The organism is Nocardioides okcheonensis (assembly GCF_020991065.1).
In the GTDB taxonomy this organism is placed as follows: Bacteria; Actinomycetota; Actinomycetes; order Propionibacteriales; family Nocardioidaceae; genus Nocardioides; species Nocardioides okcheonensis.
This window is the reverse complement of record NZ_CP087710.1, coordinates 1646415-1701368: the sequence shown is the minus strand read 5'-3', so window position 1 is coordinate 1701368 and position 54954 is coordinate 1646415. Positions and strand designations below refer to the sequence as shown.

The 54954-nt window shown below is 72.7% G+C and carries 57 protein-coding genes and 1 riboswitch (2 of these 58 running past the window's edge); of the genes, 27 read left to right on the top strand and 30 right to left on the bottom strand.

What is annotated here, in order from left to right; all coding sequences use genetic code 11:
• The 4 genes in view from LN652_RS08230 to LN652_RS08215 are tightly spaced (each overlapping or abutting the next) and all read right to left on the bottom strand, a layout consistent with a single transcriptional unit that may run on beyond the window.
• Positions 1-377, bottom strand: the 5' portion of a protein-coding gene (locus LN652_RS08230) for an ABC transporter ATP-binding protein (protein WP_230444181.1). Its footprint begins 589 nt before the window's first position; 377 of the gene's 966 nt are visible here — the first part of the coding sequence; the start codon lies at positions 375-377; its stop codon lies off the left edge, out of view.
• The gene (modB, locus tag LN652_RS08225; protein ID WP_230444180.1) at positions 374-1165 is read right to left on the bottom strand and encodes a molybdate ABC transporter permease subunit; all 792 of its coding nucleotides are present in this window, start codon (positions 1163-1165) and stop codon (positions 374-376) included. The genes LN652_RS08230 and modB overlap by 4 nt, the downstream gene beginning before the upstream one ends.
• Positions 1162-1926, bottom strand: coding sequence for a molybdate ABC transporter substrate-binding protein (gene modA / locus LN652_RS08220; RefSeq protein WP_230444179.1), 765 nt, complete (start codon positions 1924-1926; stop codon positions 1162-1164). The genes modB and modA overlap by 4 nt, the downstream gene beginning before the upstream one ends.
• Positions 1923-2330: a TOBE domain-containing protein gene (locus LN652_RS08215; RefSeq protein ID WP_230444178.1), complete on the bottom strand. Its 408-nt coding sequence runs from the start codon at positions 2328-2330 to the stop codon at positions 1923-1925. Before LN652_RS08215 ends, modA begins: the two co-directional genes overlap by 4 nt.
• Positions 2331-2522: 192 nt before the next feature.
• Here LN652_RS08215 and LN652_RS08210 point away from each other — a divergent pair, with 192 nt between their 5' ends.
• Positions 2523-3062: a DUF4245 family protein gene (locus LN652_RS08210; RefSeq protein ID WP_230444177.1), complete on the top strand. Its 540-nt coding sequence runs from the start codon at positions 2523-2525 to the stop codon at positions 3060-3062.
• 47 nt (positions 3063-3109) lie between these two features.
• On the opposite strand, the gene LN652_RS08205 is transcribed toward LN652_RS08210, so the two are convergent.
• Complete coding sequence (locus tag LN652_RS08205) at positions 3110-3322, bottom strand: exodeoxyribonuclease VII small subunit (RefSeq protein ID WP_230444176.1); 213 nt, start codon at positions 3320-3322, stop codon at positions 3110-3112.
• Positions 3315-4565 (bottom strand): exodeoxyribonuclease VII large subunit, encoded by a 1251-nt coding sequence (gene xseA / locus LN652_RS08200; RefSeq protein ID WP_230444175.1) that lies wholly within the window; start codon positions 4563-4565, stop codon positions 3315-3317. The genes LN652_RS08205 and xseA overlap by 8 nt, the downstream gene beginning before the upstream one ends.
• 47 nt (positions 4566-4612) lie before the next feature.
• On the opposite strand from xseA, the gene LN652_RS08195 reads away from it, so the two are divergent.
• Both LN652_RS08195 and LN652_RS08190 read left to right on the top strand, forming a co-directional pair.
• The gene (locus LN652_RS08195) at positions 4613-5611 is read left to right on the top strand and encodes a 4-hydroxy-3-methylbut-2-enyl diphosphate reductase (RefSeq protein ID WP_230444174.1); all 999 of its coding nucleotides are present in this window, start codon (positions 4613-4615) and stop codon (positions 5609-5611) included.
• An 8-nt stretch (positions 5612-5619) separates the two neighbouring features.
• Complete coding sequence (locus LN652_RS08190) at positions 5620-6243, top strand: L-threonylcarbamoyladenylate synthase (protein WP_230444173.1); 624 nt, start codon at positions 5620-5622, stop codon at positions 6241-6243.
• 19 nt (positions 6244-6262) lie between these two features.
• On the opposite strand, the gene LN652_RS08185 is transcribed toward LN652_RS08190, so the two are convergent.
• Together LN652_RS08185 and LN652_RS08180 are read right to left on the bottom strand one after the other, a co-directional pair.
• Positions 6263-6700 (bottom strand): DUF6542 domain-containing protein, encoded by a 438-nt coding sequence (locus LN652_RS08185; RefSeq protein WP_230444172.1) that lies wholly within the window; start codon positions 6698-6700, stop codon positions 6263-6265.
• Between the two features lie 21 nt (positions 6701-6721).
• Complete coding sequence (locus LN652_RS08180) at positions 6722-7909, bottom strand: DNA recombination protein RmuC (RefSeq protein WP_230444171.1); 1188 nt, start codon at positions 7907-7909, stop codon at positions 6722-6724.
• 49 nt (positions 7910-7958) lie between these two features.
• On the opposite strand from LN652_RS08180, the gene LN652_RS08175 reads away from it, so the two are divergent.
• Positions 7959-9263 (top strand): MFS transporter, encoded by a 1305-nt coding sequence (locus LN652_RS08175; RefSeq protein ID WP_230444170.1) that lies wholly within the window; start codon positions 7959-7961, stop codon positions 9261-9263.
• Here the strand turns inward: LN652_RS08175 and LN652_RS08170 are convergent.
• Positions 9256-10035 carry an exodeoxyribonuclease III gene (locus tag LN652_RS08170; RefSeq protein ID WP_230444169.1) on the bottom strand — a complete coding sequence of 260 codons (780 nt, stop codon included), beginning with the start codon at positions 10033-10035 and terminating at the stop codon, positions 9256-9258. The genes LN652_RS08175 and LN652_RS08170 overlap by 8 nt on opposite strands.
• A 167-nt stretch (positions 10036-10202) precedes the next feature.
• Here LN652_RS08170 and LN652_RS08165 point away from each other — a divergent pair, with 167 nt between their 5' ends.
• Complete coding sequence (locus LN652_RS08165) at positions 10203-12008, top strand: acyl-CoA dehydrogenase (protein ID WP_230444168.1); 1806 nt, start codon at positions 10203-10205, stop codon at positions 12006-12008.
• On the opposite strand, the gene LN652_RS08160 is transcribed toward LN652_RS08165, so the two are convergent.
• Both LN652_RS08160 and LN652_RS08155 read right to left on the bottom strand, forming a co-directional pair.
• Complete coding sequence (locus LN652_RS08160) at positions 12005-13552, bottom strand: PH domain-containing protein (RefSeq protein ID WP_230444167.1); 1548 nt, start codon at positions 13550-13552, stop codon at positions 12005-12007. The genes LN652_RS08165 and LN652_RS08160 overlap by 4 nt on opposite strands.
• Positions 13549-14052 (bottom strand): PH domain-containing protein, encoded by a 504-nt coding sequence (locus LN652_RS08155; RefSeq protein ID WP_230444166.1) that lies wholly within the window; start codon positions 14050-14052, stop codon positions 13549-13551. The genes LN652_RS08160 and LN652_RS08155 overlap by 4 nt, the downstream gene beginning before the upstream one ends.
• A gap of 239 nt (positions 14053-14291) precedes the next feature.
• On the opposite strand from LN652_RS08155, the gene LN652_RS08150 reads away from it, so the two are divergent.
• The 5 genes from LN652_RS08150 to LN652_RS08130 all read left to right on the top strand — a co-directional run bounded on the left by LN652_RS08150 (position 14292) and on the right by LN652_RS08130 (position 19480).
• Positions 14292-15119, top strand: a complete 828-nt coding sequence (locus LN652_RS08150; protein ID WP_230444165.1) for a M57 family metalloprotease — start codon at positions 14292-14294, stop codon at positions 15117-15119.
• A 90-nt stretch (positions 15120-15209) separates the two neighbouring features.
• A complete protein-coding gene (ychF, locus tag LN652_RS08145; RefSeq protein WP_230444164.1) occupies positions 15210-16286 on the top strand; it encodes a redox-regulated ATPase YchF in 1077 nt (358 codons plus the stop codon).
• An 864-nt stretch (positions 16287-17150) separates the two neighbouring features.
• On the top strand, positions 17151-18473 hold the full coding sequence (gene rplD, locus LN652_RS22235) for a 50S ribosomal protein L4 (RefSeq protein WP_456238079.1): 1323 nt from the start codon (positions 17151-17153) through the stop codon (positions 18471-18473).
• Positions 18474-18546: 73 nt separating this feature from the next.
• Positions 18547-19059, top strand: a complete 513-nt coding sequence (locus LN652_RS08135) for a hypothetical protein (RefSeq protein WP_230444163.1) — start codon at positions 18547-18549, stop codon at positions 19057-19059.
• 7 nt (positions 19060-19066) lie between these two features.
• Positions 19067-19480, top strand: coding sequence for a hypothetical protein (locus tag LN652_RS08130; protein WP_230444162.1), 414 nt, complete (start codon positions 19067-19069; stop codon positions 19478-19480).
• 170 nt (positions 19481-19650) lie between these two features.
• On the opposite strand, the gene LN652_RS08125 is transcribed toward LN652_RS08130, so the two are convergent.
• Positions 19651-21447: an SIR2 family NAD-dependent protein deacylase gene (locus LN652_RS08125; RefSeq protein WP_230444161.1), complete on the bottom strand. Its 1797-nt coding sequence runs from the start codon at positions 21445-21447 to the stop codon at positions 19651-19653.
• Between the two features lie 620 nt (positions 21448-22067).
• On the opposite strand from LN652_RS08125, the gene LN652_RS08120 reads away from it, so the two are divergent.
• Both LN652_RS08120 and LN652_RS08115 read left to right on the top strand, forming a co-directional pair.
• The gene (locus tag LN652_RS08120) at positions 22068-23054 is read left to right on the top strand and encodes a phospholipase D-like domain-containing protein (RefSeq protein WP_230444160.1); all 987 of its coding nucleotides are present in this window, start codon (positions 22068-22070) and stop codon (positions 23052-23054) included.
• Positions 23055-23164: 110 nt separating this feature from the next.
• Positions 23165-24214: a hypothetical protein gene (locus LN652_RS08115; protein WP_230444159.1), complete on the top strand. Its 1050-nt coding sequence runs from the start codon at positions 23165-23167 to the stop codon at positions 24212-24214.
• Here the strand turns inward: LN652_RS08115 and LN652_RS08110 are convergent.
• Positions 24208-25686, bottom strand: coding sequence for a fused MFS/spermidine synthase (locus LN652_RS08110; protein WP_230444158.1), 1479 nt, complete (start codon positions 25684-25686; stop codon positions 24208-24210). The genes LN652_RS08115 and LN652_RS08110 overlap by 7 nt on opposite strands.
• Positions 25687-25736: 50 nt before the next feature.
• Complete coding sequence (locus tag LN652_RS08105; RefSeq protein ID WP_230444157.1) at positions 25737-26435, bottom strand: NADPH-dependent F420 reductase; 699 nt, start codon at positions 26433-26435, stop codon at positions 25737-25739.
• Between the two features lie 77 nt (positions 26436-26512).
• On the opposite strand from LN652_RS08105, the gene LN652_RS08100 reads away from it, so the two are divergent.
• Together LN652_RS08100 and LN652_RS08095 are read left to right on the top strand one after the other, a co-directional pair.
• Positions 26513-27040, top strand: a complete 528-nt coding sequence (locus tag LN652_RS08100) for a SigE family RNA polymerase sigma factor (protein WP_230444156.1) — start codon at positions 26513-26515, stop codon at positions 27038-27040.
• Positions 27037-27867 (top strand): hypothetical protein, encoded by an 831-nt coding sequence (locus LN652_RS08095; protein ID WP_230444155.1) that lies wholly within the window; start codon positions 27037-27039, stop codon positions 27865-27867. The genes LN652_RS08100 and LN652_RS08095 overlap by 4 nt, the downstream gene beginning before the upstream one ends.
• Before the next feature lie 10 nt (positions 27868-27877).
• Here the strand turns inward: LN652_RS08095 and LN652_RS08090 are convergent, their stop codons facing one another.
• Entirely contained in the window at positions 27878-28438 is a 561-nt protein-coding gene (locus LN652_RS08090; protein ID WP_230444154.1) for a GNAT family N-acetyltransferase, read from the bottom strand.
• Positions 28435-28851, bottom strand: a complete 417-nt coding sequence (locus tag LN652_RS08085) for a VOC family protein (protein ID WP_230444153.1) — start codon at positions 28849-28851, stop codon at positions 28435-28437. The genes LN652_RS08090 and LN652_RS08085 overlap by 4 nt, the downstream gene beginning before the upstream one ends.
• 53 nt (positions 28852-28904) lie before the next feature.
• Here LN652_RS08085 and LN652_RS08080 point away from each other — a divergent pair, with 53 nt between their 5' ends.
• On the top strand, positions 28905-29303 hold the full coding sequence (locus LN652_RS08080; RefSeq protein ID WP_230444152.1) for a YccF domain-containing protein: 399 nt from the start codon (positions 28905-28907) through the stop codon (positions 29301-29303).
• Positions 29304-29404: 101 nt separating this feature from the next.
• Here the strand turns inward: LN652_RS08080 and LN652_RS08075 are convergent, their stop codons facing one another.
• The 3 genes from LN652_RS08075 to LN652_RS08065 form a co-directional block, all read right to left on the bottom strand.
• Positions 29405-30457 (bottom strand): ribonucleotide-diphosphate reductase subunit beta, encoded by a 1053-nt coding sequence (locus LN652_RS08075; protein WP_230444151.1) that lies wholly within the window; start codon positions 30455-30457, stop codon positions 29405-29407.
• A complete protein-coding gene (locus tag LN652_RS08070) occupies positions 30454-32862 on the bottom strand; it encodes a ribonucleoside-diphosphate reductase subunit alpha (RefSeq protein ID WP_230444150.1) in 2409 nt (802 codons plus the stop codon). Before LN652_RS08070 ends, LN652_RS08075 begins: the two co-directional genes overlap by 4 nt.
• 129 nt (positions 32863-32991) lie before the next feature.
• Positions 32992-33218, bottom strand: a riboswitch (cobalamin riboswitch).
• A 46-nt stretch (positions 33219-33264) separates the two neighbouring features.
• Complete coding sequence (locus LN652_RS08065; protein WP_230444149.1) at positions 33265-33684, bottom strand: hypothetical protein; 420 nt, start codon at positions 33682-33684, stop codon at positions 33265-33267.
• Between the two features lie 86 nt (positions 33685-33770).
• Between LN652_RS08065 and LN652_RS08060 the strand changes: the two genes are divergently transcribed.
• A complete protein-coding gene (locus LN652_RS08060; RefSeq protein ID WP_230444148.1) occupies positions 33771-34550 on the top strand; it encodes a helix-turn-helix domain-containing protein in 780 nt (259 codons plus the stop codon).
• A gap of 3 nt (positions 34551-34553) precedes the next feature.
• Here LN652_RS08060 and LN652_RS08055 read toward each other — a convergent pair whose 3' ends face one another.
• Positions 34554-35456 carry a pseudouridine-5'-phosphate glycosidase gene (locus LN652_RS08055; RefSeq protein WP_230444147.1) on the bottom strand — a complete coding sequence of 301 codons (903 nt, stop codon included), beginning with the start codon at positions 35454-35456 and terminating at the stop codon, positions 34554-34556.
• The gene (locus LN652_RS08050; RefSeq protein ID WP_230444146.1) at positions 35428-36369 is read right to left on the bottom strand and encodes a carbohydrate kinase family protein; all 942 of its coding nucleotides are present in this window, start codon (positions 36367-36369) and stop codon (positions 35428-35430) included. Before LN652_RS08050 ends, LN652_RS08055 begins: the two co-directional genes overlap by 29 nt.
• Before the next feature lie 44 nt (positions 36370-36413).
• Here LN652_RS08050 and LN652_RS08045 point away from each other — a divergent pair, with 44 nt between their 5' ends.
• Complete coding sequence (locus LN652_RS08045; protein ID WP_230444145.1) at positions 36414-36614, top strand: hypothetical protein; 201 nt, start codon at positions 36414-36416, stop codon at positions 36612-36614.
• Positions 36615-36820: 206 nt separating this feature from the next.
• On the opposite strand, the gene LN652_RS08040 is transcribed toward LN652_RS08045, so the two are convergent.
• Together LN652_RS08040 and LN652_RS08035 are read right to left on the bottom strand one after the other, a co-directional pair.
• Positions 36821-38038 (bottom strand): MFS transporter, encoded by a 1218-nt coding sequence (locus LN652_RS08040; protein WP_230444144.1) that lies wholly within the window; start codon positions 38036-38038, stop codon positions 36821-36823.
• Positions 38025-38357, bottom strand: coding sequence for a DUF3054 domain-containing protein (locus LN652_RS08035; RefSeq protein WP_230444143.1), 333 nt, complete (start codon positions 38355-38357; stop codon positions 38025-38027). Before LN652_RS08035 ends, LN652_RS08040 begins: the two co-directional genes overlap by 14 nt.
• A gap of 38 nt (positions 38358-38395) precedes the next feature.
• Between LN652_RS08035 and LN652_RS08030 the strand changes: the two genes are divergently transcribed.
• Positions 38396-39682: a cytochrome P450 gene (locus tag LN652_RS08030; protein ID WP_230444142.1), complete on the top strand. Its 1287-nt coding sequence runs from the start codon at positions 38396-38398 to the stop codon at positions 39680-39682.
• An 18-nt stretch (positions 39683-39700) separates the two neighbouring features.
• Here the strand turns inward: LN652_RS08030 and LN652_RS08025 are convergent, their stop codons facing one another.
• A complete protein-coding gene (locus LN652_RS08025) occupies positions 39701-40870 on the bottom strand; it encodes a hypothetical protein (RefSeq protein ID WP_230444141.1) in 1170 nt (389 codons plus the stop codon).
• A gap of 207 nt (positions 40871-41077) precedes the next feature.
• Positions 41078-42076, bottom strand: coding sequence for a hypothetical protein (locus LN652_RS08020; protein ID WP_230444140.1), 999 nt, complete (start codon positions 42074-42076; stop codon positions 41078-41080).
• Between the two features lie 298 nt (positions 42077-42374).
• Here LN652_RS08020 and LN652_RS08015 point away from each other — a divergent pair, with 298 nt between their 5' ends.
• The 4 genes from LN652_RS08015 to LN652_RS08000 are packed head-to-tail and all read left to right on the top strand — an operon-like array spanning position 42375 to position 45672.
• Positions 42375-42668 (top strand): hypothetical protein, encoded by a 294-nt coding sequence (locus LN652_RS08015; RefSeq protein WP_230444139.1) that lies wholly within the window; start codon positions 42375-42377, stop codon positions 42666-42668.
• A gap of 5 nt (positions 42669-42673) precedes the next feature.
• A complete protein-coding gene (gene mshB / locus LN652_RS08010) occupies positions 42674-43582 on the top strand; it encodes an N-acetyl-1-D-myo-inositol-2-amino-2-deoxy-alpha-D-glucopyranoside deacetylase (protein ID WP_230444138.1) in 909 nt (302 codons plus the stop codon).
• Positions 43579-43908: a hypothetical protein gene (locus tag LN652_RS08005; RefSeq protein ID WP_230444137.1), complete on the top strand. Its 330-nt coding sequence runs from the start codon at positions 43579-43581 to the stop codon at positions 43906-43908. Before mshB ends, LN652_RS08005 begins: the two co-directional genes overlap by 4 nt.
• Before the next feature lie 9 nt (positions 43909-43917).
• Positions 43918-45672, top strand: coding sequence for a VanW family protein (locus LN652_RS08000; protein WP_230444136.1), 1755 nt, complete (start codon positions 43918-43920; stop codon positions 45670-45672).
• Between the two features lie 33 nt (positions 45673-45705).
• Here LN652_RS08000 and aspS read toward each other — a convergent pair whose 3' ends face one another.
• Positions 45706-47007: an aspartate--tRNA(Asn) ligase gene (aspS, locus tag LN652_RS07995; RefSeq protein WP_230444135.1), complete on the bottom strand. Its 1302-nt coding sequence runs from the start codon at positions 47005-47007 to the stop codon at positions 45706-45708.
• Positions 47008-47247: 240 nt separating this feature from the next.
• Here aspS and LN652_RS07990 point away from each other — a divergent pair, with 240 nt between their 5' ends.
• Positions 47248-48201 carry a DUF389 domain-containing protein gene (locus LN652_RS07990; protein WP_230444134.1) on the top strand — a complete coding sequence of 318 codons (954 nt, stop codon included), beginning with the start codon at positions 47248-47250 and terminating at the stop codon, positions 48199-48201.
• Here the strand turns inward: LN652_RS07990 and LN652_RS07985 are convergent.
• Entirely contained in the window at positions 48188-49099 is a 912-nt protein-coding gene (locus tag LN652_RS07985; RefSeq protein WP_230444133.1) for a GNAT family N-acetyltransferase, read from the bottom strand. The two genes, LN652_RS07990 and LN652_RS07985, sit on opposite strands and share 14 nt — an antisense overlap.
• Before the next feature lie 66 nt (positions 49100-49165).
• Between LN652_RS07985 and fdxA the strand changes: the two genes are divergently transcribed.
• The 4 genes from fdxA to LN652_RS07965 all read left to right on the top strand — a co-directional run bounded on the left by fdxA (position 49166) and on the right by LN652_RS07965 (position 52696).
• The gene (gene fdxA, locus LN652_RS07980; protein ID WP_121138392.1) at positions 49166-49492 is read left to right on the top strand and encodes a ferredoxin; all 327 of its coding nucleotides are present in this window, start codon (positions 49166-49168) and stop codon (positions 49490-49492) included.
• The gene (gene dapC / locus LN652_RS07975) at positions 49489-50655 is read left to right on the top strand and encodes a succinyldiaminopimelate transaminase (RefSeq protein WP_329958471.1); all 1167 of its coding nucleotides are present in this window, start codon (positions 49489-49491) and stop codon (positions 50653-50655) included. The genes fdxA and dapC overlap by 4 nt, the downstream gene beginning before the upstream one ends.
• A gap of 88 nt (positions 50656-50743) precedes the next feature.
• Positions 50744-51586, top strand: a complete 843-nt coding sequence (locus LN652_RS07970; protein WP_230444132.1) for an NAD(P)-dependent oxidoreductase — start codon at positions 50744-50746, stop codon at positions 51584-51586.
• Positions 51587-51682: 96 nt separating this feature from the next.
• Positions 51683-52696, top strand: a complete 1014-nt coding sequence (locus tag LN652_RS07965) for a hypothetical protein (RefSeq protein ID WP_230444131.1) — start codon at positions 51683-51685, stop codon at positions 52694-52696.
• Between the two features lie 22 nt (positions 52697-52718).
• Here LN652_RS07965 and LN652_RS07960 read toward each other — a convergent pair whose 3' ends face one another.
• The 3 genes in view from LN652_RS07960 to LN652_RS07950 are tightly spaced (at most 49 nt apart) and all read right to left on the bottom strand, a layout consistent with a single transcriptional unit that may run on beyond the window.
• Complete coding sequence (locus LN652_RS07960) at positions 52719-53678, bottom strand: hypothetical protein (protein ID WP_230444130.1); 960 nt, start codon at positions 53676-53678, stop codon at positions 52719-52721.
• A 19-nt stretch (positions 53679-53697) separates the two neighbouring features.
• Entirely contained in the window at positions 53698-54636 is a 939-nt protein-coding gene (dapD, locus tag LN652_RS07955) for a 2,3,4,5-tetrahydropyridine-2,6-dicarboxylate N-succinyltransferase (protein ID WP_230444129.1), read from the bottom strand.
• A 49-nt stretch (positions 54637-54685) separates the two neighbouring features.
• Positions 54686-54954, bottom strand: partial view of a DinB family protein gene (locus tag LN652_RS07950; protein ID WP_230444128.1) — the 3' portion only. It continues 265 nt past the right edge of the window; only the last 269 of its 534 coding nucleotides appear in the window; its start codon lies off the right edge, out of view — the gene reads right to left on this strand; it ends in the stop codon at positions 54686-54688.

The window sequence follows — 54954 nt, the reverse complement described above, 5'->3', positions numbered from 1 at the left end:
CGCGGTCGGCGCGCGGCGAGGTCCGCGATGCCGAACCGCTCGAGCCACTCCCGCGCGACGGCCTCGGCCGCCGACCGCGGCTCGCCGCGCGAGCGCCGGCCGAACGCGACGTTGTCGAGGGCGCTGAGGTGGGGGAAGAGGAGCTGTCCCTGGAAGACCAGCCCGACGCCGCGCTCGCGGACGGGCCGGGCGAGCAGGTCGACGTCGCCCAGCAGCGCGGTGCCCTCGACGTCGACGAGCCCGGCCAGGGCGTGCAGCAGCGTGCTCTTGCCGGCGCCGTTGGGGCCGATCACCGCCAGCACCTCACCGGGCTCGGCGGTGAACGCCGCGGCCACCCGGCCCGCGACCAGGAGGTCGGCCTGCAGCGGCGCGGTCACGGCGTACCCAGCCAGTGGTCGCGCAGCGCCACCAGCACGCCGATCGACACGACCAGCATCACCAGGCTGAGCGACAGCGCGGCGTCCTGGTCGGACTGGCGGGTGACGTAGATCAGCGTCGGCATCGTCTGCGTGGTGCCGGGGTAGTTGCCGTTGAAGGTGATGGTCGCGCCGAACTCGCCGAGCGAGCGCGCCCACCCGAGGACGGTGCCGGCGACCACGCCGGGCAGCGCGAGCGGCACCGTGACCCGGCGGAAGGTGGTCCAGCGGGTCGCGCCGAGCGTGGCGGCGGCGGCGTCGAAGCGCGGGTCGGCCGAGCGCAGCGCGCCCTCGATCGCGATCACCACGAACGGCATCGAGACGAAGACGTGGGCGAGCACCACGCCCCAGGTGGTGAAGGGGAACGCGAACCCGGTCCACTCGAGCAGCGGCGCGCCCACCACGCCCGTACGCCCGAAGGCCGCGCGCAGCGCGACGCCCGCCACGACCGGTGGCAGCACGAGCGGCACCGTCACGAGGGCCCGCAGCGCACCGCGCCCGCGGAAGTCGACGCGGGCCAGCAGCCACGCGAGCGGCAGGCCGAGGACCAGGCACACGGCGATCGCCGCGGTCGAGGTGACCAGCGACAGCCGCAGCGCGTCGAGCGCGGCGGTGGAGGTGAGGTGACCGGGCAGCTCGCGCCAGCTGGTGGCGGCGACCATCGCGACCAGCGGCACCAGCAGGAGCAGCGTGGCCAGCGCCGCGGGCGCGACGAGGAGCGCCGGGGGCCGGCCGAGGCGGTCCCTCACGGGGTGCCGAAGCCGGCGTCGCGCAGGATCGACCGGCCCTCGTCCGACGTGGTCCACGCGACCCAGTCCGCCGCGAGGTCGGCGTCGCCGGCCTGCTCGAGGGCCGCGGCGTAGTAGGAGGTCAGCTCCGCGTCGGCCCCGGGGATCTCGATCGCGTCGACCTCGTCGGCCGCCGCGACGGCGTCGGTGGCGTAGACCAGCCCGGCGTCGGCCTCGCCCGAGACCACCTTGTCGAGGGTCGAGCGCACGTCCTCCTCGAGGCTTGCCGGCTCGGCGGTGACGCCGTTGTCGTCGAGCACCGCGAGCGCGACCTTGCCGCACGGCACCTCGTCGGCGCACCGCACCCACGTGGCCCCGTCGAGGTCGTCGAGCGACTCGATGCCGGCCGGGTTGCCCTTCGGCACCACGATGGTCAGCACGTTGGTGGCGAAGGCCTGCACGTCGCCGGCCACGCCCGCGTCCTCCGCGATGCCCATCGACGCCTCGTCGGCCGTGGCGAGCACGTCGCCGGGTGCGCCGTCGGCGGCCTGCTCGGCCAGGTCGGTGCTCGAGCCGAAGGAGAACGTGACGTCGGCGTCGTGCTCCTCCTCGAACGGGCCGGCGAGCTCGTCGAAGACGTCGGTGAGCGACGACGCGGCGAGGACGGTGAGCTCGCCGCCGCCGCTGGCCGCGCCGGTCGCGTCGCCACCGGTGTCGTCGCCGCCGCACGCCGCGAGCGGGAGGACCAGGGCGAGGGAGAGGGCGGTCAGGGCGTGCTTCATCGGGGGACCTCCACGGTCACGTGGGTGGACTTGACGCTGGCGATGGCACGGACGCCGGGCTCGAGGCCGAGCTCGCCCGCGGCGTCGCTGCTCATGAGGGACACGACCCGGTAGGGGCCGCAGATCATCTCCACCTGGGCCATCACGTGGTCGCGCTTGACCCGGGTGACGATCCCGCTCATCCGGTTGCGGGCGCTGACCGCCTGGGCGTGCGTGCGGTCGCGCTCGGCCGCCTCCCCGGAGGTCACGAGCTGCTCGGCGAGCTCGGCGAGGTCGGTGCCGGTGACGGTCGTGCGCCCCTCGGTGCGCTGCGACGGGATCCGGCCCGCGTCGACCCAGCGGCGCACGGTGTCGTCGCTCACGGCCAGGATCTCGGCCGCCTCCGCGATTCGGTAGGTGATCACGCGTGCAGTATGCCGCACCTGCGGTCGATCGGGCCTCTTCATCACCGCACCTGCTGATCGGAGTCCCCGGCGACGATCCCTCGCCACCCCCTCCGCGCCCCCTCCCGATAGTCCGTATCGATCGGCGCCACCCGCGGCCCTCGGGAGGCGCCGATTGATACGGACTACCGAGGGGTGGGGAGAATGAGGGGCGTGAGTGAGCAGCCCAGTCGGTACACACGGTCGTTCGGCGGCATGACGGGTGCGCTGATCGTCACGGTGCTCGTGGTCGTGGCGTACGTCGCCTGGCGCGGGCTGTTCCGCGGCGACGCCGAGGTGGAGGTGCAGCCGGTCGACTGGCAGGCCAGCGTCGGCCTGGCCGAGCAGGCCGACTTCGCGGTCGTGCACCCGAGCGAGCTCCCCGCCGGCTGGACCGCCACCAGCGTCGACCTCGCGGCGGGCGACGACCCGCGGTGGGGGCTCGGCGTGCTCACCGACGACGGGAAGTTCATCGGCATCCGCCAGGAGCAGACGTCGTCGGTCGACGACCTCGTGGAGACCTACGTCGACGAGAAGGCCGAGCAGGGCGACGACGCCGACCTCGCGTCAGGGGTCACCGACACCTGGCAGACCTGGTCGGACGACGGCGGCGACCACGGCTTCTCCACCGAGCTCGACGACGAGGCACTGCTGGTCTACGGGTCGGCGCCGGTCGCCGACCTCGAGGCCTACGTGGGACTGCTGACCCGCTGAGGGGGTCTCGAGGAGGGACGTCGTCCCTCCTCCTCGACCGGCGGTGGTCAGGACTCGTCGTCGGGGCCGATCGCCTCGTCGAGGCGACGCCGGGCTCCGTCGAGCCACTCCTGGCAGAGCCTGGCGAGGGCCTCGCCGCGCTCCCACAGGGCGAGCGACTCCTCGAGGGTCGTGCCGCCGGCCTCGAGGGTGCGGACCACCTCGACGAGCTCCTCGCGCGCCTCCTCGTAGCTCGGCTGCTGGGTGGTGGCGTCACTCATCGTGGTCCTCCTCGACGTCGTGCGGCTCGATGCCGCTGGTGGTGGCGTGGATGCGGCCGTCGGCCACGCGGACCGACACGACGTCGCCGACGGCGGCCTGCGCGACCGACGTCAGGACGTGGCCGTCGGCGTCCTGGAGCACCGCGTAGCCGCGCTGCAGGGTGGCCAGCGGCGACAGCGCCTGGGCGCGGGCACGCTGGTGGCCGATGTCGTCGGCGGCCCGGTCGAGGCGGTGGGACAGGGTGCGTCGTGCCCGGGCGAGCAGGGCGTCGAGCTCGTCGGTGCGGGCGTCGAGCAGGGTGCGCGGGTCGGCCAGCGCGGGCCGCGAGCGCAGCTGGAGCAGCCAGTCCCGCTCCCGGGCGATCCGCTGGGTGATCACCTGGCGCAGCCGGTCGCGCGCCCACGCGACGCCGTGGACCTCCTCGGCCATGTCGGGCACGACCAGCTTGGCGGCGTCGGTGGGCGTCGAGGCGCGGACGTCGGCGACCAGGTCGAGGAGCGGCTGGTCGGGCTCGTGGCCGATGGCCGACACCACCGGCGTGCGCAGGGCGTGGACGGCCCGGATGAGCGCCTCGTCGGAGAACGGCAGCAGGTCCTCGATCGACCCGCCGCCGCGCGCCACCACGATGACGTCGACGTCGGGGTGGCGCTCGAGGCGGTCGAGCGCCTCGATCACCTCGGCCGCCGAGCGCTGCCCCTGCATGGCGGCGTAGGCCACCTCGAACTGCACGGCCGGCCAGCGGCGACGCGCGTTCTCCAGCACGTCGCGCTCCGCGGCGCTGTTGGGCGCGGTGACCAGCCCGACGCGGGTGGGCAGGAACGGCAGGTCGCGCTTGAGCTCGGCGGCGAAGAGCCCCTCCGCGGCGAGGAGCTGGCGGCGGCGCTCGAGGCGGGCGAGCAGCTCGCCGAGGCCGACCATCCGGATCTCGCGGGCGGCCAGCGAGAACGAGCCGCGGTTGGCGTAGAAGCTGGGGCGGGCGTGGACGACGACGCTGGCGCCCTCGACGAGCGGCGGGTTCATCGAGTCGAGCAGCGCGCGCGGGCAGGTGAGGGTCACCGAGATGTCGGCGACCGTGTCGCGCAGGGTCATGAAGACGGTCTGCATGCCGGGACGGCGGGTGACCTGCGCGAGCTGGCCCTCGACCCACACGCCGCCGAGCCGGTCGATCCACTGCGCGACCGCGTTGGCGACGGCCCGCACCGGGGCCGGGGACTCGGCCGTGGCGTCGCGGAGTGAGGGCACGCGGCGAGGATAGGGGAGGGGGCGGACACCCCCGTAGACTCGGACCCATGAGCACCGACCTCGGCCTGCCACCGGTCCTCGACCCCGAGACCGCCAAGAACGTCCTGCTGGCGGCCCCCCGCGGCTACTGCGCCGGCGTGGACCGGGCCGTGATCACGGTCGAGAAGGCGCTCGACCTCTACGGCGCGCCGGTCTACGTCCGCAAGCAGATCGTGCACAACAAGCACGTCGTGGCCAACCTCGAGTCGCGCGGGGCGATCTTCGTCGAGGAGCTCGACGAGGTGCCCGAGGGCCGGACCGTGGTGTTCTCCGCCCACGGTGTCTCCCCGGCCGTGCACGCCCAGGCCGCCGAGCGCGGCCTCAAGACCATCGACGCGACCTGCCCGCTGGTGACGAAGGTCCACCACGAGGCCAAGCGCTTCGCCGGCGACGACTACGACATCCTGCTGATCGGCCACGCCGGGCACGAGGAGGTCGAGGGCACCGCGGGCGAGGCGCCGGACCACATCCAGCTCGTCGAGAGCCCCGCCGACGTCGCCCGCATCGAGGTGCGCGACCCGGCCAAGGTCGCGTGGCTCTCCCAGACCACGCTGAGCGTCGACGAGACCCTCGAGACCGTCGCCGCGATCCGCGAGAAGTTCCCGCTCCTGCTCGACCCGCCGAGCGACGACATCTGCTACGCCACCCAGAACCGCCAGCTCGCGATCAAGGAGATCTCGGCCGAGGCGGACCTGGTGATCGTGGTCGGCTCGCGCAACTCGTCGAACTCGGTGCGCCTGGTCGAGGTCGCCCTCGAGGCCGGCGCCAAGGCGTCCTACCTCGTCGACGACCACACCGAGATCGACGAGGCCTGGCTCGAGGGGGTCGACACAGTGTCCGTGACGTCGGGCGCGTCGGTGCCGGAGGACCTGGTCGAGGGCGTGCTCGCGTTCCTGTCCGAGCGCGGCTACCCCGACGCGCGCGCGGTCCACTCCGCCGAGGAGTCGCTGATCTTCGCGCTGCCGCCCGAGCTGCGCCGTGACCTGCGCGCGGCGCAGCAGGCCTGAGGCTCCCGATGGCCCGCTTCCTCGACATCCACCCGGACAACCCGCAGGGCCGCCTGGTCACGCAGGTGGTGGAGGCGTTGCGCGACGACGCCCTGATCGCGTACCCGACCGACTCCGGCTACGCCCTCGGCGCCCAGCTCGGCAACCGCGACGGCCGCGACCGGATCCTGCGGATCCGCGAGCTCGACGACCGGCACCACTTCACCTTGATGTGCAAGGACTTCTCCCAGCTCGGGCAGTTCGTCCACGTCGACAACCACGCGTTCCGGGCGATCAAGGCCGCGACCCCGGGGCCGTACACCTTCATCCTCCCCGCCACCGGCGAGGTCCCGAAGCGGCTGATGCACCCCAAGAAGCGCACGGTCGGCGTCCGGATCCCCGACCACGTCCTGGTCTGCGCGCTGCTCGAGGAGATCGGCGAGCCGATCCTGACCAGCACCCTGATCCTGCCCGGCGAGACCGAGGCGCGGACCATGGGCTGGGAGATCAAGGAGGAGCTCGACCACGTCGTCGACATCGTGATCGAGTCGGGCGAGGTGACCGCCGAGCCCACCTCGGTCATCGACTGGTCCGAGGCCGAGCCGGTGGTCGTGCGCCGCGGCGCCGGCGACGTGTCCCGCTTCGAGGACTGAGCGGAAGCGTCGGCTCGGGTCAGGGGGTCTGGCCGAGCTCGCGGCTGAGCTCGGCGCCCAGGTTGCCGCCGCGGCGCAGCCGCCACACCAGCCAGCCCAGGCAGAGCGCGTAGCCGACGAACAGGGCGAGGCCGTGGGTCGCGACCCCGGAGACCACGGCCTGCAGCAGGCTGTCGCCGGAGTCGGCGACGACGTCGCGGGCGACCACCGCGAGGAACGCGACCACCGTCGCCATCAGCAGCGGCGGCAGGAACGCGACCAGGAAGAAGTCGCGGCGGCGCACGAGCGCCGCCAGCAGCAGGCACGAGGCCATGAAGCACAGGTCGAAGAACAGCGTGAGCCGACCCACGAGCAGCACGTCGACGGCGACGGCGGTCAGGCAGACCGCGATGCCCAGCACGACGACCTGGCGGCCGGGCTCCTGCCCGGCCTGCCAGTACGGCTCGGCGTGCGTCACGGCCACAACCTAGGACCGCCGTCAGGCGCCCTCGGCGCGGCGCGCCGGGGGAGCGGGCTGCTGGTCCTCGAGCAGGTCGTCGATGGTCGGGTCGCCGCGACCGAGGTCGGCGAGCGCCGAGGCGTCGAGTGAGGCGTCGAGTGAGGCGTCGGGCGCGAGCTCGGGCGCGGCCAGCGACCGCGGCACCGTCTCGACCTGACGGGGCGGCTCGAGGCCCTCGGACGTCACGCCCAGCTCGGAGAAGCGGCGCGCCGAGACCAGCACGCGGCCCTCGAGCGACCCCATCGCCTGGTTGTAGGCGACGACGCTGGCGTTGAGCGAGCGCCCGACGCGGTCGAGGTGGCCGGCCATCGAGCCGAGCCGGGCGTGCAGCTCCTGGCCGAGGCGCTGCACCCGCTCGGCCTGGGCGTTGAGCACCTCGTGCTGCCAGCCCTGCGCGACGGTGCGCAGCAGCGCGATCAGCGTGGACGGGGTGGCGAGCACGACGTTGCGTGCCGTCGCCTGCTCGACGAGGTCGGGCACCGCCTGGAGCGCGGCCTGCAGGATCGCCTCGCCCGGCAGGAACAGCACCACGAACTCGGGCGTGCTCGACAGCGCCTCCCAGTAGCGCCGGGACCCGAGGTCGGCGACGTGCGTGCGGACGTGCTGGCCGAGGCGAGCCAGGGCACGGTCGTGCTCCTCGGGGTCGTCGGCCGAGGTCAGGTCGAGGAACGCCGCGAGCGGCGCCTTGGCGTCGACCGCGATGGTCCGCCCGCCCGCGAGGGAGACGACCAGGTCGGGGCGCAGCCGGCCGTCGTCGACGCGGACCTGCTCGGCGAAGTCGCAGTGGTCGACGAGTCCGGCGAGCTCGACGGTGCGGCGCAGGTGGAGCTCGCCCCACTGCCCGCGGACCTGCGGCTTGCGCAGCGCCGTGGCGAGGGTGGCGGTCTCGCGGCGCAGGGTGTCGGTGGAGTGGCGCATGTCGGCCACCTGCTGGTTGAGCTGGGACTGCCACGCGACCCGGTCGTGGGCGAGGTCGCTGAGCTGGTCCTGGAGCCGGTCGAGGCCGTCGCGCACGACGGCCTGGTCGGCCGCGCGCTGCTGGAGGGCCGCGAGGGCGGGGTCGTCGGCGGGGCGTGCGCGTGACCAGAGCACGCCGATCAGCGCCCCGAGCGCGAGGCCGACGGCGAGGACCAGCGCCAGGGTGAGCAGCAGGGGGAAGGTGTCCATGGGGCCAGCATGGAGGCACGCACCGACATCGAGGGTGCACCATCGTCCGGTGACCACCACGACGCCCTCCAGCGGCACCGGGCCCGACCTCGCCCCGCCGCAGCGGCTGCACTGGGCCTGGGTGGTGGCCGCGACCGCGTTCGTGACGCTGGTCGGCGCCGCCGCCTTCCGCTCCGTGCCGGGCGTCCTCGTCGAGCCGCTGCACGACGAGTTCGGCTGGTCGCACGGGCTGATCGGGTCCGCGGTGTCGGTCAACCTGATGCTCTTCGGGCTGATCTCGCCGTTCGCCGCCGCGCTCATGGACCGCTTCGGCGTCCGGCCGGTCGTGACGTTCGCGCTGCTCATGGTCGCGGTCGGCAGCGGGCTCACCGTCTTCATGACGCAGCCGTGGCAGCTGGTGGCCTGCTGGGGCCTGCTCGTCGGGATCGGCACGGGCTCGATGTCGATGGCCTTCGTCGCGACGATCACCAGCCGCTGGTTCGTCGCGCGCCGCGGCCTGGTCAGCGGCATCCTCACCGCCGGCAACGCCACCGGCCAGCTGGTCTTCCTCCCGGTCGTGGCGTGGCTCGCGACCCACCACGGCTGGCGCACCGCCGCGCTGGTCGCGGCGGGTGCGGCGCTCGCCGTCGTGCCGCTCGTGCTGCTCCTGCTGCGCAACCACCCGGCCGACCTCGGGATCCGGGCCTACGGCGCGACCGACGCCGACCCCGGTCCGCCACCGCACCAGCAGGTCGGCTCCAGCGCGGGACGCGCCGTGTCGGTGCTCCTCGAGGCCGCGCGCAGCCGCACCTTCTGGCTGCTGGCCGGCGGCTTCGCGATCTGCGGGATGACCACCAACGGCCTGATCGCCACCCACTTCGTCCCGGCGGCGCACGACCACGGGATGCCGGCCACGACGGCCGCGTCGCTGCTGGCCGTCGTCGGCGTCTTCGACGTGGTCGGCACGGTCGCGTCGGGCTGGCTCACCGACAAGGTCGACCCGCGGCTGCTGCTGGTCGGCTACTACGCGCTGCGCGGCGTCGGCCTGATGACGCTGCCGGCGCTGATATCGCCGCACGTCGAGCCGAGCATGTGGGTCTTCATCGTCGTCTACGGCCTCGACTGGGTCGCGACGGTGCCGCCGACCGTGGCGATCTGCCGCGAGTGGTTCGGCGCCGCGACCGGACCGATCGTCTTCGGCTGGGTGTTCGCCAGCCACCAGGTCGGCGCCGCGCTCGCGGCCTCCGGCGCCGGGATCGTCCGCGACCTCACCGGCGACTACGACCCGGCGTTCTACGCCGCGGCCGTGCTGTGCGCGGTCGCCGCGGTGATGTCGTACGCCATCCGGCGCAGGCCGGCCGTGCCGGTCAGCTGAGGTCGACCACGACCGGCGCGTGGTCCGACGGCGACCCGCTGCCCTGGGCGGGGTCGCGCTCGTCGCGGTCGACGAACGCGCCGGTGACGCGGGAGGCGAGCGTGGGCGAGCCGAGGACGAAGTCGATCTTGAGCCCGCGGTCGCGCTCGAAGCGCTGGCGGTAGTAGTCCCAGTAGGTGTAGCCGGGCGCGTGCGCGCGCGTCGTCTCGGCCCAGCCGTCGTCGAGGAAGGCCTGGAAGGCGGCGCGCTCGGGCGGCGTGACGTGGGTCGACTTCGCGAACTGGGTGACGTCGAAGACGTCGTCGTCGGTCGGGCAGATGTTCCAGTCGCCGACCAGTGCCGTGGGGGCGTCGAGCCAGCCGCCGGCCGCCTCCCGGAGCCGGGCGAGCCACTCCAGCTTGTAGACGTAGTGCGGGTCGTCGGGCTTGCGGCCGTTGGGGACGTAGAGCGACCAGACCCGCACGCCGCCGCAGGTCGCGCCGATCGCACGCGCCTCGGCCGCGGCCGGGTCGCCGTAGGGCGGCATCCCGGGGAAGCCCACCTCGACGTCCTCCAGCCCGACGCGGGAGCAGATCGCGACGCCGTTCCACTGGTTGACACCGGCCACCGCGACCTCGTAGCCCAGCGCCTGCAGCCCCATCAGCGGCAGCTGCTCCTCGCGCGCCTTGGTCTCCTGCAGGGCGAGGACGTCGACCTCGTGGCGCTGGAGGAAGGCCTCGACACGGTCGATGCGGGAGCGGAGGGAGTTGACGTTCCAGGTCGCGATGCGCACCGGCCCAGCCTAGGGACCGTCCACAGGCGATCGGACGAAGGGACTGACTTCGCAGCCGGGAGCCGGTAGCGTCGAGGAAGGCGAGCGCCCCCTCTGTCCCGAGCGGAGTGGGCGCTCGTGCCGTGTGCCCCGCGCGGTCGTGGGCTACCCGGGGGTAACGTCGTCCCGTGCCTGCCCAGCCCTCCACCGTCCTCTCCGCGCGCGACCTGCAGTTCCTGCTCTTCGAGTGGCTCGACGTCGAGTCCCTGAGCGAGCGGCCCCGCTTCGCCGAGCACGACCGCGAGTCCTACGACGCCCTTCTCGAGCTGTGCGAGCAGCTCGCCACCGAGCACTTCGCGCCGCACTACCGCAAGAGCGACACCGAGGAGCCGACCTTCGACGGCGACAAGGTCACCCTGATCCCCGAGATCGGCGCCGCGCTGCAGCAGTTCGCGAAGGCCGACCTGCTCGGTCTGACGCTGGACGCCGAGCGCGGCGGCCACCAGGTCCCGCAGACGGTGGCCGCCGCCTGCATGGCGTGGTTCACCGCCGCCAACATCGGCACCGCGGCGTACTCCTTCCTCACCGTCGCCAACGCCGGGCTGCTGCTCGCCCACGGCACGCCCGAGCAGGTCGAGCGCTACGCAGCGCCGATGCTCGAGGGCCGGTTCTTCGGCACCATGACGCTCTCGGAGCCGCACGCCGGCTCGAGCCTCGGCGACGTGGTGACCCGGGCGGTCCCCGCCGACGACGGCACCTACCGGATCTTCGGCAACAAGATGTGGATCTCCGGCGGCGACCACGAGATGGGCGAGAATATCGTCCACCTGGTCCTGGCCAAGCTCCCCGACGCTCCGGCCGGCACCCGCGGCATCTCGCTGTTCATCGTGCCCAAGCACCTGGTCGGCGAGGACGGCTCGATCGGCGAGCGCAACGACGTCACCCTCGCCGGCATCAACCACAAGCTGGGCTCGCGCGGCACCGTCAACACCGCGCCGGTCTTCGGCAGCGGCGCCCACACGCCCGGCGGCGCCGCGGGCGCGGTCGGCTACCTCGTCGGCGAGCCCCACCGGGGCCTGTCCTACATGTTCCACATGATGAACGCCGCGCGCCTCGGCGTCGGGATGTCCGCCACCACCACCGCCTACACGGCCTACCTGAAGTCCCTGGCGTACGCCCGGGAGCGGCCGCAGGGCCGTCGCCTGGCCGGTGGCGACCCGGCCGGCCCGCAGGTCCCGATCATCGAGCACGCCGACGTGCGCCGGATGCTGCTCGCGCAGAAGTCCTACGTCGAGGGCGCGCTCGCGCTCAACCTCTACTGCTCGCGGCTGCTCGACCTGCAGGCGAGCGCCGTCGACGACGACGAGCGGGTCGAGGCGAGCCGGCTGCTCGACGTGCTGACGCCGATCGCGAAGTCGTGGCCCTCGCAGTGGGGCCAGGAGAGCAACAGCCTCGCCATCCAGGTGCTCGGCGGTGCGGGCTACACCCGCGACCACGACCTCGAGGCCCACTGGCGCGACCAGCGGCTCAACCCGATCCACGAGGGCACCCACGGCATCCAGGCGCTCGACCTGCTCGGCCGCAAGGTCCTCGGCGGGGGCGGGGCCGCGCTGATGGCGCTCGCCGCCCGGATCGGCGACACGGTCGAGCGGGCCACCGCGCTCGGGGGCGAGGCGGCCGGGCACGCCGCCGCGCTGAAGGCGTCGGTCGACCGGCTCGGGGAGGTCACGATGGCGCTCGCCGGCCTCGGCGACGCCGACCGCACGATGGCGAACGCGACCGTCTACCTCGAGGCCGCCGGTCACGTCGTCGTGGCGTGGATGTGGCTCGAACAGCTCGTCGCGGTGGGGGAGCGGCAGGGCGACTTCTACGACGGCAAGCGGGCCGCCGCGCGGTACTTCTTCCGCTGGGAGCTGCCCAAGGTGGGGCCGATGCTCGACCTGCTCGCCTCCGGTGACACGACCACGCTGGAGATGCGCGCCGACTGGTTCTAGGCGGTCGGCACCGCGGCGGGTCGGTCGACGAAGGCGTCGAGCAGGCCGGGCGTCGCCCGGTCGGCCAGCGCGACGGCGACCCCGAGGTCGACGTCGCGCACGAGCACGCGCTCGTGGCCCGCGGCCGTGGTGGCGACGAGGTCGACCAGCCCGGCGCGGCGCTGCCACCACGACTGGTCGAGCACCCAGCCGATGATGCCGTCGGTCTCCAGGACCGTGCGGATCCGCGCGAGGTCGCCGCGACCGGCGACGAGGTGGCGCTCGTCGAGGGCGTGCCCGAGGTGCCGGTAGGACGCCTCGCCGACCAGGGCGCCGAGCGCCGTGGTGACCACGCCGACGACGGCGACCCACTCCCACGCCACGTCGAGGACGTACGCCGCGACGGCGGCCGCCGCGGTCAGGACCAGGGCGACCCGCACCTTGCGCAGCCAGGCGCGGCGGCGGGCGGCCGGACCGTGCGCGACGAGCGGGACCGCGAGCGGCGCGGGGGTGGCGAGCACCGCGCCGCCGACGCCGGTGGCGACCTCGCGCGGGCAGGGCGGCAGGACCTGGGTCACGCCGTTCTCCACGCCCGTGGCCAGGGTCGACAGCTCCGCGCCGCCGACCAGGCGCATCAGCACCGGCTCGACGAGCTCGACGCCGCGGACCTTCGCCTCCTCGACCGTCGTCGAGCGCGTGGTGAAGAGCCCGGCGGTGAGGTGCAGAGAGCCGTGCTCGCGGACCAGCAGGAAGCGCCACCACTGGACCACGTAGCCGCCGACCGAGATGGCGATCCAGGCGGCCAGGGCGCCCACCGAGAGCACCAGCGCGACCGCGACCACGGCGAACTGGGTGATCCACTGCCACGCCGAGGTCGCGGTGTCCTCGTCCCAGATCGGCAGGTCGTCGGCGAACTGGGAGAACGCGCCGAGCGCGCCGGCGACGATGACGAGGCGACCCAGGCTGAACGGCGCGAAGCGCAGCCAGGACCAGTCGATCCGAGCCAGGGCCTGCGGTGGGACGGGCGCGGGCGGCGGGGGTGCGTGGACCTCGCCCGGCGCGACGTCGCCGTCCGCCCCCTCGCCGACGGGCGGCCCGCCGATGACCGGCGCGGTCGTGGCCCGTCGCCGCAGGAGGGTCTCCCGCAGCGCGTGGGCGTCGGCGGCCGCGAGTGCGTCGAGGGTGATCCGGTCGTCGTCGACGCCGGTCCCGACCTCGACCTTCTGCAGCCCGAGCAGCCGGTGGAGCAGCGAGGCCTCGAGGTCGACGCTGCGGACCCTGTCGAGCGGCGCGGTCGAGGTCTTCTTGTTGAGCACGCCGCTGCGGACCTGGATCTGGGTGTCGGTCAGGCGGTAGTGCGTGGTCAGCCACGGCAGTGCGCCGAGCACCACGGGGCCGAGCACGGCCAGCGGGAAGATGATCGGCCAGTACGCCGGGTCGCTGCGGCTCACGCCGACGAGCGCGACGACCACCGGCACCAGGGCCTGGCGCAGCGCCTTGACCGGGTCGAGGAGGAGCTTGCGCGGACTGAGCCTGACCCAGCCGTCGCCGGGCGGCGCGATCACGTGGCGTCGCCCTCGGAGGCGGCCGTGATCGCGGTGAGCCGCCCCACGACGTCGCGCGCGACGTCCGCGTCGAGGCAGGCGATGGTGATCGGGCCGGCGGCGGACGCAGTGGTGACGGTGATCGAGGCGAGCCCGAACAGCCGCATCAACGCGCCCTGGCGCGAGTCGACCGTCTGCACGCGGCTGATCGGCGCGATCCGGCTCTCCCGGCCCAGCCACCCCTCCCGGGTGTGCACGGCCGTGTCGCTGACCTCCCACCGGTGCACCCGGAAGCGGATCCGCGGCATCACGACGACGTGGGCCGCCTCCACGACGGCGAGCAGCCCGACGAGCGGCCAGACCCACCACGGCAGGTCGGGGAGCACCAGCACGGCCACCACCGCAGCGACCACGATCGCGAGGTCGGCCAGGAGCGCGGACACCCGCCAGTAGGCGACCGCCCGGGGCGAGACCTGGTGTGCGGGAGCGCGCAGGGCGGGCGTCGCCCCCATGGTGTGCATGGTCCGAGTCTTGCAGGTCGGGCCGACGCCGAGGCAGTCGCCGGGCGGTCGCGCCGCCGTGGCCGAGCCTGCCGGGAAAGTTGTGCAGAAAGGGACGTGTCCGATTACCGGTCGATCATCTGCATGTTCGTGCAGTGCACACTCCTGACCCTGCCGAGCCCTTCCGCGTCGCGGTCTAGACCGGGTTTGGTGGAGGGGCAAGGAGCAATCCGTATCCAACCGGAAGAAGAGAGACACCCATGCTGAAGAGCAGGATCAGTCGGATCACCACCGCAACCCTGGCGGCGGCCGCCCTCGCCGCCTCGATGGCTCCGGCCGCCAACGCTGCCACCGCGCAGGACAACGTGCCGAGCTTCGAGGAGTTCCGGGCATCGACCCTGCGTGACGTGGGCGGCCAGTACGTCGTGAACGGTGACGAGACCATCCCGACCCTGAAGGCGCTGCGCGCCTACTACGACACGATGGTCGGCTCCAGCGACAGCAACAGCGGCAACACCTCGCTCGTCGTCAACACCGTCAACGGTGCCGACGACAAGTGGTCGTCGACGGCCGCGCGCAACCTGACCTACTGCGTGAGCAACTCCTTCGGCGCCGACAAGTCCGCGATCGTCTCGGCGATGCAGTCCGGTGCCGCCCAGTGGGAGGCCGCCTCGAGCGGGGTGAACTTCACCTACGTCAGCAGCGCCGACTCCAGCTGCACGACCTCCAACAGCTCCGTGGTCTTCTCGGTCGAGCCGACCACCACCACGTCCTACATCGCCCGCGCGTTCTTCCCCAGCAGCCCCGACAGCCAGCGCAACGTGCTGGTCAACGCGTACTCGCTGCAGAACTCCGGCTCCTGGACGCCGTCGAACATCCTGGCCCACGAGCTCGGCCACACGCTGGGCTTCCGCCACGAGCACACCCGGCCCGAGGCCGGCACCTGCTTCGAGGACAACAACTGGCGCCCGCTGACGCCGTACGACTCCTCCTCGATCATGCACTACCCGCAGTGCAACGGCTCGTCGAGCGACCTCTCGATGACCGCCACCGACCGTGCGGGCGTGGCGTCGCTCTACGGTTCCTGACCCAGCACGCCTGAGGAGGGCCCGGCCGTGACGGCCGGGCCCTCCTCGCGTTTCGCCGGGCGGGTGGGCGCCGCCGTAGACTCCCCGCCCGTGGCTCTCACCATCGGCATCGTCGGACTCCCCAACGCGGGCAAGTCGACCCTCTTCAACGCACTGACCAAGAACGACGTCCTCGCGGCGAACTACCCGTTCGCGACGATCGAGCCCAACGTCGGCGTCGTGGGGGTTCCGGACGAGCGGCTCGCGAAGCTGGCCGAGGTCTTCGAGTCCGCCAAGCTGCTGCCCGCCACCGTCGAGTTCGTCGACATCGCGGGCATCGTGCGCGGCGCCTCGCAGGGCGAGGGCCTGGGCAACAAGTTCCTCGCCCACATCCGTGAGTCGGCGGCGATCTGCCAGGTCACCCGCGTCTTCCGCGACGAGGACGTCACCCACGTCGACGGCGAGGTCAACCCCGCCAACGACATCTCGACCATCCAGACCGAGCTGATCCTGGCCGACCTCGAGACCGTCGAGAAGGCGATCGCACGGCTGGAGAAGGAGTCGCGCAAGGTCAAGGACCTCGTCGCCAACCTCGAGGCCGCGAAGGAGGCGAAGGACGCGCTCGAGTCGGGCACCCCGATCATCGCGACGTCCATCGACCGCGGCCTGCTGCGCGAGCTCTCGCTGCTGACCGCCAAGCCCTTCATCTACGTCTTCAACTGCGACGCCGACGAGCTCGCCGACGAGGACCTCAAGCAGCGGATGCGCGAGATCGTCGCGCCCGCCGAGGCGATCTTCCTCGACGCGAAGTTCGAGGCCGACCTCGCCGAGATGGACGACGACACCCTGGCCCACGAGATGCTCGCCGAGATGGGCGTCACCGAGTCCGGCCTCGACCAGCTCGCGCGCGTCGGCTTCGACACCCTCGGACTGCAGACCTACCTGACCGCGGGCCCCAAGGAGACGCGAGCCTGGACGATCAGGAAGGGCGCCACCGCCCCGGAGGCGGCCGGCGTCATCCACACCGACTTCCAGAAGGGCTTCATCAAGGCCGAGGTCGTCTCCTTCGACGACCTGATGTCCGCCGGCACCATGCTCAAGGCCCGCGAGGCCGGCAAGGTGCGCATGGAGGGCAAGGACTACGTGATGGCCGACGGCGACGTCGTGGAGTTCCGCTTCAACGTCTGACGCTTCGACATTCCCGCAGGTCAGAAGGCGCTTGGGGTCCCGTCATGTGCGTTCTGCCCTCACAGTGCCCTCACCGGAACGAGCGACTTCGTCGAACAGGTGCGCCGCGGCGTCCCTCACGCGGTCCTCGGCGGTGGGCAACAGATGGGCGTAGCGCTCATGCTGTCGGTCGGTCCCGGGATTGCGGCACCGAGCCCGCCAGGCGTCTGCGCGTCGGCTGATCCCCTCAGCCATCTCGTGACCCGATCTGCGCTGCGATGGAAGCCATGTCGCTCCTCTCCGAATCAATCTCGTCACTAACGCGCGCGCCTCCCATCGCGCAGAGGGATACACGCGGTCAGGTGGCCGCGTGCCACCCCGTCGACGTCGCGCTGGAGCCCAGAGGCACTGCCTCCCATCGCGCAGAGGACTACACGCGGTCAGGTGGCCGCGTGCCACCCCGTCGACGTCGCGCTGGAGCCCAAAGGCACTACCGACTCAATTCGCGGCTCGAGGCACGCGTGAACGAGAGGCTAAGCGCATACACGCCATGGAGCCCGCCTCAGCAGTCCAAGCGGTAACGCGCCTTTTGACGCCATCGAAGTCGCGCTCACACGCGTCGCCGAGCCGTGCCTCCTCGTAATCGTGGAACTCTGTGTGGACCTGGGCAACTACCAGAAGGTCGCGGAGGCCACGTGGCTATCGAAGTCGAGGGTCGCGCAGCTGTGTCGCGAGGCGGGGAGGCGGGGCCTGTTACAGCGCGATCGAGTGTGCTCGAACCCCCTCCGGACGCCGAAAATTGGGGAAGATGACAGACGTGGTGGCTACACTCGCTAGCCTCCTGCTCCGCTGGCTACCTGCGGCGGACGACGGAAGGTGTGGGGGATGCCGGGAGCCGTAGATCGAACGAGCCAGAAGGCGGCCAGGATCGTCAAGGTCGACCTGCCCGCTGAGATCTTCGACGTCGAGGTCAACATCCCCCTGATCCACCAGGTCGTCGTGGCCCAGCAGGCCGCTGCGCGTCAGGGCACCCACGCCACCAAGACCCGCGGCGAGGTCCGCGGCGGTGGCCGCAAGCCCTACAAGCAGAAGGGCACCGGCCGCGCCCGCCAGGGCTCGACCCGCGCCCCGCAGTTCGCCGGCGGTGGCACCGTCCACGGCCCGCAGCCGCGCGACTACTCGCAGCGCACCCCCAAGAAGATGAAGGCCGCCGCCCTGCGCGGTGCCCTCTCCGACCGGGCCCGCAACGGCCGCGTGCACGTCGTCGACTCGCTGGTGTCGGGTGACAAGCCCTCCACCAAGGGTGCGCTCGCCGCGCTGACGTCGCTGACCGACCGCGTGGGCTACCTCGTGGTGCTCGAGCGCTCCGACGCCCTCACCTGGCTCTCGCTGCGCAACGCTCCCGAGGTCCACATCGTCGCCGTCGACCAGCTCAACACCTACGACGTGCTGGCCGCCGACGACGTGGTCTTCACCAAGGGTGCCTACGACGAATTCGTCGGTGCACGGCGCCCGGTTAAGAACAGACAAGCCAATGAAGCGACAAGAGGCGAAAAGACTTCCGGCTCCCATGCGCCACAAAACGACGCATCTTCCGCTCCATCGGCGGGCGTGGCGACCGTTCCCGAGGACGAAGAACTGGTAGGAACTGGTACCGGACAGACCTCTGATCGAAGCCAACGACTTGATGACGCTCACGAAGCGGCGAGGCAGCAGATGGAGACGCAGAGCTATCGCAGTACTGACCCCAACATCGACGGCTGGTCCATCTCTTCAGAGGACACCGAGTTCGTCGCGATCGAACGTCACCGGGACCACGTCTTGGTCACCTGGCCTTCAACCCTAACGGCTGAAGCCGCAGTGCGACTGCTGCGGCGTATCGCCCCGTCTCCGCAGGCAGCCTACGCGGAGGCTCGCGACGGTTACGTCGCCTTCGACGAACCCGGCGTCAAAGTCGACTGGAAGCGAATCGCGAAGCTCGACGAGCTCCAGTTCCTTCGCGTCGACGTTGGTGCGGAGATCCTCGTCTGGAAGGGTCCGCCTGACGATGATCTGCAAGACAACCGATTCCAGGTCATCGAGCCGAGCGTTGAGTCTTCGCGCCTATTGAAGCTCATTCACGACACCACAGACCGAGACGTCGTGTCGCTACTGCAGACCTACCTCAACGGAAAGTTCGACTTCGAGCCGCTCAATGCGGCCGGCTGACGTAGCTGCAACCTTCCAGTACCCTGCTCCGGCTAGGCATCACCTGACGGCACTACCAAGCCAGGAGTAGAAGTTGGCGACCGTGACCATCCCGGCGGTTGGAGTCGAGGTCACCACCGACCTTGCTTTCCATCCCCAGCTCGGCGATCCAGTCCAGGCTGTGTCTGCAGCGGGGCCCATGTCGGCCACGGCGCTCGCCCTCGCGGACAACGTCTACCACCGGATCAACCCGTACTTCATCCGTCCCTCACACCTCACCGACACGGTCGAGATCTCGTACGACTGTGAGCACCGGCCCTCGAACTCGGTTATGTACTCCGAGAACGGAACCGCGCCCACCGTGAAGTGGAGCGGAAAGACCGAGGTCGACTCCACCCGTACGCGCAGCAAGAACGACACGATCGAGGCTTCGCTACATCGCAAGATCACTGCGACCGAAGTGCCGCCCCAGGCGGTGTCGCGCACGATCGTGTGTAAGTTCGGAGCTGTGAAGTATTTCGACACCCGAACCCAGGCGTGGGTAAAGATGTCGACGGCGACAGGCGCTCCGCCGAGCTGTCAGGTCACGTTCGACCTGCACCCGTAGGGACGCCATGTATCTCGCCTTTCCGTTCGTGCTTGGGTTCCTGCTGATAGCGGCGCAGCCTCTCCTCGATGATGCCTGCGAATGCGTCCTTGAACGGCTGCAATACGACTGGCGGGCCATCGAGGCTGCGAAGTGGACGGGGGCGACAGCAGCCTTCCTGCCGGCGGCCGTGCTCACTGCGTATGGAGCCTTGGTGATCATGTCGGACGAAGGCGGGTCCAACGTCGCCCCTGGTCTTCTCCTCTGGTCAACTGGTCTGCTGGTCCTTGCCATGATTCTGTTTCTCTACGCCGTAGTTCACAGCGGCCCGGCGGTGGCATGGCAGTGGGGGCCAACAGCCAAGTTCCAGTACACCTTCCTGCAGTTGGTTCTGGCAGGGCTGAACGTGGTCGGCGTCGGCTTCGCTGTCTGGTACCGCTAGCGAACGTCTCGCTCGCTGAGCCGTGGGCGGAGCCACCCGAGTGCCAACCGCAGTGGTTGGCCACAGGCAGGCGATATGTCACCGCGAGGCCTCTCTCGCAGCGCCGGCGCGGCAGCGGAGTCTTCGTCCGTCCGCGAAACGGGTGGCCGCCCTCTGTGGTGGGTCACCGGTCACCGGTGTCCGGCGACCGCGTCCAACGTGTCGAGCCAGAACTGCTGAGGGTCATCCATCGCGCGGCTGCGTGAAGACCTCAGGTAGTGCTGCCCCGTAGCGCCTTGACCGATGGCAACCGCGTGAAGAAGCACCCGTAGCTTGTGCACGTAGTCGGCGCGAGCATCGGCAAGCCCCGCCTGAACGAGCGGACTCATTCCCTGCTGCCGGTCCACACGAGCCGCCATCGCCGACGCAACGACGCCGATGAAGTAGAAGTTTCGGTCTGGGCTGTGGTCCTTTCGCACACGCACGTGGCCCCTGGCATCAAAGAACCCCGCGAGCTCATCGAGAGCCTTGTTCAATGCCTGCCGGGTCTCGACCACCCCGGCATGCGGACCCGTTATCCCGTCAGCCCGCATCTGTTCGGCGAGCTGCTCCTGGTGTGCGAGGTTCAACGAGGCTTGACTGGCCGCTCTGAGTGCAAGCGAGTCGCGTGCGTTCGAGTACAACGCGATGACGTCGCGCAGCGTCTCGCCGACCTCCCAGGCCTCGTCGTAGGCACCACTCGTGAGGCCCAGCTCGTCCACGAACACCGGGCGAAGGATGGCGTGTACGCGTGCGTGAGGAGTTTCAGTGTCGACGTATATCGTGGAGGGTGCCAGTGCGCTCGCGGCCGGCTCGATCCGGCCGTAGAACGTGTCGACATGAGGCTCAGTCAACAGGTTGTGTGCCAAGTCGAACCGGCCGGCGGCAGCAGCGGCTGTCAGCCCGGCCGACTGCAGCAGGCATGCTGGAATGTTGGGTGCACGCAGCGAGCGCGTGGCGCCGCTGCCGCGAACCGGTGTCGCCCACCGTTCGATGGCGGGCATCCACCACCCATCGGTCACCTCGTTGCCCCAGTAGGCGCAGGTCGCAACGAGTGCCGCACTGACCATCGCCGCTTCCTCAATGCGCGCCTGCAGCTGCTCAGGGGTCTGGCCGTCCATCGGTCGGCCTGGATCGCTACGGTTCATCTCAGGCAGCTCATCGACTCGCGCAACCTCGGCATGGAAGCGGTCATGGATCTCGATAGCGGTGCGGTCACCGCGCAATTCTCTCTTCGCAGTCGCAACAGCGACCGGCACCGTCAACGGGTGACGCGCGCCCCGCAACGTGAGCGCATCAACCGTGTCAGCCAGCTGAGCCAAGAACGAGTCGGCCGTGTCCTCGACCAGCACGTACCCCTTGTTGACGCGAAGTTGTTCAGCGCGTTCACCGAGGCGGCCCGGCTCTACCCAGTAGCCCGTCGCATGCGGGTTGACGCTTCGCGCGATCGCCGCACATAGCTGCGGGTCGTAGACGGCCGACCAGCCGATCGCGACCACGCCGTAATCGCGGAACAACTGATCCAGGAGTCTGTCCATGCGTGTGTCGTACTCAGCCAGCTCGGTCTCGGTATTCAGCATCGACAACGGAGTCAGGTAGTCACCGTGAAGGTGGATGACGAGCGCACGGTGCGTATGGAGCGGGGCAAGCCCCACGACGTCGTCCGGCGTCGACACCACCGTTGGCTCGATGCCCACCTCTTGCAAGGCCTGCTCGACGAGCCGGTCGAAGTTCAACGTCACGATGATGCGCACGTGACCCGCCGCCACGAGACGAGCGATACTCCGATGCCCCGCCGATGGCCGCTTGACGCCCCGCTCGCGCTCCTCATCGTCTGGCTGGAAAAAGTCACGCAAAATCTGCTGCCGCTCGGTCGGCGTACGCGCCAGCTCCTCGAGCAGATGGTCGTAACGCGCCGCGTGACCGTACGTCTCGGAGTACCACTCCATCAGGTCCTCAGGCTCCGCCCTAGCGCGTTGCGCAACACGTCGAACGAGCTCGAGTAGAACGCCCCACGCCGAAGGCACCCCGGAAGCCACAGACGCTCCCGCGCCAAGGAGAAGCACGTGAGAGGACGGAGCGGAGTGGAGCGTGTAGCCCAACGACAAGACTGGGTCGATCAGGGGTCGTGCCATGACGGAAGAATGACCCATCGCACCGACAGCCGCGCCGAATGCTCCCTCGACTCGCCCGTCGAGAGGTCAGTGACGACGCGCACTGGCAAGGGTGATGCCCTTCGCCACGAGAGTGTCGACGTCAGGACGGGTCGGTGACACTCCCCGGGCCAGTACACGACCGCCAATGCGCCGGATGACCACCTTCAAGAAGCGAACGCTCATCGCCTACGAGGTCGACTCCTCTGGTGAGCGCGTGGTGAATGTCCTCGGGGTGTTCCAACGGTGGTCAGGACTGGGAGGCCGTGCTCCGCGACGAGTGCCCCGCGAAGGCCGCCGCCTTTGACCGGGCCGAGATGCGCCGGCGACGATCGAAGGCCACAAGAACGCGTGAATGCAGGTCAAACTGACCAGGATGCGGGACCCGCGGACGCGGCGGTTCGTATGCTGGCTCGATGACGCCCGGGGGAAGCATCATCGATACGGTCATTACTTGGCTCGATGAGGCGATTGCCGCCTCGAATGGGCCAGCGATCTTCTCGAGTCCGTTTCTGTCATACGAGATCTGTCGAAAGCTCGCTGTTGCGGCGGATTCCTCGCCCCAACAGTTCGTGCTTCTCACCTCGCTTGATCCCAGCGCAGTGGCGAACGGCTACTGGTCAGTCGAAGGGGTCCGAGCGTTGCTTGGGTCCGGCGTCGAGGTTCGCCACATTGAGCGCCTTCACGCAAAGTGCTTCATCGTCGGCGACCGAGGGGTGATCGGATCCGCCAACCTCACCGGGGCGGGGATGGGCGTCTCCGCCAAGGCGAACAAGGAAATAGGTGTGAGCCTGAACGGCGAGCAAGTTCGCGAAGCACGTGCGTTGATGGACAGTTGGCCGTCGCGGCCGGTGTCTGACAGCGATCTCTTGCGGCTGCTCGAGCTAGCTGGCGAACTGGGCCGATCGCGCGAGGGTCAGAAGGACGTTCTCGATGCTGATTCGGCGCTGCAACTGGCCGAGGGGCTGCTGGCCGACGCTCGGGACGGCCGCTCGCTCTGGCTGAAACTCGAATACGGGGATCCAGCCCTGGACGGGTGGCGATCAGCTTCATGGTTCGCCAGTCCCAAAAAGGGTCGTCCCGGGTTCAGGCCTGGTGATCTAGTCATCATCTGCGCCAAGAAGACCAGCGACGGCTACGCCGTTGTAGAGATTGTGGGTGACCCCGAGTATCAGCCCGCAGCCTACGAATTGTGGACAGCCGCTAACGACCCCGAGGCGCTTGACCGCTGGCCTTGGATCAGCTCCACAAAACCTCGACTGGTTCCGGAGGACCTTCTCGACTTGAAGCTGGGAGAGCTTGGCGTCAGGGCTCAGGCTTTGCAGAACGGACACGTCCGCCTCAAGCTCGATCAGTTCAGTGCCGGCGTGCGTTCGCTTGCAAGGCTCGCAACGACTGGATAGGAAAGTGCTCGGCCTCGGGGAGTTGCAGACGCGGCCCAACGTCTGACCTCCCTTGCCATCCCGGCACGGCCGGGGTGACACTCCGCTCACCCACCACCGGGAGCAGCGAGTTGGACGTCGAGGACTACCGCGCAGCGCGGCGTACGCGCCTGGTCGAGGTCGCGACCGGCCTCGGCGTGCCCGCCGCCGAGGCGGGGCAGGTGGTGGACCGGGTGATCGAGGCCCAGCGCCGCGCGATCCTCCGGGCCGAGGACCCCGACGACGTCGTCGTCCCGGCGCTGCGCGCGGAGGTCCTCGGCGGCCCGCGTCCGCGGCGGGCCTCCCTCGCGATCCTCGCCTTCGCCGGCGTGGTCCTCGCCGCCTTCGCGTTCGCGGGCGTCAGCACCCTGGACGACCGGCCGCCCGACGGCCCGGACGACACCGACGACGGCCGCACCGCCACGGTGCCGTCGCTGCTGGGTCTCACCGCGGACGAGGCCGCCGCCGCGCTCGGTCGCGAGCGCATCTCGCTGCGGGTCGAGTCCGTCCCGCAGTGCAACCCGGCCGGGCAGGTCCTCGGCTCCGTGCCGCCCATGGGCGCCGTCGTCGGGGCCGACGAGGTGGTGACGGTGATCGCGACGTCGACCCCGCGGTGGTCCTGCCCCGACGACGAGGGCGCCCGCACCGTCGCGTGGGCGTTCCTCCGGTTCCTCGTCTCCGGCTCGGCCCGTCCCGACTTCGCGCCGGAGGTGCGGGTCTTCGTGGACGGTGAGCAGGTCGGCGTGGCGACCGGGGCCGAGCCGACGGCCTCGCCCGGGTGGCGCGCCTCGCTGCGCGACCCCGTCGTGCGCTACGTCGCCCGACCGGTCGCCAACGACCTCGGGCAGCCGGTCGTCTCGGTGACGCGCGGCGTACCTCCCCGGACCACCTGCGGCCACCTGAGCGCGGTCCCGTCGGGGGTCGAGGCCGCGTCGACCCGGCTCGTGCTGACGGCCGGCGGGCTGGAGGCGGCCGGTCGGTGCCCGCTGACGATCGACCTCTTCGAGGACGCGCGCGGCGCGGTGTCCGCCGTCGCCCTGACCGCTCCCGGTCCCGGCCGGCGGCTCGGGCCGCCGCCCTGGGTCCGCGCGTCGGGGCAGGGCTGGCGCCGGACCGCCCGGTCGGGAGCTGCGGCTCAGTAGGGCGTGAGCAGCTGGTCGACCGGCGCGAAGTCGTCGGTGAGCACCGGGGCCGACTGCGTCCACCCGGCGAGGTCGTCGCCGGCGAGCGACCGCCAGCCCAGGTCGCGGGCCGCCATCTGCTCCACCACGGCGTCGGCGTCGAGCGGCGCGTCGGAGGCCACCAGCACGAGGTTGCCGCCGTCGTCGCCGTCGAGGACCGCGGGCGGGGCGAGCAGCGTGACGTGGTCGAAGACCTCGGCGGTCGTGCGCACGTAGGCGCGGGCGAAGTCGAGCGGGCCGTGGTCGATCAGGTTGGCGACGTAGAGCCCGTCGTCGCGGAGCGCGGCGTCGATCCCCTCGAGCGCCTCCACCGTCGCGAGGTGCCACGGCACGCTCACCCCGCCGAACGCGTCGCCGACGACGAGGTCGCGCCCGTCGCTCCCGAGCCGCTCGATGCCCTGGCGGCCGTCCTCGACCCGGACCTCCGTCCCCGCCGGGAACGAGTCCCCGAGCAGGTCGACGTCGGCCGCCACGACGCCGCCGTCGATCTCGGACACGAGGGCGTCCGAGCCCGGTCGGGTCGCGTCGAGCCAGCGCGGCAGGGTCAGCCCGCCGGCGCCCAGGAAGTAGGCGTCGAGCGGATCGTCGCCGGGGAGCCCGACCTCGACCGCCGCGGCCATGGCCCGGACGTAGGCGAACTCGAGGTGCGTCGGGTCCTCGAGGTCGACGTAGGAGTGGCGCAGCCCGTCGAGGACCAGCGTCCGCCCGGTCGCCCGGTCGGCGTCGGCCGCCACCGCCAGGCAGTGGTACGTGGTCTCCGTGTCGCAGCCGCTCGGCGTCGCGGTCGCGGCCAGCGCGCCCATCGCCACGACCGCGCCCAGGACGGCGTCGCCGCGGCCCCGCCGACCCGTGGCCTGGACCGCGACGGACGCGGCGAGCAGCAGCACGCCGAGCCCGACCAGGATGCCGCTGACCGGCACGCGCGAGATGAGCACGAAGCCGGTGAGGACGGTCCCGGCGATGGCGCCGACGGTGCCGATGCCCGACAGCCGTCCGACCACCGCGCCGGTCTCGTGCAGGCTGGTCAGCCGCAGCTTGACCACCACCGGGCTCACCGCCGAGAGCAGGGCCCCCGGGACGAGGATCGTCAGGGCGGCGGCGAGCGTCAGCAGGTCCGGACCGGCGGCGGCCGCACCGCGCACGACGACCGGCGTCACCGCGACGGCCGCCCCGGACACACCGAGCAGCGGTCCCAGCAGCGGCCGCGGGGCCACCCGGTCCGCGACCCAGCCGCCCGCCCAGGTGCCGGCGGCGATGGCGGCCAGCGCGAGCCCGATCACCAGGGTGCTGGTCTCGAGGGTCAGCCCGAAGTGGGGCGCCAGCAGCCGCAGGGCGACGAGCTCGACGACGAGCACCGCCGCCGACGAGCCGAACACCAACGCCGCCGCGGCGACGGGGCCGAGGCCGACCGTCGGTCCCTGCTCGTCGTCCATGGGACGGATCCTCGCAGTCGGCCCCTGACGCGGTCCGTCGCGGGGCGCGCTCAGGCGGAGCGGGTGGCGGCCGCCAGCGCCGCGCGCAGCTCGTCGGCGCCGACCCGCTTCGCGGTGGCGCCGGACCACTGCCCGTCGGGGCTGCCGTCGTAGGGCAGGCCGTAGGCGGGGGTGTCGGGCTGGAAGCGCCACCCCTCGGCCAGCGGACCGGCGTCGACGGCGTCGTAGCCGATCCGGTCGAGCAGCGCGGTGGCGGCGTCCTTGGCGGCCTCGTCGTCCCCGGCGATCGCGAGCACGCTGCGCTCGTCGCCGTGCCCCGGCGCCTGCGGCCGCGCGAGCGCGGCGAGGTGCTCGAAGAAGATGTTGTTGAAGACCTTCACCACGCGGGCGCCGGGGAGGGTGTGGGCCGTCAGCTCGCTGGCCGTGGTCGAGCCGTCGTCGAGCGCGGCGATCCGGCCGTCGCGCTCCGGGTAGTAGTTGCCCGTGTCGAGCACGACCTGGCCGTCGAACGCCTCGACCGGCAGGTCGCGCAGCGCCTTGAGCGGCACGGTGAGGACGACGAGGTCGCCGTCGGCGGCCGCCTCCTCGGCGCTCGCCGCGCGGGCGTGGGGGCCGAGGTCCGCGACGAGGTCGGCCAGGGTCTCCGGGCCGCGACTGTTGGCGATCACCACGTCGACGCCCGCGTCCACCGCGAGTCGCGCGACGGTGCTGCCGATGTGTCCTGCTCCGACGATTCCCAGCGTGGTCATGACCGGCTCAACCGCGTCGGCGGACCGGTTGTTCCGCCCCTGTCACGCGACGGGGCGGCCACCGCGTCTGTGAGGGTATGACCATCCTGACCGAGGCGGGGGCACGGACGATGAGCGCGGACGACGCGGTGGACTTCACCGACCTCGTGCACCACACCGGACGTCGCATGCACCGCACGGCCTACCTGCTCACCGGCGACCCGCACGCCGCCGAGGACCTCGTCCAGGCGGCGTACGCGACGGCGTTCCGCAAGTGGCGGCTGGTCAGCCGCGCCGACGACCCGGCGGCCTACACGCTGCGCATCCTCACCCGGCAGTTCCTCTCCGAGCGGCGGCTGCGGCGCTCGACCGAGGTGGTGACCGACCGGGTCGCGGACGTCGGGGCCCCGGCCGGCGAGCCGACCGACCGGCTGGTGCTGCTCGACGGGTTGGCCCGGCTCTCGCCCCGCGACCGGGCGGTGCTGGTGCTGCGGCACTGGGAGGACCGCAGCGTCGCCGAGACCGCCGCGCTGCTCGGGATCTCGGAGGTCGCCTGCCGCACCCGCACCGCCCGCGCGCTCGCCCGGCTGCGCGCGGTCCTGCCCGACCTGGAGGACTTCTCATGAGCACCCTGCACGACCTGTTCGACGAGGTCAGCCGTGACCTCGACACCGACCTCGCCGTCCTCGACCGGGAGGCGCGGCTGCGCGCCGCACGCGAGACCCGGCGTCGCCGCGGGGCCGCGGTCCTCGGCGCGGCCGGGGTGGCGGCGAGCGTCGTGGTCGGTGCCGCGCTGCTCGGCGGGGGCAGGCCCGCGGACGCTCCCGCGGCGGACGGCACGACGTCCTCCGCGAGCCCGACGCCCGCGCCCACCACGGGCGTCCCTGCGCCGTCGGCGCCGCTCACCGGCCGCAGCGCGGCGGCGCTGCTACGCGAGGTCGTGGAGGACGTGGCCCCCGGCACCACCGGCGACTACGCCGGCGAGGGTGACGTGACCCGCGGTCACGGTGACGTCTACGCCGAGCTGGTGCTGCGCCCCGCCGCGGGCGGCGGGTTCGGCACGGTCTCCGTCAACGTCCAGGGCCGACGGCTGGTCGAGCTGCTCGGCGGGCCCGCCTGCCCGTCGAGCGCGCTCGACTGCGTGGTGGGCGACCTGCCGGGCGGGGACTCCCTCGTGACCTACCGGAGCGCCCCGGACGGCGCCGGCGACGTCCGCCTCGTGGCCGAGGTGTGGCGGGCGGACGGCACGACCCGGTTCGTGGTCGCGGCGACCAACGGTCGTGACCTGGGCGGCGGTCGGTGGGACGTCTCCCGGCCGACAGCCGTGCTGTCCGTGGACCAGGTGGCCGCGGTGGTCACCGACCGGCGCTGGGGGCCGCAGGTGCCGGACGACGTCGTCGCCGCCGGCGAGCGGCTCGAGCCCTACCGGTCCCTCGCGTCCTCCCTCGACTGAGCACGTCGGCTCAGGCGCGCCCGCGCCACTCGTCCGCGAGCTGCGCGAACACCAGCTGGGTCGTCCACGCCCCCTTGAAGTGGACCGCGTCGACGTGGCGCGCCTCCTGCCGGAACCCGAGCCGGCCGAGCAGCCGGACCGAGGCGTCGTTGCCGTCGACCACGACCGCCGTCAGGCGGCGCAGGCCGAGGTCGGCGAAGGCGAGCCGGACGATCGCGCCGGCGGCCTCGGCGGCGTACCCCTGGCCCTGGGCGTCGCGCGCGAACGCGAACCCGATCTCGCCCTGGCCCTCCGACGCCCACTTGAGCAGCACCTCACCGACGACCCGGCCGGTGTCGCGCACCTCGACGGCCAGCACCAGCCACTGGCCGTGCGCGACCAGCTCGGCCTGGGTGAGCTTGACCCGCAGCGTCTCCTCGGTGGCGGCGCGGTCGCGCACCGGCCACGGCACGAACCGCACCACCTCGGGGTCGCCGTGGAAGCGCGCGAGGTCGTCGAGGTCGTCCATCCGGTGCGCCCGCAGGACGAGCCGGTCGGTGCCGATCGGCAGCCGGACGTCGAGCGCGGTCACAGCGAGAAGTGGCCCGGCGCGAGGCTGCGCAGCACGCAGAACTCGTTGCCCTCGGGGTCGGCGAGGACGGTCCAGGACTCCTCGCCCGACTGACCGATGTCGGCGCGCGTCGCGCCGAGGGCGAGGATCCGCTCGACCTCGTCGTCGTGGGACCGGTCGACGGGGGAGACGTCGAAGTGGACCCGGTTCTTGGTGACCTTGTCCTCCGGCACCTGCGCCAGGAAGATCGTCGGCGCCACCGGCCCGGAGCGCACGGCGTCGAGCAGGTCGGCGTCGTCGCGCCCGGCCGGCCCGATCTCGACGAGCCCGGGCTCGCGGTGCAGCACCACCCAGTCGAGCACCGCGGTCCAGAACTCGGTGAGCCGGTCGGGGTCGTGGCAGTCGAGGGAGATCTCGGTCAGTCGGGAGGCCATGGCTCGATCCAAGCACGACGGCCGGTGCCCGGCGCCCTGGTTGGATCGGGGACGTGCGCACCCTGCTGAACGTCGTCTGGCTGGTCCTCGGTGGCTTCTGGCTGTTCCTCGGCTACCTGCTGGCCGGCGTGCTGCTGTGCCTCCCCGTCATCACCATCCCGTGGGCGATCGCTGCCTTCCGGATCGCGACGTTCGCGCTGTGGCCGTTCGGGCGGACGGTCGTGGCGAAGCCGTCGGCCGGCGCGGGGTCGTTCGTCGGCAACGTGATCTGGTTCGTGCTGGCCGGCTGGTGGCTGGCGATCGGTCACGTGCTGACCGCGATCGCCATGGCGATCACGATCATCGGCATCCCGCTCGCGATCGCCAACCTCAAGCTGATCCCGGTCTCGCTCGCGCCGCTGGGCAAGGACATCGTGCCGACCCGCCGCGGTGACTTCGACCGGGCCGGCTGACAGCGCGTACGCCGACATCGTGGAGCCCCCGAGCCACCAGGTGGCTCAGGGGCTCCACGGTCGCCTCGGGATCCCCGGTCAGCCGGGGATTCCGAAGCGCCTCAGAAGTCCTCGTCGAACCCGACCGCGCCGGTGACGCCGACCTGGTAGGCCGAGACCTTCCGCTCGAAGAAGTTCGACAGCTCCTGCACGTCCTGCAGCTCCATGAACGCCAGCGGGTTCCTCGAGCCGTAGATCACCGGCAGGCCGAGGCGCTCCATGCGGCGGTCGGCGACGTACTCGAGGTAGCTGCGCATGTCGGCCGTCGACAGGCCGGCGACGCCGCCGCCGAGCAGGTCCTCGGCGAACTGCGCCTCGGCGTCCACGCCATCGACGAGCATCTGCCGCACGTCGGCGGCCATCTGCTCGTCGAAGAGCTCCGGCTCCTCCTCGCGCACGGTGTCGACGACGTCGAACGCGAACGACATGTGCATCGACTCGTCACGGAAGACCCAGTTGGTGCCGGAGGCCAGGCCGTTGAGGAAGCCGCGCGAGCGCAGGAAGTAGACGTAGGCGAACGCGCCGTAGAAGAACAGTCCCTCGATGACCGCGGCGAAGCAGATCAGGTTGAGCAGGAACTTGCGGCGGTGCTCCCGGGTCTCGAGCGCGTCGAGGTCAAAGACCGAGTCGATCCAGCGGAAGCAGAAGTCGGCCTTGGCCTTGATCGAGGGGATGTTGTCGACCGCCGCGAACGCCTCGTGGCGCTCGGTCTCGTCGGGCACGTAGGTGTCGAGCAGCGTCAGGTAGAACTGCACGTGCACCGCCTCCTCGAAGAGCTGGCGCGACAGGTAGAGCCTGCCCTCCGGGGAGTTGACGTGCTGGTAGAGGTTGAGCACGAGGTTGTTGGCCACGATGGTGTCGCCGGTCGCGAAGAACGCCACCAGCCGTGACACCAGGTGCCGCTCGGCGTCGCTGAGCCGGGCGAGGTCCTTGAGGTCGGAGTGCAGGTCGACCTCCTCGACGGTCCAGGTGTTCTTGATGGCGTCGCGGTAGCGGTCGTAGAAGTGCGGGTAGCGCATCGGCCGCAGGGTGAGGTTCATCCCCGGGTCGAGCAGCATCCGCGTCGCGGAGGGGTCGGTGGCGGGGGTGTCGGTCGTGTCGTGCGTGGTGGTCACTGGCAGGCCTCGCAGCTCTCGGGGTTCTCCAGCGAGCAGGCGAGCGCCTCGTCGTCGGAGAAGGTGGTGGGGGTGGTCGGGGTGGTCGGGGTGGTCTCGACGACGGGGGAGGGCGCCGGGGCGGTCACCGACGTCGTCGTCTGCTGGATCCGCGTCGCGGGGCGCGAGCGGAGGTAGTAGGTCGTCTTCAGCCCGGACTTCCAGGCGTGGAGGTACATCGACGAGAGCTTGCCGATCGACGGACCGGCGATGAACAGGTTGAGCGACTGGCTCTGGTCGATGAACGGCTGCCGGGCGGCGGCCATGTCGATGAGCGCGCGCTGCGGCAGCTCCCAGGCGGTGCGGAAGAGGTGGCGTACGTCGTCGGGGATCACGGCGATCCCCTGCACGGAGCCCTCGGCGCGCTTGATCTCCTCGCGCACCTCGGCGGTCCACAGCCCGCGCGCCTTGAGCTCGCGCACGAGGGCGGTGTTGACCTGGAGGAACTCGCCCGACAGCGTCTCGCGCTTGAACAGGTTGGACACCTGCGGCTCGATGCACTCGTAGCAGCCCGCGATCGACGCGATCGTCGCCGTGGGCGCGATCGCGACGAGCAGCGCGTTGCGCAGGCCGTGCTCGGCGACCCGCTCGCGCAGCGCGGCCCAGCGCTCGGTCTGGGTGCCGGTGACGTCCCAGAGGTCGGGCTGCAGCACGCCGCCCGCCGCGCGGGTCTCGGCGTACGCCGGGTGCGGGCCGTGCCGCTCGGCGAGCCCGCAGCTGACCTCGAGGGCGGTCAGGTAGATCTCCTCCGACACCCGGGTGGACAGCTCGACCGCCTCCGGGGAGTCGAAGGGCAGGCCGAGGGCGAAGAACACGTCCTGCAGCCCCATCAGCCCGAGGCCGACCGGTCGCCAGCGCGGGTTGGAGGCGGCCGCCTCGTCGCTGGGGTAGTAGTTGACGTCGATGACCCGGTCGAGCAGCGGCACCGCGGTGCGGACGGTGGCGCGCAGCGCGTCCCAGTCGAGGCCGTCGGCGGTGAGGTGCTGGGCGAGGTTGACCGAGCCGAGGTTGCACACGGCGGTCTCGCCGTCGGAGGAGACCTCGATGATCTCGGTGCAGAGGTTCGACAGGTGCACGACCGGGCCGCCCGGGGTGTCGCGGGTCTGGTTGCAGGTCCGGTTGCTGGCGTCCTTGAAGGTCATCCAGCCGTTGCCGGTCTGGGCGAGCGTGCGCATCATCCGGCCGTAGAGCTCGCGGGCGCTGACCTGTCGCACCACCCGGCCCTCATCCTCGGCGCGACGGTAGGCCTCGTCGAAGGCCTCGCCCCACAGGTCGGGCAGCTCGGGCGCCTGGTCGGGGTCGATGAGCGACCACGGCTCGTCGGCCTCGACCCGGCGCATGAACTCGTCGGGCACCCAGTGCGCGAGGTTGAGGTTGTGGGTGCGGCGCGCGTCCTCGCCGGTGTTGTCGCGCAGCTCGAGGAACTCCTCGACGTCGGGGTGCCACGGCTCGAGGTAGACGCAGGCGGCTCCCTTGCGGCGCCCGCCCTGGTTGACCGCGGCGACCGACGCGTCGAGGGTGCGCAGGAACGGCACGATCCCGTTGGACTGGCCGTTGGTGCCGCGGATCAGCGCACCGCGGCTGCGGACCCGCGAGAACCCGATGCCGATGCCGCCGGCGAACTTCGACAGCTTCGCGACCTGCGCGTAGCGCGAGTAGATCGAGTCGAGGTCGTCGCGGGGGCTGTCGACGAGGTAGCACGACGACATCTGGGTGTGCCGGGTGCCGGAGTTGAACAGCGTCGGCGACGACGGCAGGTAGGCCAGGCGCGACATCAGCCGGTAGAACTCGATCGCCTCGCCGGTGCTCTGCGCGAGGCCGCATGCGACCCGCAGCAGGAAGTACTGCGGGGTCTCGATCACCAGGCGGGTCGAGGGGTGGCGCAGCAGGTAGCGGTCGTAGACGGTGCGCAGGCCGAAGTACTCGAAGCGCCGGTCGGCGTCGTGGTCGACGGCGAAGTCGAGCTTGCGGGCGTTGTCCTTGACGAAGGCGGCCGTCTCGTCGCCGATCAGGCCCTCGGCGTGGCCGAGCGCGACCGACTGGCTGAACGACGCGACGCCCTGGTTGCGGACCTCCTTGTCGACGTAGCCGGCCAGCAGCCGCCCGGCGAGCCGGGAGTACTGCGGCTCCTCGCCGATCATCTCCGCGGCGGTCTGGATCGACAGCCGGTCGAGCTCGGCGGTGGTGGCGCCGTCGTAGAGCCCGCTGATGGTGCGGGTCGCGACCCGCATCGGGTCGACGTCGGCCAGGTCGGCGCTGACCCGGTCGACGGCGCGGACGATCTTGTTGACGTCGACGGGCTCGCCGTCGCCGTTCCTCTTGCGGACCTGCATCGCGGTGCGGCCCGGTGACTCGGTGATGGTCACTTCTCTCTCCTCGCGAGACGGACGGGGTCCGGGCACGCGGGAAGGGGAGGGTGCGTACGGCGCGGCGCGGGCGCAGCGGCGTACGGGAGCCCACCGGCCTTCCCACGAGGCCTCGGACCACCGCACCCGGTCGGGTGCGGTGCGCTGGCAGGTCTTCGGACTCGCGGGCACGCCTCACGCAGAACTCCTGCGTTCGACCCCTACTGGCCGTCGCTTCCCAGGCCTCTCGGCCCAGTGCTTCGTGACGGCGGTCGTTCCCACTCACCGCTGCGGGGCAGTCCCGGACTCACACCGGGTTCCCTCTTGCCTCGACGCGCCCGGGTTGGCGCGGCGAACCAGCTGCGTCGACCACCATATGTGGACTCGTCCGCGATGTGGGGGACCACATCTTGTGTCGGCGTGTCAGCGCGCCGATCCGGCCGTCACCGGCTCCGCGGCTTGCGTCGACCGCTCGGCGCGCCGCACCCACAGCAGCAGGCACAGCACGCCGATCGAGCCGGTGCCGAGCACCAGCACGAGCCAGGGCCACGGCGAGGACCCGGTGGCGCGCAGCCGCGGCTGCACCAGCCACCACGCGGCGCACGCCATCAGCAGCAGGTCCATCCAGATCTGCACCTCCCAGGCGGTGCCGACGTGCTCGGGCCAGAAGCCGCCCGGCCCCTCGGTCGCCACGGCGTAGGCCGACCAGGCGGTGAACAGCGCGAGCGGGACGGCGGGCAGCCACCACTGGCGCACCGGCGAGCCGGCCGTGCGCACGATCACGACGAAGGAGGCCACGGCGACGGCGGCGGCCAGCAGGGGGAGGGTGCGGGTGAGGTCCATGCTCCGAGCGTCCCGGCCGGAGGTCGTCGTCTCAACTACCTCGCAGGTAGTTGCCGCGACGACCTCGACCGCGCTTCGATGGGGGCGTGAGCGACCAGCACGAGGCCCTGCCCGGGCTGCTCAAGCGGGCGCGGTCGCGTCGGCGGATCAGCCAGCTCGACCTCGCGCTGGAGCTCGGGATCAGCCAGCGGCACCTGTCCTTCGTCGAGCTCGGTCGCGCCCGGCCCAGCCGCGACCTGCTGCTGCGCTGGCTCTCGGCGCTGGAGGTGCCGCTGCTGCTGCGCAACCAGGCGCTCCAGGCGGCCGGTCACGCGCCGGCCTTCGACGAGGGCGGCTGGGACGCGGCCGGGCTCGAGGAGGCGCGGCAGGCCGTCGCGCGGCTGCTGCGCAGCCACGAGCCGTGGCCGGCGCTGCTGCTCGGGCCGGAGTGGGACGTGGTGGCGGCGAACGCGGGCGTGGCGTGGCTGCTCGACGCGGTGGGCGTGGAGGCCGACCTGCCGGGGCCGGACGGCGCGGACGGGCCGCCCCGGGTCAACCTGCTCGACCTCGCGCTCGGTCCGCTCGGCGCGGTCGTCACCAACCTGCCGGAGGCAGCCGCGGTGCTGCTCGGCCAGCTGCGCCACGAGGCGGTGACCCGCCCCGCGCTGCGCGAGCGCGTGGAGCTGGTCGCCGCGGTCGCCGCCCAGCTCGACCCCGGTGCGGCGTTCCCGCCCGTCCTGGTCAGCCGTTACGCCAGCCGGCACGGCGAGCTGGCGTTCCTGAGCATGTTCACCACGTTCGGCACGCCGCACAGCGTGACGCTCGAGTCGCTGCGCGTGGAGCTGATGTTCCCCGCCGACGAGGCGACCCGCGTCCTGCTCGAGTGAGCCTCAGTGCGCGGCGTGCTCGCGGGCGATCGCCGCGCCGAGGCGCGCGTTGTGCTCGACGAGCGCGATGTTGGTGCGCAGCGAGGCGCCTGCGGTGAGCTCGACGATCCGGCCCAGCAGGTACGGCGTGGTGTCCTTGCCGGTGATCGCGAGGGCGTCCATGTCGGCGAGCGCGCGGTCGATGATCGCCCCGATCTCGTCGGCGGGGATCTCGGCCTCGGCCGGCACCGGGTTGGCGACGACCACGCCGCCGGCCAGCCCGAGGTCCCACTTGGCCCGCATCAGCGCCGCCACCTCGGCGGCGGAGTCGACGCGCATCGGCGCGGCGAAGCCGGACGAGCGGGAGTAGAACGACGGGAACTCGTCGGTCCCGAACCCGAGGACCGGGACGCCGAGGGTCTCGAGGTTCTCCAGGGTCAGGCCGATGTCGAGGATGCTCTTCACGCCCGCGCAGACCACCGCGACCGACGTGGTCGCCAGCTCGGTCAGGTCGGCCGACACGTCGTACGAGGTCTCCGCGCCGCGGTGCACGCCGCCGAGCCCGCCGGTCACGAAGACGTCGATGCCGGCGAGGGCCGCCAGCCGCATGGTCGAGGCGACGGTGGTCGCGCCGTGCAGCCCGCGCGACACGACGTAGGGCAGGTCGCGGATCGAGACCTTCAGCACCGACGCGTCGGACGCGAGCAGCTCGAGGTCGTCGGGCGACAGGCCGATGGTCGGCCTGCCGTGCAGCACCGCGATGGTGGCCGGGACCGCCCCGCCCTCGCGGACGATGCCCTCGACGGTGCGCGCCATCTCGACGTTCTGCGGGTAGGGCATGCCGTGGCTGATGATCGTGCTCTCCAGGGCGACGACGGGCCGCCCTGCGTCGAGCGCCTCACGCACCTCGGACGTGATCGTCAACATCGGTGACCTCTCTCGGAGTCGGGGGCTCGAGGGCGGACATCGCCTCGGCCAGGTCGGGTCGGACGGTGTGCGGGCTCGTGATCGTGGCCGCCGCGGCCCGGTGGCCCTCGCGGGCCGCCTCCACCGGGTCGGCGCCGCGCAGCCAGGCGGCGATCCAGCCCGCCAGCATCGCGTCGCCCGCACCGGTGACGTCGACGACGTCGACCGCGATCGCGGGCAGGTGGACCGGCCGGGCGTTCTCGCGGCAGACGTACGAGCCGCGGGCGCCCTCGCGCAGCCACACGTGCTCGACGCCGCGGTCCCAGAGGTCGTGGACCGCGGACCACGGGTCGTGCGGACGCCCGACGAGGGCGCCGACCTCGTCGGAGTTGGGCGTCACCAGGAACAGCTCCTGCACCTCGCCGGACAGTCTGGCGGCCTTCGCGACCGAGACCGGCTCGAGGGCGACCGGGACCCCGGCGTCCGCCGCGGCGGCGCGCACCTTCGCGACCTGCGCGGGCGCGAGGTTGCCGTCGACGACGACGAGGGCGGCGTCGCCGAGGTGGAGGGTGTCGAGCTCGAGCGCGTCGACGACCGCCATGTCGGAGACGGCCGAGACCAGCTCGCCGTGGTGGTCGAGGACGGCGGTGTAGGTCCCGGTCGCGGCGCCCGGCACCCGGCGTACGGCACCGACGTCCACGCCGCAGGCGGCGGTCACGCGGAGCGCCTCGTCGCCGAACGCGTCCTGGCCGACCGCCGACACCAGCCGCACCGGCGCGCCGAGCAGGCCGAGGCAGGCGGCGACGTTGCGGCCGACGCCGCCGGGGGAGATGCGGGTGTGGCCGGGGTTGCTGGTCGCGGCGACGAGCGGACCGGCGGAGCGGGCGACGACGTCCATGTTGGTCCCGCCGACGACCACCACCCACTGGTTCACGCGCAGATCCTGACAGAGCCGCGCGCCGGGGCTACGGTCGGGAGGTGATCTGGATCACGGGGGGACTCACGCTGGCGGTCGTCGTGGCGTGGCTCGACCGGCGGCAGCGCCGCCGGGACGCCGAGGACCGCGCCCGCCCCGGGCTGCCAGCGCGCAGTGCGCAGCCGCGACGCGGCGTGGGGCACCTCGGCGAGGCGCCGGTGACGGTCCACCACCGCCTCGGTGGGGCCAGCAGCCGCGACTGAGCCCGCCCGTCGGGCGCTGGCCGGGCGCTGGCCGCCGGGCGCTGGCCGGGCGCTGGCCGGCGCCTCCGTTCCCGTCGTCTCGGTTCCCGTCGTCCACAGCCCCGCGCCACCTCCCCCGGTAGTCCGCTGCGAACGGCCGGTCGATCGGGCCTCGCGACCGGCCGATCGCAGCGGACTACGCCGGAGGGTGTGGAGGACGCGGCGGCTCAGATCTCGTCGTCGACGTACGTCGGCGCCGCGACCCGCCACCCGGCGAGCGCCAGCGGCACCGACGTCAGCGCGAGCAGCACGAGCACCAGGTGCCAGTCGCCGGTGGCGTCGTGGAGCAGGCCCACCGCGAAGGGACCGATCGCGGCGAGCGCGTAGCCGACGGGCTGCACGAAGCCGGAGAGCTGGGCCGTGACCGACGGGTGGCGCGTCCGGGCGGTGATCAGCGCGATCGCCGTCGGGAAGGCCAGGCCGGACAGGCCGAGCAGCAGCGCCCACAGCCACGGGACCGTGGCCGGGGCGACCAGCAGGCCGGCGTACCCCAGCGCCAGCAGCACGCCGAACGACACCGTCAGCGGACGGAGCCCACGGCCGCGGGCGATCACCGTCGGCATCGCGAGGGCGCCGATGATGCCCATGCTCGACAGCAGCGCCTGCAGCGCACCGGCGTGCGAGGCGGACAGGCCGGCGTCGCGGTAGATCTGCGGCAGCCACCCGAACTGGACGTAGGCGTGCATCGACTGCACGCCGAACAGGACGGTGAGCGCGATCGCGGTCGGTGAGTGGCCGACCCGGCCGGTCGGCGCCTCGTCGCCGACCTCGTGCTCGGTCGGGGAGCGGCGCTCGCGCAGGGCGAGCCACGCCCACAGCGGCAGCGAGACCGCGAGCAGCAGCCCCCACATGCCGAGCCCGGTCTGCCACGACCCGGTCGCCTCGGTGACCGGGGCCGTCGCGAGCGAGCCGATGGTGCCGCCGACGACCAGCCCCGTGCCGTAGACCGTCATCAGCACCACGGCGTGGCCGTGCGCCTTGATCCACGCCGGCACCAGCACGTTGCCGACCGCCATGCCGGCGAGCGCGAGCACGGTGAGGACCAGGAAGACGGGGACGCTGTCGGTGGTGACCCGCAGCAGCAGGCCGACGGTCGCGAGGGTGAGGCCGAGCGCGATGCCGGCGGTCATGCCGACCCGGCGGGCGAACGCCACCGCGAGCGCGCCGACGACGCCGAAGCACAGGCCGGGCAGGCCGGTCATCGCGCCCGCGACGCCCGCGCTCATGCCGAGGCCGTCGCGCACCTCCTCCAGCACCGGGCCGGGCGACGACGCGCCGGGGCGGAGGTTGACCGAGACGAGGACGACGGCCGCGACCAGAAGGGCGTACGGCACCGCCCGCGCAGCGGTCCGGGTGGGGGAGGTCCGTGAGTCAGCGTCGGGCACGTGCACCGAGCCTAGGCGCGAGCAGCAGCACGCCGAGGACGAGGGTGGCGACGACGACGAAGGACGTGGCGGTGCCCTGGTCGCTCACGCGTCGCAGCAGCATCCCGCCGACCAGCGCGCCGAGCCAGACCACCACCCCGGACGTGAGCGCCGCCGGCGGCCGCCGCGTCAGCGCCAGCACGGCCCACGCGAGGAGCGTCCCGGCGAGGAACGGCCACGCCGTGGTCCACCAGCCGGCGGGGGTCAGCGAGCCGTAGTGGCTCAGCCGGCCGACGACGGCGAACAGCCCCACCAGGGCGAGGTCGATCAGCAGCCACATGGCACCGAGCCTAGGCACCCCGGGGCTAGGGTCGGGCCATGAGGTCCACGGTCCACTGGGGGGTGGCCCACGGGCTGCCCACCCTGATCCTGCGCCGCGCCGCCGACCGCGGCGACCTGCAGGCGCGGCTGGTGCGGGTCGGCGCCACCGGGACCGACGAGGTGTTCGACCTCGTCGAGGAGATCCGCTCGCGCGGGCCGATCTACCGCTCACGGATCGGCTACGTCGCCACCAGCCACGCCACGGTGCGCGAGGTGCTGACCAGCGACGACTTCCGGACCGGCTTCCCGACCGACCATGGACCGATCGGTCGGGTCGCCCGCTGGGCCGCGCCGCGCACGCTGCACCCCGTCGAGCCGCCGTCGCTGTTGGTGAGCGAGCCGCCCGACCACACCCGCTACCGGCGCCTGGTCACGCGGGTGTTCACCATGCGCGCGGTCGAGCGGCTGCGGGAGCGGACCGAGGAGATCGCGGCCGGGCTGCTCGACGACCTCGAGCCCCGCGCCCACGACGAGGTCGACCTGGTCGAGTCCTACTGCGCGCTGCTGCCGGTCACGGTCATCGCGGAGATCCTGGGCGTGCCCGAGGCGGAGCGCTCGCGGGTGCTCGACTTCGGGTCCGCCGCGGCACCCAGCCTCGACTTCGGCCTCGGCCTGCGCCGCTACCGCTCGGTCTCGCGGGCGCTGGCGCAGTTCGACGCCTGGCTGGGCCGCCACCTCGAGCAGCTGCGGCGCGAGCCCGGCGACGACCTGCTCAGCGAGCTGGTGGCCGTCCGCGACGAGGGTCGCGGCCTCGACGAGACCGAGCTCAAGGCGACCGCCGGCCTGGTGCTCGCGGCCGGCTTCGAGACGACGGTCAACCTGCTCGGCAACGGCATCGCCCTGCTCCACGACCACCCCGGCCAGCGCGCCCGCGTCGTCGCCGACCCGACGCTGTGGCCCAACGTCGTCGAGGAGGTGCTGCGCCTCGACCCGCCGGTGCTGCTCACCGCGCGGATGGCCCAGCGCGACACGTCGCTGGCCGGCACGACCGTGCGCGCCGGGTCGATGGTGACCGCCGTGCTCGGAGGCGCCAACCGGGACCCGGAGGTCTTCGCCGACCCCACGACGTTCGACGTCGCCCGCACCAACGCCCGCGACCACATCGCGTTCTCGTCGGGCCGCCACCACTGCCTCGGCGCCCAGCTGGCGCGGATGGAGGGCGACGTCGGGCTGCGGGCGATCTGGGAGAGGTTCCCCGACCTGCGGCTCGAACCGGGTGCGCGCCGGCGCGAGACCCGCATCCTGCGCGGCTTCGAGACGCTCCCTGCCACGCTGCGTCCCTGAGCCCGCGTCCCTGACGCGTCAGTCGAAGCGGCGGCGGTCCATCGAGACGATCCAGCGCCGCCGGGGGTGCTCGGTGACCGACCAGAGCCGGTCGGTGGACGGCCACCAGCTGAGGTCCTCCGGCCCCATCGGCAGCGCCCAGCGGTGCACGCGCATCGAGCCGGGCTCGCCCGCGCAGATCGTGCCGGGCATCCACGGCCCGCGGGAGACGGTGACGTGGAAGCGCCCGCCCGCGAGGACGGCTCCCTGCATCTGCCGCACGCCGCCGTCGTCGACCGCCAGCGGACGGGAGAACCCGTCGTCCCCGGTCGCGAGCTGCCAGGTCGCCGGGTCCAGCGGGAAGCGCGCCAGCCGGGTCGTCGCGCCGGCCTTCAGGGCGTACTCGCCCGCGACGAGCGCCGGCGGCGTCGAGCGACGGTCGAGCGACAGGAAGGAGTAGCGCAGCTTCTCGTGGCCTTCGTCGGTGTGGGCGCGGTAGGTGAACCGGACCGGCAGGACGTAGCGGTGGCCGTAGGAGTGGAGGGTGCGGCCCTCGATCCCGAAGCGGTCCGGGTGGTCGTCGTCGCCCGGCACCCGCATGATGTCGTCGACGCGGGCGGTCACGAAGCCGCGGCTGGTGGCCGCGACGTGGAGGTACGGGCCCGCCCAGACGATGCCGCCGGCGTGGATGTTGAGCGGCTCGAGCGACAGCGTGCCGTCGTCGTCGAGCACCGCCTGCACCAGCAGGACGTGGCGGTAGCGGCGCGCGTCGAGGTCGACGAAGGTCACCCGTGAGCCTCGCTTCACGCCGTCCCTGCCCGTCGAGTACCACGTGGTGACCAGCACCCGACGGCCGTCGACGTCCTCGGTGTCGGAGGCGTCCGCGCTGGTCGAGATGCCCTGCGGGTACCACGCCTCGTCGCGCTCGTCGTAGGGGTCCCAGCGGTACGCCTCGCGCACCGCGCGCCCGAGCAGCCGCGGCACCACCCGCGCGCGGCGCAGCGGCCAGCGCAGGTCGTCGAGCAGGCCCCCGAGCCCGGCCGGCTCGCCGAGCAGGTCCGCGAGCGCCGCGATCTCGCGCACGTCCTCGTCGGTGCGCGCGAGGTGCAGCCCCTCGACGTACGCCGGCTCGCCCGCCGTGGGCCCGGTCCACGGCTGGCCGTCCTCGGGTGTCCGGGCATCGGGCTGGTCGTCACCGGCTGGACGCATGCCCCGACCCTAGCCAGCCGCCGTACGGCGCGGCCCCACCCGCGCGGGGGGACCCCGCCGCTACGCCCCGCCCGCCCTCCACACCCTCCCGCCCCTCCACACCCCTCCCGATAGTCCGCTGCGATCGGCCGGTCGATCGGGCGAACCGAGCGGCCGATCGCAGCGGACTACTGATTCCTGTCCACCGCCACGGCGCGCGGATCGGCGTCAGAGACCGCGCGCGGCCGCCCAGTCCGCCCACCACGCCGGCTGCTGCAGGGTCCACGTGCGTTGCGTCGGCGCCTGGAACAGCGAGCGCTGCCGCGCGGCCGTCATCCGTTTCGCGACCAGGTCCCGGTCCTGCAGGTCTCCGCCCACCACCTCGAAGCACTCGAGCCCGTGGTCGCGCAGACGCTGCTCGCGCGCGACGTCGTCGCGGTGGCGTCCACCCTCCTTGTGGTCAGCTCCCTGGTACTCGCCCACGCAGCCGGCCTCGACGTCGAGCAGGTCGACGATCGCGATCAGTCGCTCGGAGCGGTCGAAGAGCGGGACGTTGCACAGTGGCCGGGGCAGCCCGGCGTCCCACATCCACACGAGGGCCATCCGCACCTCCTGGGGTGACCGGCACCTCAGGCCCGCGGCCGCAGCGACGTCGCGCACGAGGGCCACCGCCGTCCAGGCGTTGCGCTGGGCGACGTACGCGCGGAACCCGCCGATCGTCATGAGCCCGGCCGCGATCGCCATCTCGACGTCGACGACGCCCTGACGCAGTGCGCCGTGCCGGCGTACCTCGTCGAAGACGGCGCGGGTCGCGACGGTGACCCAGAGACCGGCGACGAGCTCGCGTTCGCCGGCGGCGAGCTGGGCCTTGGACAGCAGGACGCGGCCGTCGGGGCGGAGGTCGTGGCCGCCAGTGACCAGGGGGACCGGCAGCAGCTCACCGGTCGCGTGGTCGATCCCCTCGAAGAACGTCGCCTCCTGCCAGCGGAGGGAGGCCCACCCGGTCACCGCACCGTGGGCGCGGATCCTGGAACCCTGCTCGAGGATGCGTTGCTCAGGATGGGCGGGCGCGTCCGACGGGACGTAGAGCCCGTGCGAGGTCTGGCGCCAACGCGGGCCGGCAGCCTGGTGCCTGGTCGGGCCGAGCGCACCCGTGGGATCGCGCGGGACCGGCGCCACGAGGTCGCAGGGCCGGACGCAGCGTGGGTGCCAGCGGTGGAGGTCCATGGACCGACGAGACGCCATGCCGGGCGGCCGCGTCCTCCGCGCGCGTGCCGACCTGTGGATCGTCCCCGACGAGCGCGCGCTGTGGATGCCCGGCGGCCCGCTGTGGGCGTTTCCGACCTCAGCCATCCCCACCCCTCGCGATAGTCCGCTGCGATCGGCCGGTGGCGGGGCCCCCGGGACCGGCCGATCGCAGCGGACTACCGGCGGGGGTGTGGAGGGGCGGACTACCGACGGGGGTGTGGAGGGCGGGCACCGGGCGGGAGGGGCGGGCACCGGGCAGCCGGGGGAGAATGCCGGCGTGAGGGCGATCTTCTTCGACGAGGACGACGCGCGGGCGGTGGTCGCGCGGCTGGTGGCGGACGGGTTCGAGGCGCGCGTCGAGCGCGAGCGGCTGGCGGGCGAGGACGACGACGAGGACCACCCGTGGGCGGTGGTGAGCGACGCGCCGGCGTTCATGCTCGAGGTGCTCGTCGACACCCACGACGGCTGGCTCGACGAGGGCGGCGACGGGCCCGGGGAACACCCGACCCCGCTCCCGCCGTTGGACCTGCCGACGGCACCGAGGACCGTCAAGCGCCCCGACCTAGGCTGAGGTACATGTCGCACAACGACCGCCGGATCCTGCTCGTCCACGCCCACCCGGACGACGAGTGCATCAACAACGGCGCCACGATGGCGCGCTACGTCGACGAGGGGGTCGGCGTCACGCTCGTCACCTGCACGGCGGGCGAGATGGGCGAGGTGCTGGTGCCGGAGCTGTCCCACCTGGCCTTCGAGGAGCAGGGCGGGCTGGGCGAGCACCGCCGCGGCGAGCTCGACGAGGCGATGGCCGTCCTCGGCGTCACCGACCACCGCTTCCTCGGCGGCTACGGCCGCTTCCACGACTCCGGCATGGCCTGGCACGCCGACGGCCACGCGATCGCGGCCGAGGAGATCCCGGACAACGCGTTCTGGACCGCCGACCTCACCGAGGCCGCCGACGAGCTGGTGAAGGTGATCCGCGAGGTCCGCCCGCAGGTGCTGGTGACCTACGACCAGTTCGGCGGCTACGGCCACCCCGACCACATCCAGGCCCACCGCGTCGCGATGTACGCCTCCCAGCTGGCCGCCGCGCCGTCCTACAGGCTCGAGCTCGGCGAGCCGCACGACGTCGCGAAGATCTACTGGACCGCGATGAGTGAGTCGCGGATGCGCGAGAGCCTGCGCCAGCTGCGCGAGTCGGGCGACACCGAGACCTTCAAGGGCATGGAGCCCGACGGCAAGCTGCCGCCGTTCGTGACCCCAGACGCGCTGATCAGCGCCCGCATCGACGGCAGCGCCACGGTCGGGCGCAAGATGGACGCGCTGCGCAAGCACGCCACGCAGGTCGAGCAGGACGGCCACTTCTTCTCGGGCGCGGAGAGCGGCCACTCGTGGTGGTCCGACGAGTACTACCGCCTGGTCAAGGGCACCCCCGGCAAGGTCGGTGACGACGGGTTCGAGGAGGACCTCTTCGCCGGCCTGTGAGGACGCTCGGTGCCCTCGTCGTGGGGGCGGTGTCCGGCGCGGCCGGCACGCTGGTGCACCAGCACTGGTGGGGCCTGGCCCTGGCCCTGGTCACCGGCCTCGTGGTCGTCGCCTGGCTGCCCGCGGGGGCCGTACGCCTGGCCTTCGCCGTCGGGTGGTGCGTGCCGGTCGTGCGGGGCGCGCTCGCCCTGCCGTCGGGCGGCTTCCTGGTCGCGGCGAACGCGCCGGGATGGTCGTTCCTGGCGGGTTCGGGCGTGCTCCTCGTGGCGGCGCTGCTGACGCTCGGGTCCGCCGCGGATCCGGGATCCCGCGGTCCCGCCTCCTAGAATCGCCGCGTGCCGAAGAACTCCGCCGCGTCCGCCGACCAGCCCCGTGACAAGGCGGGCGCCTCCGTCGTCGTCGGGCTCCTGGCCGTCCTGGTGGTGCTCTTCGGCGGGTCGTACGCCGCCGCCCACTACATCGCCGGCGACCGGGTCCCGCGTGGCACCACGGTCTCCGGCGTGGACATCGGCGGCCACCCGCAGGGCGAGGCCGCCGACCGGCTCCAGGCGGGTCTGGCCGACAAGCTCGCCCGTGACCTCGAGGTCACCGTCGACGGCCGGCCGGTCTCGGTCGACCCCGCCGCGGCCGGGCTCGACGTCGACTACGAGGCGTCGGTCGCCGAGGCGGGCGGCGAGCGCAGCTGGGACCCGGTCCGGCTCTGGAACTACTTCACCGGCGGCGAGTCCACCGAGGCCGAGGTCGTCGTCGACGACGCGGCCTACAACGCGTGGCTCGCCACCCTCGACGAGCAGCACGGCGAGGCCGCGGTCGACGGGGCCGTCGGGTTCGACGGGGGCGAGATCACCAGGACCGCGCCGGTCACCGGCCGGGCGCTCGACCCGGCCGACACGCTCGCGGCGCTGCGCGGCTCGTTCCTGGCCGACGACCCCGCACCGGTCGCGCTGGAGACCACCGACGTGGTCCCGGCCATCGACGCCGGCGACGTCCAGGAGGCGCTCGACTCGTTCGCCTCGCCCGCGGTGGCGGCGCCCGTCACCATCGACTTCCAGGGCGAGTCGGTCAAGGTCTTCCCGGCCGACTACACCGCCGCGCTCAGCCTGGTGCCGACCGACGGCGAGCTGGTCCCGACCCTCGACCCGGCCGTGCTGGCCGAGGTGATCGGCGCCAGGGTGACGACCGGCGCGCCCGTGGACGCGACCGTCCAGCTCGTCGACGGGACCCCGCAGGTGATCCCCTCCAAGCCCGGCGTCACCTTCGACCAGGCCCAGCTCGAGGCCGGCTTCCTCGACGTCGTGGCGAAGCCGCAGGGCCAGCGCACGCTCGCGCTCGACGCGCAGGTCGCCCAGCCGGAGTTCACCACCAAGGACGCCCGCGCCCTGCAGGTCAAGGAGCGCGTCTCCACCTTCCCGACCTACTTCCCCTACGCCGAGTACCGCAACGTCAACATCGGCCGCGCCGCCGAGCTCATCGACGGCACCCTCCTCAAGCCGGGGGAGACCTTCTCGCTCAACGACGTCGTGGGCGAGCGCACGGAGGCGAACGGCTTCACCGAGGGCTTCATCATCAACGACGGCATCCTCGTCCAGGACCTCGGCGGCGGCGTCTCCCAGATGGCGACCACGACGTTCAACGCGATGTTCTTCGCGGGCCTGGAGGACGTCGAGCACAAGCCGCACAGCTTCTACATCAGCCGCTACCCGGTCGGCCGGGAGGCGACGGTGGCCTGGGGCTCGGTCGACCTCCGGTTCCGCAACGACACCCCCTACGGCGTGCTGATCGAGGCCGACGTCACCCCGTCGACCCCGACGTCGCAGGGCGTCGCGACGGTGAGCATGTACTCCACGAAGTGGTGGGACATCACCACCACGACCGGCAAGGAGCACAACCTCACCCAGCCGAAGACGCGCCGCATCGACACCGTCGAGTGCCACCCCAACGAGGGCTACGGCGGCTTCGACATCGACGTCGTGCGCTACTTCGAGCCGGCCGGGAAGAACACCGAGCAGCGCGACCCCGAGACGTTCAGCACGACCTACATCCCCAGCGACACGGTGATCTGCACCAACCCGAACGCCACCGACGGCTGAGCCGCCGGCGGCGCCGGGCGGGCGTCGCCGGACCTACGGCGCCAGTCGGTGCAGGTCGCGCGGGAACGGCGTCACCTCGCGGACGTTCGCGGCCTCGACCAGCCGGCCGACCCACCGCTCGAGCCCGATCGCGAAGCCGCCGTGCGGCGGCATGCCGTGCCGGAACGCCTGGAGGTACGCCGCCTGCGTCTCCGGGTCCTCGCCCCGCGCCCGCAGCGCCTGCTCGTAGTCGCCGGGGCGGTGCAGGCGCTGGCCGCCCGTGACCAGCTCGAGGCCGCGGAAGAGCAGGTCGAAGCTGTTCGACCACCGCGCAGGCTCCGTCGGTCGAGGAGGCGCGCCGGCGCCGTCACGAGACCACGGGTGGGTGTAGAACGGCCGCTTGGCCATCGGGTAGCCCTCGACGGCGACGAAGTCGCTGCCGTGCTCGGCGAGCGCCCACGCACCCAGCGCCCGCTCGTGCTCGGGGGCGAGGTCGGGCTCGTCGGCCGGGGCGCCCACCAGCGCGAGCGCGTCGGCGAAGTGGATGACCGGGATCTCGTCGGGGACCAGCGGCACCCGCGCCCCGGTGCGTACGACCGCGTCCTCGCGCTCGGTGACCGCGGCCACCATGCCGGCCAGCACCTCGCGCAGCACGGCGAGCACGTCGCGGTGGTCGCGCACGAAGCCGAGCTCGACGTCGAGCGAGCGGTACTCCGCGAGGTGCCGGACGGTGTCGTGCGGCTCGGCGCGGAAGACCGGCCCCACCTCGTAGACCCGCTCGAAGACCCCGACCATCTGCTGCTTGTAGAACTGCGGGCTCTGGGCGAGGTAGGCCGGGCGCCCGAAGTAGTCGACCTCGAAGACCGACGACCCCGACTCCGTCGCGGAGCCGACCAGCTTGGGCGTGGCGATCTCCGTGAAGCCGAGCCCGTCCAGCGTGCTGCGGAACCCGCGCAGGGACGCGGCGGCCAGCTCCCACCGGGCGCGCTGTGCGGGGTGGCGCCAGAGCACCGGCGCGTGGTCGAGCAGCGTCGGCAGAGACACGTCGAGGGCCGGTCGCCAGAGCTCGGCCGGCGGGGTGAGCGCGTCGTCGGTCAGCGCCTCGACCACGGCGGAGGTGACCTCGACCCCGCCGGGGGCCTGGGCGTTGGCGGTCGCGGTGCCGGTGACCCGGACCGTGGTCTCCTCGGGCGGCACGGTGCTGCCGGCGGGCAGCACCACCTGCGCCAGGCCGCTGCGGTCGCGCACCACGAGGAAGGTGACCCGCGCCAGCTCGCGGCGGCGGTGGACCCAGCCCTCGAGGACGACCTCCGTCCCGGGCGTCGCGGCGGTCAGGTCGTGGCAGAGCGTTCTCATGAAATCCTCCAGGTGGGTGGAGCCCTGGAGGTGTGGGCGGGGGCCAGGTCGCGGTGCCACCACACCTTTGCCGGTGGGACACCGGCCTCTCGTCGGTCACGTCGTACGCACGGACGGGTGCTGCGCTGCGCCCCGGCGGACCGGGAGGCAGGGGGTTCGTCAGGCCCCGCACCCGTCGGCGCCATCGTGGCGGACCCCGCCGGTCCACCGCAAACCGGTTTCGGCTCCTAGGATCCGCGCATGCTCGTGCACCTGCGGCTCACCGTCCCGACCGACCTGAGCGACGACGTCGTCGCCCTGCTCGAGGACCACCACCGCTCCGCCAACCTGACGGTCCTCGCCGGCGCCTCCCGCTCGCCCGAGGGCGACCTGGTGGAGTGCGACGTCGCGCGCGAGCTGGTGGGGGAGGTCCTCGACCGGTTGAAGGCGCTCGGGCTGCACGAGACGGGCGGCATCGTCGTCACCACGCCGACGGCGACGCCGTTCGCCGCGGCCCGCCACCTCGAGCGCACGGCGCCGGGCGACCCGGAGGACGCGGTCATCTGGGAGTCGGTGATCGACGAGTGCTACTCGGCGAGCCGCCCGACGGTGTCCTTCCACGTCTTCCTGACCCTCGCGACCCTGCTCGCCGCGATCGCGGTGATCACCGACTCCTCGGTGCTGGTGATCGGGGCGATGGTCGTCGGTCCCGAGTTCGGCACCGTGGCGGCCATCGCCACGGGCCTGGTGTTCGGCCGGCCGGGGCTGACCTGGCGCGCGCTGCGCCTGCTGGTGCTGAGCTTCGCCATCGCGATCGCGGTGGTCACCCTGCTCAGCCTCGTGGCCTCGCTGACCGGGCTGGTCACGACCGAGATGGTGACCCGGCCGCGGCCGCAGACCGGCTTCATCTGGCACCCCGACCGCTGGTCGTTCGTCGTGGCGCTGATCGCGGGTGCCGCCGGCGTGCTGGCGATGACGACCGCGCGCGCCAACGCCATGGTCGGTGTCTTCATCTCCGTCACGACCGTGCCGGCGGCCGGCAACCTGGCGCTCGCGCTCGGCACCTGGGCGCCGTCGGAGATGCGCGGTTCGATCGCCCAGCTCGGCGTCAACATCGCCGGGATGGTCATCGCGGGCGTGGTCGTGCTGGTGCTCCAGCGCCTGCTGTGGGCGCGCGTGCTGCGCGCCTCGCAGCGCCTCTTCAGCCGCGGGTGAGGGCGAGGTAGCGGTTGGTGTGGTGGGTCCGGAACCCCAGCCGCTCGTAGAGCGCGAGCGCGCCCTCGTTGACGACCTCGACGTGCAGCATCGCCGTCCGCGCCCCCTGCGAGGCGCCCCAGTCGACGAGCTCGGCGAGGACGTACGTCGCCAGCCCGCGCCGTCGGTGTCCGGGGTCGACCTCCAGGCCCTCGACGAGCAGCCAGTCGCCGGAGAGCACGCCGCGACCGCGCGCGGCGCCGTCGCCGAGCACGACGCTCGCCTCGGTCGTGGCCTCCTCGAGCCGCGCCGGCAGGTCGCTCGCCGCGCCGCGCGTCGCCCGGGCCAGCTGGGCGACGGGCGCGAGCTGGGCGTGGGCGTCGCCGGACCCGGTGGGCGTGAAGCCGACGGTCGCGAGGCGCTCCTCCTCGGGTGAGCCGAGCCGTACCTGCGCCAGCGGTGCCTGGTCGCGGGCGGCGTAGAACTCCCGCACCCGCCACGCGACGTCGGCCCACCCGAGACCCGGGTCCTCCATCGCCAGCACCGAGTTGCCGCGGCGGCGAAGCCGGCCGCCGTGCGGGGGAGAGGCGCGCAGCGTCCAGGCGCCGAGCGGCTCGGTGGTGACCTGCGACCACAGCGCCTCGACGTGCCGCTCGACCTCCGAGGCGGACACCCGGGCCCGCACGGACGCGCGCGGCGGCACGGGCTTGCCGGTCACCACGTCGGCGAGCGCGACCGTCACCGGACCGTGGCCGTCGCGGTCGACGGTCAACGTCGTGCCGTCCCACGCGGTGCAGGTCCCGAGCACGTCGCTCGCCCGGCCGTCGGGCAGGAGGTGGCGGACCACCACCCGCCGACCCACCACGTGCGGTCCGAGCGCGTGCCTGCCCACGGCTTGGGGTTCCGGCGTGTCGTCCACGGCTCGGATACTAGAGTGAGCGCGTTGAAGGACCCGTCCGTGCTCAGCCGTCTTCAGGAGGACCTGGTGACCTACGTCATCGCCCAGCCGTGCGTCGACCTCAAGGACCGCGCGTGCGTCGACGAGTGCCCCGTCGACTGCATCTACGAGGGCAAGCGGATGCTCTACATCCACCCCGACGAGTGCGTCGACTGCGGTGCCTGCGAGCCGGTCTGCCCGGTCGAGGCGATCTTCTACGAGGACGACACCCCGGAGGAGTGGAAGGGCTTCTACGACGCCAACGTCCACTTCTTCGACGACCTCGGCTCCCCGGGTGGCGCGGCGAAGATGGGCGTCATCGACGCCGACCACGCGCTGGTCGCCGCGCTCCCCCCGCAGGAGCACGACGAGTGACCGACCTTCCGCTGGTCGAGGAGGTCGCCCAGCGACCCTCACGAGACCACCGGAAGGTCTCGCAGCGCCTGCCTGACTTCCCCTGGGACAAGCTGACGCAGCACGCCGCCACGGCCCGCGCCCACCCCGACGGGATCGTCGACCTCTCGGTCGGCACTCCCGTCGACCCGACCCCGGAGGTCGTGCAGGAGGCGTTGCGGGCCGCGGCGGACTCGCCCGGCTACCCGACGACCATCGGTCTCGAGGCCACCCGGCAGGCGGCGATCGACTGGCTGGCGCGACGGCACGGCGTGACCGGCCTCGGCCTCGACGGCGTGCTGCCGGTGACCGGCTCCAAGGAGCTGATCGCCTCGATGGCGCTCCACCTCGGCATCGGTCCGGGCGACCTCGTGGGCTACCCCGCGCTGGCCTACCCGACCTACGAGGTGGGCGCGGCGCTGGCCGGCGCCGACAGCCTCGCCACCGACTCGCTCACCGCGTTCGGCCCGCGCACGCCCCGCCTGCTGTGGCTCAACAGCCCGGCCAACCCGAGCGGCCGGGTGCTGCCCCTCGACCACCTGCGCAAGGTCGTCGACTGGTGCCGCGAGCGCGGCACCGTGCTGGTCTCCGACGAGTGCTACATCGAGTGCGCGTGGGAGGGCGAGCGTCCGCTCTCGATCCTCGACCCGCAGGTCAGCGGCGGGTCGCTCGACGGCCTGCTGGCCGTCCACTCGCTGTCGAAGCGCTCCAACCTGGCGGGCTACCGGTGTGCGTTCCTCGCGGGCGACCCCGCGCTGGTCGGCGAGCTGCTCGCGGTCCGCAAGAACCTCGGCCTGCAGATGCCCGGTCCGCAGCAGCGGGCGATGGTCGCGGCGCTCGCCGACGACGCCCACGTCGCGGAGCAGCACGCCCGCTACGCCGCACGGCGCGCGGCGCTGAAGGGTGCGCTCGAGGCCGCCGGCTTCACGATCGACCACTCCGAGGCCTCGCTCTACCTCTGGGCCCAGCGCCGGACCGACGACGGCGCGGAGGACTGCTGGTCCACCGTCGCCTGGCTGGCCGACCGCGGCATCCTCGCCGCGCCCGGCGACTTCTACGGCGCCGCCGGGCGCCGGCACGTCCGAGTGGCCTTCACCGCCACCGACGAGCGCGTCGCCGCCGCGGTCTCCCGCCTCGCCGGGTGACCTCCCGCCGCCCCCCGGTGCGGCAGGCTGGTCGACCTGGTGCCGGGCGACGGGTCCGGCACCCCGGAGGCGCGAGCCGGAGGCTGACATGCGGGTGACGGTGCTGGGCACGGGGACGATGGGTGCGGGCATGGCCCGGTCGCTGCTGCGCGCGGGCCACGAGGTCACCGTGTGGAACCGCACGGCCTCCCGCGCCGAGCCGCTGGCCGCCGACGGCGCCCGGGTCGCGGCCGACGCGGCGGACGCCGTCGCCTCGGCCGAGGCCGTCGTGACGATCCTCTTCGACACCGTCTCCGTGCTGGAGGTGATGACCGACGTCTCGCTCCCGCAGGGGTGCGTGTTGCTGCAGTCGGCCACCATCGGCGTGGACGGGACCGAGCGCGTGGTGGCCCTCGCCGGCGAGCGCGGCTGGCTGCTGGTCGACGCCCCGGTGCTCGGCACCAAGGCCCCGGCCGAGCAGGGCGCGCTGGTCGTGCTCGCCGCGGGGGAGGACGCCGCGGTCGACGCGGCGCGTCCGGTCACCGACGCCATCGGCGCCCGCGTGGTCCGCGCCGGGACCCGACCGGGCGAGGCCGCCCGGCTCAAGCTGGTCTGCAACGCCTGGGTCGCCTCGCTCACGGCCGCGGTCGGCCAGTCGGTCGCGCTCGCCGAGGCGCTCGGCCTCGACCCGCGCCTGTTCCTCGACGCGATCGAGGGCGGCGCGGTCGACACGCCGTACGCCCACGTCAAGGGGGCGGCGATGCTCGCGGGCGACTACCCGCCGTCGTTCGCGGTCGACGGGGTGCGCAAGGACCTCGCCCTGATCCGGGACGCCGCGCGGGCCAGCTCGACCGACGACCGGCTGCTGACGGCCGTGCTCGACCTGTTCGAGGCGACCAGCGCGGCCGGACGCGGCGCCGACGACATGGCGGCGGTCCGCACCGCCTTCTGACCGCGAGGCAGGGCCGGTTACCCAGTCCGGGTGATGACACCGCGGGCGTGCCGTTCCTAGCGTGGGACCACCACCGTGCTCGGGACAGGAGACCACATGTCGCACCGTCGATCGCGCCGCCCCGGGCGCCCCCTCGCGACCGCCCTCGTCGCGCTCGCCACGGGACTGGCCGCCCTCCTGGCCGGCGTGGGCACCGGCACCGGCGCGGCCGGAGCCGCGGCACCCGCCGCGACCTCGGCGGACTCCCGCCCGGCGCCCGCGCAGGCCCGCCGGGCCGGCCTCGACGGACGGATCGCCTTCGTCCGCGACGGGCAGGTCTTCTCGATGGACCGGTGGGGCGGCGACGTCCGCCAGCTCACCACCCGCGGCACCAACAGCCATCCGCAGTGGTCGCCCGACGGCCAGCGGATCGCGTACCTCCACGAGGCCGGCGGACGCCGCGACATCTGGGTGATGTCGTCCGGCGGCGGACGCCAGCGCGCGGTCACCACGACCGGCGACGTGACCAGCCTCGGCGCCACGTGGGCGCCCGCTGGGCGCCGTCTCGCCTTCTCCGACGGCCAGGGGCAGCTCGTGACCGCGGCGTCGCAGCCGCCGTTCGGCGTGCAGGCGGTCGAGGCGTACCCGACCGGCGGCTTCTGCGACGAGGGCGACCCGAGCATCCGCTACCCGGTCTACGTCAACCGCTTCCTCTCCTGGTCGCCCGACGGCCGGATCGCGCTCCTCGGGTCCGACTGCTACTACGACGACCGGATCGACCACTACGACACCGCGACGGGCGAGCGCCGGCAGGTCGCGGCGAGCGGTGCCGACTGCTGCGGCTACCTCGAGTGGAGCGACCTGTTCTGGGGCCCGGCCAACCAGTTCGGCTACACCCAGCGCGACACGGGCCAGTACGGCGAGGACGTCGACGCGCCGCTGCTGATCGTCTACCCCGGCTTCCGGTCCCTCGACGGCGACACCGGCGGCGCGCCGTCACCCTCGGGACAGTTCCTCGCCCTCTCCACCACCCGCGACGGGGTCGCGGTCGTGGTCCGGGCGCGGGCCGACGGCTACGGCCGCACGGTGCTGGCCGTCGGGTCGCAGCCCGACTGGCAGGACCGACCCTGACGCGCCTGCGCTGACGGGCGGGTCAGTCGAACACGTCGACGTGCACGTGGTCGCGGTGCTCGAGGATCGCCCGGTCGCCGCGTGACGACGACGGCACGCGATACCTCCGCCAGCCGTCGTCGTCGCCCGCCTGCCAGATCCGCCCGTCGAAGATCAGGGTCCGGATCGCGAGCCGGTCGGCGTTGGCGACGAGGTAGCTCGCCATCGCCCAGCCGCGCTTCCTGCTCTCCGCGTTGATCGGGCGGTAGAAGATGTCGATCGCGCGGCCCTCGTAGTGCGCCGACCCCTCCATGTGGCCGGTCGAGACGCCGCCGGGCTCGAAGCCGCCGAGCGACAGGGTGCCGAACCTCTCCTCGAGGTCGGCGCGCACGGCAGCGGCGCGCTCGACGAGGCCGCTGTCGTCGAGGACGTCACCGGCCTCCTCGCGGTCACCGGGCACCTCGCACCACATCGCCCGCGGCGAGTTGCCCGTGAGCGCCGACGCGAGCGCGCGGCCGTCCGCCTCGTGGTCGGCGTACGCGTCCGGGTAGGCAGAGCGCTGCACCTCCTGCGCGGCGACGGTGATCTCCATCGCCTCGTAGCCCTCGACCTTCGCGAGCGCGTCGTAGAAGGCGTTGGTCGCGTAGACCGGGTCGGTGAGCTGGGCGACGGTGCCCCAGCCCTGCGACGGGCGCTGCTGGAAGAGGCCGACGGAGTCCCGGTCGCCGTAGTCGATGTTGTAGAGCTTCGACTCCTGGTAGGCGGTCGCCAGCGCGATGCTGGCGGCGCGTGCCGGCATGCCCCGCTCGATCGAGATCGCGGTGATCAGCGCGGCGTTCTCGGCCTGTTCGAGGTCGACGTCGACCCTCTGGTCACCGACCTCGACGGTGCACCCGGTGGTCGAGAGCAGGTCGACCCCGTCGCGGTCGACCAGCACCACGACGGTGACCGCTGCACCCAGGGCGACCACCGTGCCGGCGGCGACGGTGCGCAGGGAGGGCATGGGCGGGCGTCTCCGGGTGCTAGTTGGCGTGCAGTGCCGCGTTGAGCGCGATGCCGTCGCCCTTCCACGGCACGGCCTCGACGGCACCGGACACCGAGTTGCGGCGGAACAGCACGTTGTCGGCGCCCGAGAGCGTGGCGGCCTTGACGACCTGCGGCTTGCCGTCGAGGTCCTTCACGGTCACCTTGGTGCCGGCCGTGACGTAGCAGCCCGCCTCGACGACGCAGTCGTCGCCGAGCGAGATGCCGATGCCGGCGTTGGCGCCGAGCAGGCACCGCTGGCCGATCGAGATCGTCTCCTTGCCACCGCCCGAGAGCGTGCCCATGATCGAGGAGCCGCCGCCGACGTCGGAGCCGTCGCCGACGACCACGCCGGCGGAGATGCGGCCCTCGACCATCGAGGCGCCGAGCGTGCCGGCGTTGAAGTTGACGAAGCCCTCGTGCATGACCGTCGTGCCCTCGGCCAGGTGGGCGCCGAGGCGCACCCGGTCGGCGTCGGCGATGCGGACGCCGGTGGGCAGGACGTAGTCGGTCATCCGGGGGAACTTGTCGACGCCGAAGACCTGGACGACGTGGCCCGGGACGACCGTGCGCAGCTTGGCGCGCACCTGCTCGAAGCCCTCGACCGCGCACGGCCCGGCGGAGGTCCACACGACGTTGGCGAGCAGGCCGAAGATGCCCTCGAGGTTGACGCCGTGGGGCTTCACGAGCCGGTGGGAGAGCAGGTGCAGCCGCAGCCAGACGTCCTCGGTGCTCACCGGCGGGGCGTCGAGGTCGGCGATCTCCACGAGGCGTACGACGCGGGTGACGCCGCGCAGGTCGTCCTCGCCGCCGTCGAGGTGCGCGAGCTCCTCGCTCGGGCCGCCCTCGGTCGCGCCGAGCACGGGGGAGGGGAACCACGCGTCGAGGACGGTGTCGCCGTGGAGGGTCAGCAGGCCGTAGCCGGAAGCAGCAGTCACGCCGCAAGGGTACGGAGGTGGCTCCACCCCGGCGGGTGGGTGTCCGCCCCTACTGCCCGGTGCGGCCGTCGACGCACTCGCGCACGAGGTCGGCGTGCCCGCAGTGGCGGGCGTACTCCTCGACCATGTGCACGACGATGTCGCGGACCTCGGTCGGCTCGCCGTGGACGTCCACGACCGCGTCGAGGTCGGTGCGGTCGAGGACCTCCCGGGCGTACGCGATCTCGCCCTGCCAGAGCTCGTGGGAGGCACGGACCAGCTCGTCGTCGACGGCCGGGAGGTCGAAGCCCGCGTCCTCGTCCTGGAAGATCCGCGGGA

What these genes read in the sequence shown, in the direction of transcription:
- aspS (WP_230444135.1), bottom strand. Translation starts at nt 47,007, where the DNA reads ATGAGAACGCTCTGCCACGACCTGACCGCCGCGACGCCCGGGACGGAG.
- LN652_RS07990 (WP_230444134.1), top strand. Translation starts at nt 47,248, where the DNA reads ATGCTCGTGCACCTGCGGCTCACCGTCCCGACCGACCTGAGCGACGAC.
- LN652_RS08150 (WP_230444165.1), top strand. Translation starts at nt 14,292, where the DNA reads ATGCTGAAGAGCAGGATCAGTCGGATCACCACCGCAACCCTGGCGGCG.
- LN652_RS08095 (WP_230444155.1), top strand. Translation starts at nt 27,037, where the DNA reads ATGAGCACCCTGCACGACCTGTTCGACGAGGTCAGCCGTGACCTCGAC.
- LN652_RS08020 (WP_230444140.1), bottom strand. Translation starts at nt 42,076, where the DNA reads ATGGACCTCCACCGCTGGCACCCACGCTGCGTCCGGCCCTGCGACCTC.
- LN652_RS07965 (WP_230444131.1), top strand. Translation starts at nt 51,683, where the DNA reads ATGTCGCACCGTCGATCGCGCCGCCCCGGGCGCCCCCTCGCGACCGCC.
- LN652_RS08035 (WP_230444143.1), bottom strand. Translation starts at nt 38,357, where the DNA reads ATGTGGCTGCTGATCGACCTCGCCCTGGTGGGGCTGTTCGCCGTCGTC.
- LN652_RS08030 (WP_230444142.1), top strand. Translation starts at nt 38,396, where the DNA reads ATGAGGTCCACGGTCCACTGGGGGGTGGCCCACGGGCTGCCCACCCTG.
- LN652_RS07970 (WP_230444132.1), top strand. Translation starts at nt 50,744, where the DNA reads ATGCGGGTGACGGTGCTGGGCACGGGGACGATGGGTGCGGGCATGGCC.
- LN652_RS08110 (WP_230444158.1), bottom strand. Translation starts at nt 25,686, where the DNA reads ATGGACGACGAGCAGGGACCGACGGTCGGCCTCGGCCCCGTCGCCGCG.
- LN652_RS07960 (WP_230444130.1), bottom strand. Translation starts at nt 53,678, where the DNA reads ATGCCCTCCCTGCGCACCGTCGCCGCCGGCACGGTGGTCGCCCTGGGT.
- LN652_RS08120 (WP_230444160.1), top strand. Translation starts at nt 22,068, where the DNA reads ATGACGCCCGGGGGAAGCATCATCGATACGGTCATTACTTGGCTCGAT.
- LN652_RS08190 (WP_230444173.1), top strand. Translation starts at nt 5,620, where the DNA reads ATGGCCCGCTTCCTCGACATCCACCCGGACAACCCGCAGGGCCGCCTG.
- LN652_RS08180 (WP_230444171.1), bottom strand. Translation starts at nt 7,909, where the DNA reads ATGGACACCTTCCCCCTGCTGCTCACCCTGGCGCTGGTCCTCGCCGTC.
- modA (WP_230444179.1), bottom strand. Translation starts at nt 1,926, where the DNA reads ATGAAGCACGCCCTGACCGCCCTCTCCCTCGCCCTGGTCCTCCCGCTC.
- rplD (WP_456238079.1), top strand. Translation starts at nt 17,151, where the DNA reads ATGCCGGGAGCCGTAGATCGAACGAGCCAGAAGGCGGCCAGGATCGTC.
- LN652_RS08085 (WP_230444153.1), bottom strand. Translation starts at nt 28,851, where the DNA reads ATGGCCTCCCGACTGACCGAGATCTCCCTCGACTGCCACGACCCCGAC.
- LN652_RS08100 (WP_230444156.1), top strand. Translation starts at nt 26,513, where the DNA reads ATGACCATCCTGACCGAGGCGGGGGCACGGACGATGAGCGCGGACGAC.
- LN652_RS08025 (WP_230444141.1), bottom strand. Translation starts at nt 40,870, where the DNA reads ATGCGTCCAGCCGGTGACGACCAGCCCGATGCCCGGACACCCGAGGAC.
- LN652_RS08195 (WP_230444174.1), top strand. Translation starts at nt 4,613, where the DNA reads ATGAGCACCGACCTCGGCCTGCCACCGGTCCTCGACCCCGAGACCGCC.
- LN652_RS08105 (WP_230444157.1), bottom strand. Translation starts at nt 26,435, where the DNA reads ATGACCACGCTGGGAATCGTCGGAGCAGGACACATCGGCAGCACCGTC.
- LN652_RS08205 (WP_230444176.1), bottom strand. Translation starts at nt 3,322, where the DNA reads ATGAGTGACGCCACCACCCAGCAGCCGAGCTACGAGGAGGCGCGCGAG.
- LN652_RS08155 (WP_230444166.1), bottom strand. Translation starts at nt 14,052, where the DNA reads ATGCACACCATGGGGGCGACGCCCGCCCTGCGCGCTCCCGCACACCAG.
- LN652_RS08125 (WP_230444161.1), bottom strand. Translation starts at nt 21,447, where the DNA reads ATGGAGTGGTACTCCGAGACGTACGGTCACGCGGCGCGTTACGACCAT.
- mshB (WP_230444138.1), top strand. Translation starts at nt 42,674, where the DNA reads ATGTCGCACAACGACCGCCGGATCCTGCTCGTCCACGCCCACCCGGAC.
- LN652_RS08130 (WP_230444162.1), top strand. Translation starts at nt 19,067, where the DNA reads ATGTATCTCGCCTTTCCGTTCGTGCTTGGGTTCCTGCTGATAGCGGCG.
- LN652_RS08065 (WP_230444149.1), bottom strand. Translation starts at nt 33,684, where the DNA reads ATGGACCTCACCCGCACCCTCCCCCTGCTGGCCGCCGCCGTCGCCGTG.
- LN652_RS08055 (WP_230444147.1), bottom strand. Translation starts at nt 35,456, where the DNA reads ATGTTGACGATCACGTCCGAGGTGCGTGAGGCGCTCGACGCAGGGCGG.